Genomic DNA, 57671 nt, shown 5'->3' with positions numbered 1-57671 from the left:
CGCCTGATCTTCATCGCGTTCCACGGTGAAGCGAAGACCGAAGCCCACGCCGGTCACGGCATCGCCCACTGGCTGCCACTGTCGGTGCTGATCGTATTGTCCACCGCTATCGGCGCGATGATCGTTCCACCGCTGCACGGCGTGTTGCCAGAAAGCGTCGGCCATGCCGGCGGCGAAGCCAAGCACAGCCTGGAAATCGCTTCGGGCGCCATCGCCCTGGCCGGTATCCTGCTGGCCGCGCTGCTGTTCCTCGGCAAGCGTCGCTTCGTCACCGCCGTCGCCAACAGCGGCATCGGCCGCCTCCTTTCGGCCTGGTGGTTCGCTGCCTGGGGCTTCGACTGGATCTACGACAAACTGTTCGTCAAGCCTTACCTGGCGATCAGCCACATCCTGCGCAAAGACCCGCTCGACCAGACCATCGGTCTGATCCCGCGCATGGCCAAAGGCGGTCACACCGCCCTGAGCCGTACCGAGACCGGTCAACTGCGTTGGTATGCCGCCTCGATGGCTGCTGGTGCCGTGCTGGTAATTGGCGCCGTCGTGCTGGTAGCGGTCTGATATGAACCTTGCGAATTTGCGAAAGGAAACGAGCCCGTCATGATTCTGCCCTGGCTAATCCTGATCCCCTTCATCGGCGGCCTGCTGTGCTGGATGGGTGAGCGCTTCGGCGCCACCCTCCCCCGCTGGATTGCGCTGATCACCATGTCCCTGCTGCTCTCCCTCGGCCTCTGGCTGTGGGCCAACGGTGACTATTCATTTGCCCCGGCGCCTGGCGCCGATCCGACCTGGGTGATTGAGTTCAAGCACGTCTGGATCCAGCGCTTCGGCATCAACGTGCACCTGGCCCTCGACGGCCTGTCGCTGTTGATGATCCTGCTGACCGGCCTGCTGGGTGTTCTCTCGGTACTCTGCTCGTGGAAAGAGATCCAGCGTCACGTCGGCTTCTTCCACCTGAACCTGATGTGGATCCTGGGCGGTGTCGTCGGCGTGTTCCTCGCCCTCGACCTGTTCATGTTCTTCTTCTTCTGGGAAATGATGCTGGTGCCGATGTACTTCCTCATCGCGCTCTGGGGTCACAGCTCTTCGGACGGCAAGAAAACCCGGATCTACGCGGCGACCAAGTTCTTCATCTTCACTCAGGCTTCCGGCCTGATCATGCTGGTGGCGATCCTGGGCCTGGTACTGGTCAACTTCAACGACACCGGCGTGATTACCTTCAACTACGCCGACCTGTTGAAGACCAAGATGTCGACGACTACCGAGTACATCCTGATGCTCGGCTTCTTCATCGCCTTCGCGGTCAAGCTGCCAGTGGTTCCGTTCCACTCCTGGCTGCCTGATGCCCACGCCCAGGCACCGACCGCGGGTTCCGTCGACCTCGCCGGTATCTTGCTGAAAACCGCTGCCTACGGCCTGCTGCGTTTCGCCCTGCCGCTGTTCCCGAACGCCTCGGCCGAGTTTGCGCCGTTCGCCATGACCCTGGGTCTGATCGGGATCTTCTACGGTGCGTTCCTGGCGTTCGCGCAAACCGACATCAAGCGTCTGATTGCCTTCTCGTCCGTTTCCCACATGGGCTTCGTACTGATCGGCATCTACTCGGGCAGCCAACTGGCGCTGCAGGGCGCAGTGATGCAGATGCTCGCCCACGGCCTGTCGGCGGCGGCACTCTTTATCCTGAGTGGCCAGCTGTACGAACGCACCCACACCCGCGACATGCGTGAAATGGGTGGCCTGTGGTCGAAGATCGCTTACCTGCCGGCCCTCAGCCTGTTCTTCGCGGCAGCGTCGCTGGGCTTGCCGGGTACCGGCAACTTCGTCGGTGAGTTCCTGATCCTGATCGGCACCTTCCCGTTCGCTCCATGGGTCACCATCATCGCCACGTCCGGCCTGGTATTCGGTTCGGTCTACTCGCTGATCATGATCCACCGTGCGTACTTCGGTCCGGCCAAATCGGACGCGGTGCTGCATGGCATGGACGGTCGCGAAATGATCATGGTGGTCGGTCTGGCCGCACTGCTGATTTACATCGGCGTGTACCCGCAACCGTTCCTCGATACCTCTGCCGCTACGATGCATGGCGTGCAGCAATGGCTCGGCACCGCCTTCACTCAACTCGCTTCGGCCCGGTAAGAGCGCTATGGAATTCACGACTCAACACTTTATCGCGCTAGCGCCGCTGTTGATTACCAGCGCCACGATCATCGTGGTGATGCTGGCGATCGCCTGGCGCCGCAACCACTCCCAGACCTTCCTGCTGTCAGTGGCGGGTCTGAACCTGGCATTGCTGTCGATCCTGCCGGCCTTGAAAGTCGCGCCCCTGGCCGTGACGCCATTGCTGCAGATCGACACCTTCGCCTGCCTGTACATGGCGCTGATCCTGGTCGCCACGCTCGCCTGCGTCACCCTCGCCCACGCCTACCTCGGCGATGGCGGTTCGGGTTACCCGGGCAACCGTGAAGAACTGTACCTGCTGATCCTGATGGCCGCCGCCGGTGGCCTGGTGTTGGTCAGCGCGCAGCACCTGGCCGGGTTGTTCGTCGGTCTGGAACTGCTCTCGGTGCCGGTCTACGGTCTGGTGGCCTATGCCTTCTTCAACAAGCGCTCGCTGGAAGCCGGTATCAAGTACATGGTGCTGTCGGCGGCCGGTTCCGCGTTCCTGTTGTTCGGTATGGCCCTGCTCTACGCTGACGCCGGCTCCCTGAGCTTCGTCGGCATCGGCCAGGCGCTGGCGGCTACCGGGCTGCCAAGCTCGCTGGCACAACTGGGCCTGGGCATGATGCTGATCGGCCTGGCGTTCAAGCTGTCGCTGGTCCCCTTCCACCTGTGGACGCCGGACGTCTACGAAGGTGCTCCGGCGCCGGTCGCGGCGTTCCTGGCTACCGCTTCCAAAGTGGCTGTGTTCGCGGTGATGGTGCGCCTGTTCCAGATCTCCCCTGCTGCAAGCAGCGGCGTGCTGAGCAACGTACTGACCCTCATCGCCATCGCGTCGATCCTGTTCGGCAACCTGCTGGCCCTGACCCAGAGCAACCTCAAGCGTCTGCTGGGTTACTCGTCCATCGCCCACTTCGGCTACCTGCTGATCGCCCTGGTGGCGAGCAAGGGCCTGGCCGTGGAAGCCATCGGCGTGTACCTGGTCACCTACGTGATCACCAGCCTCGGCGCCTTCGGCGTGATCACCCTGATGTCCTCGCCGTACAACGGCCGTGACGCGGACGCCCTGTACGAATACCGCGGCCTGTTCTGGCGCCGTCCGTACCTGACCGCCGTACTGACCGTGATGATGCTGTCCCTGGCCGGTATCCCGCTGACCGCGGGCTTCATCGGCAAGTTCTACATCATCGCCACCGGCGTCGAGTCCCATCAGTGGTGGCTGGTCGCTTCCCTGGTACTGGGCAGCGCCATCGGCGTGTTCTACTACCTGCGAGTGATGGTCACCCTGTACCTGATCGAACCGAACCTGCGTCGCCACGATGCGCAACTGCACTGGGAACAACGTGCAGGCGGCGTGATGCTGCTGGCCATCGCGGTACTGGCCTTCTTCCTCGGCCTGTACCCACAACCGCTGCTGAACCTGGTTCAACAGTCGGGCCTGGCGGGTTGATCGCTTAGTTACACGCGGCAGTAAACAGAACGGCACCTTCGGGTGCCGTTTTTGCGTTTGGGCTTCAAGAAAGAAATCAGCTATCGAATGAGATTGCGAAGCGGCTGATCTGTTGGAGGCCTTTGAAGCAGGACCAGCCTGAGGGCTACGTTCGACATCCCACCCACCTAACGAAATTGTAATCCCCCCATCACCCTGGCGTTATCCGCAGCTTGCAACCATGTCGTCCGGCGACCATGCCGGCGGGCCTTTGTCCGCCGAACAATAAAACCTGCGCCGAGGCACGTTGCGATCTGCCGTACCCAAGGAGTGATTGATGCTTAAAAATTCAAAAATACCGATGGCCGCTTTAGCGATGGTTATCGGCTTCGGGCCGACCATGGTGTATGCGCAAGACCAAGCCGAGGGGTTTGTCGAGGGCAGCAGCCTGACCGTGCTCAACCGCAACTTCTACTTCAATCGTGATTACCGCAAGGGCCAGTCCAGTCCTACCGGCAATGGTTATTCCGAAGCCTGGGCACAAGGCATCATCGGTCAGTTCGAATCCGGCTTTACTCACGGCACCGTTGGAGTGGGTGTCGATGCCTTTGCAATGATGGGTGTGAAACTCGACACCGGTGACGGCCGCAATGGTGGCCGAAGTTCGTTCGATGTACTGCCGGTCGACAGTGACGGCGAGGCACGGGACGAATACACCAAGGTCGGTGGCGCCGTGAAAGTGCGGGCCTTCGATACCGTGGTCAAGGTTGGCGACGTGTTCCCGGCCACCCCGGTGGTGGCGGCAGGTGATTCGCGACTGCTGCCGGAAAGCTTCCGTGGCGTCACGGCCACCAACACCAGCATCGAAGGCCTTTCGATCCAGGGCGGTCGACTGCATGCCATGAACCAACCGGTGTCCAGCGACATGCGCGAGAATTTCGAGACTTTCTATGCCGGCCCGGTCGACTCGCCATGGATCGCTTACTTTGGTGGCGACTACTCGTTGAACAAGAACCTCAGCTTCAGTCTGTATTCAAGCCGACTCAAGGATGCCTGGAACCAGTACTACGCGGGCAACGCCTGGACTTATCCGCTATCGGATGACGTGTCGCTGTTTGGTGGCCTGAACTATTACAAGGCGGTCGACGAAGGCAAAAAACTGCTCGGCGAGTTCGACAACAATATCTGGAGCGGCCGGGTCGGGGTGAAATTCGGCGCGCATTCCGTGGCCCTCTCGCATCAACGCAACAATGGCAATGACGACTTCGATTATCTGCGCCAATCCGACTCGATCTTCCTCGACAACTCCATCCAGTACAGCGACTTCAACTCGCCCAAGGAGCGTTCATGGATGGTGCGCTACGACCTCGACATGAACAGCTACGGCGTGCCGGGCCTGTCGTTCATGACCCGTTATGCCCAGGGCACCGACGCCGACTACTCCAACGCCAACGCCACCTACATGCGCCGCGATGCCGACGGCAACCCGTTGACGGATCAGAAGCGCTGGGAGCGGGACATCGAAGTCAAATACGTGGTGCAGACCGGTTCGCTGAAAGACCTGTCGCTGCGCCTGCGCCAGGCCACTACCCGCGCTACGGCGTTTGAATCGGATCTGGATGAGGTTCGGGTGATCATCGAATATCCATTGGCGATTCTCTGACGCCACGGTTGATACAAATTCACCTCACGAAGCTCCTTGCTCCTTTGGCAGGAGGTGAATCCTTTGGCGTCCTTCGGGGCGCCTTTTTTGTAAGCGCAACATTTCAATTGCCAATGCAGCAAGATCGGGCATCAACCACCACGCTTGCCGCAATCCCCCGCCACGCTGTACCTGAGGGTGTTGAGCTGCCCTTGTGAATCTTCGTAGGTCATTGCGGCAGGCACTACAGAGCAGGCGACTGGCGGCCGTACGACGCTCACCACCTTCACCACATCCAGCTTCATCCCGTATTCATAGTCCCTCACCACAGGTGCCGGCTTGCCCCGGTTGGCAGCGTACAACGCCATGGCTCTGGCGTTGGCACTGAACGCCTTCTCAAAGGCCCTGTCCCCGCCACCTTCGGCGAGCGCATCCAGGGACAACGTCATGACTGCGGCAAACATCATCGACTTGAGCAAGTTCATCTCCACTTCCCTTTAAAAATCCGACTCAAAAAAAAGCCCGGCATCGACAATCGATGACGGGCCAGTGAAGTGCGACACGCTTACAAGTCTTTAGTCTTGTCGTCTTTCTTTTCATTCACGACGACGGGATCACGGGCCTGCTCCCTGGCGACAGACAGCGCCACCGAGCGGTCATTGGCTGCCATCATTCTTGCGAAAGTTCGATCACCACCGCCGGCAGCCAACACCACGCCAGACATTAGCAACGCCGCTGCAAAGGTACCCAGTTGTGCAAGTTTCATGTTTTCAGACCTCATTTGGTTAACGAGATCAGGTTAACAATCCGAACCTTTCGTGACGGTGGCGTGGAAATTACATATCCGTCATTTCGTGGTAGCTGATTTAACCGGGATAACCTCTTCTTCCCGCCGATGAGCCAGTTGATACAGCGCCGGCAGGATCAGCAAAGTAAGGATGGTCGAAGACAGGATTCCGCCGATCACCACCGTCGCCAGCGGCCGCTGTACCTCCGCACCGGTGCCGGTCGCCAGGGCCATTGGAATAAAGCCCAGGGACGCCACCAATGCGGTCATCAACACCGGGCGCAGTCGTGTCAAAGCGCCCTCGTTGATTGCATCGCAGAGAGAACGCCCCTCCTCCCTCAGGTTGCGAATGAACGCGATCATCACCAATCCATTGAGTACCGCCACCCCCGACAGCGCAATGAAGCCGACACCCGCCGAAATCGATAACGGGATATCGCGCAACCACAACGCCATGACGCCGCCGGTCAACGCAAACGGAATCCCGGTGAATACCAGCAAGCCATCCCTGAGGTTGTTGAACATCATGAACAGCAAGCCGAACACCATCAACAACGCTACCGGCACTACGATCTGCAAGCGCTTGGCCGCCGATTGCATCTGCTCGAACTGCCCGCCCCAACCGGTCCAGTAACCGGCGGGTATCTGCACATCGCGCTCGATCACCTCGCCCGCCTCTGCGACAAACGAACCGATATCGCGCCCGCGTACGTTGGCGCTGACGATCATCAGCCGCTTGCCGTTTTCGCGACTGACCTGATTCGGGCCCAGTTCCAGATCGAGACTGGCAACCTCCTTGAGCGCGATGAATCCGATCTGCCCGGCATCGCCATTGAGCGGTGCCGGCACGGGAATCAGCAGCGCCGACAGACCTTCGATGTCCTGGCGCATGGCATCGGACAAACGCACCACCATGTCGAAACGTCGGTCGCCCTCATACAACGTGCCCGCCTGGCTTCCACCTACGGCGACGGCGACGGTGTCCTGCACATCGCCGACATTGAGTCCGTAACGCGCTGCCTTGTCGCGGTCGATATTGATGGTCAGCACCGGTAGACCGGTGGTTTGCTCGACCTTGACCTCGGAGGCGCCATCGACCTTTTGCAGGGCGCTGGCAATCTTCGTCGCCGTGGCGTTGAGCACTTCCATGTCATCACCGAACACCTTGACTGCCACGTCGCTGCGCACCCCGGAGATCAGCTCGTTGAAGCGCAACTGGATCGGCTGTGACAGTTCGTAGTTGCTGCCAGGCAGTGATGCAGCGGCTTGCTGCAATTCGGCCATCAGGGTTTCCCGGGACTTGTCCGGGTCTGGCCACTGTGCCTTCGGCTTGAGCATCACGTAGCTGTCGGAGATGTTCGGCGGCATGGGGTCGGAGGCGATTTCCGCGGTGCCGGTACGGGCAAACACGCGCTCGACTTCCGGCACTTTGCCGAGGATCTGCGTTTCCAGGCGCTGCTGCATATCCACCGACTGTGTCAGGCTGGTGCCCGGCACGCGCAAGGCTTGCAGGGCAAAATCACCTTCGCCGAGGCTCGGTACGAACTCGCTGCCCATACGACTGGTCACCACGCCGCTGAGTACAATCACACCCAGCGCCATGCCCATCGCAAGCGCCCGATGGCCCATCACCCAGGCCAGCGCCGGAGCATAGACCTGGCGTGCGCCACGCATGACCACGCCTTCCTCTTCCTTGATCTTGCCGGTGACAAACATCGCGATTGCCGCCGGAACGAAGGTCACCGACAACAACATGGCGCCGAGTAGCGCGATCACTACCGTGAACGCCATCGGGTGGAACATTTTCCCTTCGACACCGCTCAGCGCGAAGATCGGCAGGTACACGACCATGATGATCAACTGGCCGTAAATCAGCGGTCGCCGCGCTTCTTTGGCGGCCGCAAAGACTTCGTGGAAACGCTCGGATCGCGTCAGCAATCGCCCGTGATGCCGCTGCGCATGGGCCAACCGGCGCAGGGTGTTTTCAACGATCACCACCGCGCCGTCGACGATGATGCCGAAGTCGAGCGCGCCGAGGCTCATCAGGTTGGCGCTGACCTTGTTGCTGAACATCCCGGTGAAGGTGAACAGCATCGACAGCGGAATCACCATCGCGGTAATCAGCGCCGCACGAATGTTGCCCAGAAACAGGAACAGGATGGCGATGACCAGGATCGCGCCTTCCACCAGGTTTTTCTTCACCGTGGCGATGGCCTTGTCCACAAGGTGGGTACGGTCGTAAACCGCTGTGGCAACCACGCCGTCGGGCAATGAGCGGTTGATCTGTTCGAGCCTGGCGGCCACGGCCTGGGAGACGACACGGCTGTTTTCACCGATCAGCATGAACACGGTGCCGAGGACCACTTCGCGCCCGTTTTCGGTCGCGGCACCGCTGCGCAATTCGCGGCCGACCTCCACCGTGGCGACGTTCTTGATCCGGATCGGCGTGCCGTCGACGTTGGCCATGACAATATTGGCAATGTCATCGGTGCTCGCCACCTGGCCTGGTGCGCGGATCAACAGTTGTTCGCCGCTACGCTCGATGTAGCCGGCGCCAACGTTGGCGTTGTTGCGCCCCAGTGCTGTCACCAGGTCAGTGAGGGTCAGTTTGTAGGCAGCGAGTTTTTTCGGATCGGGCGCAATCTGGTACTCCTTGGCGAATCCACCGATGGTATTGACCTCGGCCACGCCGGGGACGTTGCGCAACTGTGGCTTGATGATCCAGTCCTGAATGACCCGCAGATCGGTCGGCGTATAGGGTGTGCCGTCCTCCTTCAGCGCACCTTCTCGCGCCTCCACCGTCCACAGAAAAATCTCCCCGAGACCAGTGGATATCGGCCCCATTACCGCTTCCGTGCCGTGGGGTAATTGCTCCTTGGCGATCTGCAGCCGCTCGTTGACCAATTGCCGGGCGAAGAACAGATCGGTGCCGTCCTTGAAAATCACCGTGACCTGCGACAGCCCCGAGCGCGATAGCGAGCGGGTCTGCTCCAGGAACGGCAGGCCGGCCATGGCGGTTTCAATCGGGAACGTGATGCGTTGTTCGGTTTCCAGCGGCGAGAAGCCCGCGGCGCCGGCGTTGATTTGCACCTGGACGTTAGTGATATCGGGCACGGCATCGATCGGCAGTTTTTGATAACTGGCGATGCCGAGGCCGGCCATGAGCAGAACGGCGAGCAGCACGATGAAGCGCTGCTCGATGGCAAACTGGATCAGGCGTTCGAACATGAGAACCTTCTCGTCGAGGGAACGGATCGGTGGGCGTTTTTAGTGGGAATCTATTAATGAGCGTGCTCAGCCGAGGCTTTACCCAGTTCCGATTTGAGAACGAAGCTGCCGGCGGCGGCGACTTGCACACCGGGCTTCAGCCCCTGGGTGACCTCCACCTGCCCGTCCGCACGACTGCCCAGTTCCACCGCCTGTGCCTTGAAGCCGTCATCAGTGCGCACGAACACCGTGGGTTTGTTCTCGACGGTCTGGATCGCGGTTTCCGGTACGACGACGTTGGCCTGGCGGCTGTCGGTGGCGACCAATGCAGTGACGAACAGCCCCGGACGCCACGCGCCCTGGGGGTTTTCCAGGGTGACGCGGACCGTGGCGGTGCGCGTCTGCTCGCCGAGCAAACTGCCGACATAGGACACGCTGCCAGCCACCTCGGCGTTCAGTTCCGGGGCACTGATCGTCACGGGGCGGCCTACCTTCACCTGGGTCAGATCCTTGGGTGAAACGCCGAAGGTCACCCACACCCGGGACAGATCGGTGAGGGTGAAAGCATTGCTGGTTTCGTCCACCACCTCTCCCGGCGTCAGGTGTTTTTCCACCACCACGCCATCGAACGGCGCGCGCAGTTCATAGCGATTGCCGCCAGTGGCGACCACGCTGCCGCTGAGCGCGCTGATTTTCTGCCGAGCATTGTTCAGGGCAATTTCAGCCTCTTGCAGCGCCTGTCGGGCCTGGAGGAAATCCTGTTCGGCGGAAATCTTGTCCTGCCACAACCGTTTTTCGCGCTCATAAGTGGTACGCGCCAATGCCAGACGCTGTTGCGCGGCCGCCTGTTCGCTACGCTGATCAGAGATCTGCTGACTGGCGATCACCGCCAGCAACTGGCCCTTTTTCACCGACTGCCCGAGATTGACCGACACCGCCTCAACCACACCGGGTACTCGCGGCACCAGGTGTGCCGTGCGGTCCTCGTCGAAGCGCACTTCACCGGGGAATGGCAAGCTGAGGTTGATGCGCTGCGCGCCGGCTTCGGCCAAGTGAATGCCCGCCGCCGCGATCTGCTCGGAACTCAAGGCCAGATGTCCCTCTTCGCCCTCCCCCTGGGCATGCTCGCCGTCGGCAGCAGCGCCTTTTTCGGTATGGTCGGCATGCGCCGCCGCTTCATCGGCGCGGGCGTCGACGGACGAGCTGTTCGTCCACATCGAACCGATGCCAATGCCCAGTGCCAACGTCACCGCAATGACAACGATGTGTTTTTTTTCCATGGAAACTCCTCTGCGCCATGACATCGCGCAGTTATCTGAGAGGTGAAGTTCAGGGGCTGACGGCGAATACACCGAGATCGCCGAAGATGCGCTCGATGCGCACCCGGGCGTCTGTCGCCTCGGCAACCGCCTGGATGTATTGGGTGCGGGCGCTGATCAGGGTGCGCTGGGCATCGAGCACCTCGAGGAATGTGAACTTGCCCATCTCGAATCCGCGAGTAGCGCTGTCGACCGCACTTTGTGCCGCAGGCAGGATGCTCTGGTTGAACGCTTTGACTTCATCGTTGGCGGTCTGCCACTGCTCCAGGGCGGTCTGGGTTTCCGTGCGCAAACGCAGCTCGGTGGCGTTACGCAAGTCCCGCGCCTGGTCGGCGCGTCGAGCGGCCGCCAGCACATTGCCCTGATTACGGTTGAACAATGGAATCGGCATCGACAACCCGACTACGTTGACCCACTCGCGCTCCGTTTCGTCGTACTGACTGCCGACGCTCACGGTCAGGTCGGGAATCCGCTGCGCCTTTTCCAGCCCCAACGAAGCCTCGCGCTGATCGATCTGCAATTTCGCCAGGCGCAGCTCGGCAGTGTCGTTCAGGCGCTCCAGCAAACGGCTCGGCGGCACGATGAGCGTGTTTTGCCGGGCAGCCTGCACATCCACCGACGCGGGGATGGGTGTGCCCATGACCTGGACCAGTTGCTGATAGGCGGTGGCCTTATCGCGCTCGGCCCGACTCAGCTCAAGTCGTACCTCGGACAATTGCACCTGCGCCCGCGTACCTTCGATCGGTGATGACTTGCCCGCCTCGATACGGCCCTGGGCCACGCGCACACCCTGCTCGGCGATTTGCAGCGACTGACGGGACAACTGCAACCGGTGCTGTGCCGTTTGCACAGCGGAAAAGGCCTGAATCACATCCGCGCGCAAGGTATTGCGCCTGCGCTCCAGTTCGATCCCGGCGGCATCCTGCGCGCGGCTGGCGACATCGATTCGTGCGCCGCGCTTGCCGCCCAGCTCGATCGGCTGGCTGAGCATCACCGTGGTGGTTCGCGAATCGCGCCGGGTGTCTTCGGCCTCCCAGGATACTTCGGGGTTGGGAATCAAGCCGGCCTGCTGTCGATCGCCCTCGGCAATGCCGATTTCCCACTGCGCCGCCGCCAACTCGGGGTTGTCGGCGAACGCCGATTGCAACGCCTGGTCGAGGGTCAGTGTCGATGTCGATGAGCCGGCCGCAAAACCAGGACCGGCCAGTAACAGAAGGCCGGTGGTGGTCACGACCCGCAGCGTGTTTTTCAGGCGTGATCGCGCCGTCAGTTCTCTTGGACCGGGCAATTGAATACTTCCTTCTTGGATCAAAGAATGTCGATAGCGCCACGGTAGGGTTTTGAACTTATCGACAAGGTGACTGGAACATTACAAATCCGTCATCCACGGCCACAGCAAGTTGCATTGCACTAACATTCGAAGTTCGCAAACCAATACAGCAATACATAGAAACAAATATCCTGAATTATCCGTCGAACAGTACTTGCGCCATATCAGCGCCCGTGAGGCTGAAGGATTACCAGCACCACCAACTGCGACAGGCTGTCGCAGAGCATTGATTTAGAGCCACAAAACCAAGAGACCTGCTTGACCCTGAAGCTACTACAGCCTTTATCGTGCCTATCACGAACCCGCATAACCTTCGAAACAAATCAGCAGGAAACGTACTTATCAATTATTGAGTCAGGCTCGGAAGTCCTTACAAAAACAATAACTTTCCCGATCTCCTTGATTATTTATCCATTAAATATAAGTGGTGATTAACCATGCGAATCCTTGTCATTGAAGACGAGCTTAAAGCTGCCGAGTACTTGCATCAGGGACTGACCGAAAGTGGCTATATCGTTGACCGCGCGACAACCGGTGCCGATGGCCTGCACCTGGCCCGGCAACAGCCTTATGACCTGATCATCCTGGACGTCAATCTGCCGGAACTGGATGGTTGGGGCGTGCTTGAACAATTGCGTCGTACCCACGCCACCCGGGTCATGATGCTTACCGCGCGCGGGCGCCTGGCGGACAAGATCCGCGGCCTGGATCTGGGCGCCGATGATTACCTGGTCAAGCCGTTCGAATTTCCGGAGCTGCTGGCAAGGGTGCGTACCCTGATGCGCCGCAGCGAAAACATCCCGGTTCCGCAAGTGCTCAAGGTCGCCGACCTGGAACTTGATCCGGGACGGCACAGGGCCTTTCGTGGTGAACAACGCATCGACCTGACCACCAAGGAATTCGCCCTGCTGCATCTGCTGATACGCCAATCCGGCGAAGTGCTGACCCGCACCCAGATCATTTCCCTGGTGTGGGACATGAACTTCGATTGCGACACCAACGTGGTCGAAGTCTCGATCCGGCGTCTGCGGGCGAAGATCGACGACCCCTTCGACAACAAGCTGATTCACACACTGCGTGGTGTCGGTTATGTGCTGGAGGCGCGGGAATGAAACCGGCCAGCCTGTCACTGCGCCTGGGGTTGACGGTGAGTATTCTCGGTGCGCTGCTGGTGGTGTTCCTCGCCATCCTGGCCTACCTGGCCCTGACCCATGAATTGAACGCGTTAACCAGGGACAGCCTGGAAAAGAAGTTGGAACAGGTGGAGCACAGCTTGTCGCTGTACGGCGATACCCGTGAGATCCGTGACAAACCGCATATTCTGCTCGATCAAGTCATGGGGCATGACAACCTCACGCTAACCATTTACGAGCCGGACAATCTGCGCAGCCCGCTGCTCAAGTCCGGCTCCGGTATGGCTGATACGCGCCTGGAACTGAAAGCGCTGCGAGCGGCTACCGAGCAATTGGCCTTTTCCAGCAGCACTGACGCCAAGGGTACAAAGTTTCTCACCGCGTCCAGACTGATCCGCGTCAAGGACGGGACCCGCGTGCCGCTCCTGTTATCGACCGACAATGCCCACGATCAGGCCATGCTCAGCGCCTGGCTGCGCTCGACGCTGATAGCCTTGCCGTTGCTGCTGATCCTGATCGGCCTCAGTGCCTGGGGTGCCGTGCAACGAGGCCTGGCACCGTTGCGTGAGTTTCGCAAAGTGGCGGCAAGCGTGACCACCCGAGATCTCGACCATCGTCTGTCGGTGGCGGGCTTGCCCCAGGAACTCAACGAACTGGCCCAGGGCATCAATTTCATGCTGCACCGCCTCGACACGGGCGTGCAGCAGTTGTCGCAGTTCTCCGACGACCTGGCCCACGAACTGCGCACGCCGATCAACAACCTGATGGGCAAGGCCCAGGTGACGCTCGCGCGCGAGCGCACGACCGAGGAATACAAGAACGTTCTGGTGTCGTGCATCGAAGAACTGGAGCGCGTCGCGCGGATTGTCAGCGACATGCTGTTTCTGGCGCAGACCAGCCAGCCGACGGCGCAAACGCCTTTCGAGTCGATTGCCCTGGAAGACGAAACACGCAAAGTGGCCGAGCTGTTTTCCCTGTCGGCTCAGGACAAGCAGATCAACCTGAACGTGGTCGGCAGCGCACGGGTAATGGGCGACCGCTTGATGATTCAGCGGGCGATCTCGAACCTGCTGTCCAACGCCCTGCGCCACTGCCCGGCCCGTAACACGATTTCGCTGCTCATTGAGTCCGGCGCGAGCCAGATTTCACTGTCTGTCAGCAACCCCGGCGCGGGTATCGAGGCGCGACACTTGCCGCATCTGTTCGACCGTTTCTACCGGGTAGACAGCAGCCGCACCCGTTCGCAGGGCAGTACCGGATTGGGTTTGGCCATTGTGCGCTCGATCATGAGCCTGCATCAGGGTGTTGCACACGTTGAAAGCCAGGCAGGCGGGATGACGGTGTTCAGACTGGGCTTTCCGGCGGTCAAGAACGTAGCGCACTGAAGCGACAGGCCGGACAAACCAGAACGGCACCTTGCGGTGCCGTTTGTCTTTCATGGTTCAGCCTTTATTTACGCGCCGCCTCCCAGGATTTCAGCAGTTCGGCGTAGCTCACGGTCTCGCCTTTAGGCTTCTCGTTTTCCAGTTTCGGCTTCGGTGCGCCCGGCTGGTCGAACCAGTATTGCGCGTCGCGCTCGGGGTTCATTTTCGGCGCGCAGGTGCCTTGTGCCTTGGAGCGTTCCAGGCGAGTCATGATCGCGTCCTGATCCTTGGCCAGGCCGTCGAGTGCCTGTTGCGGGGTTTTCTCGCCGCTGGCGGCTTCGGCAATGTGGCTCCACCACAGTTGCGCGAGGCGCGGATAGTCCGGCACGTTGGTCCCGGTCGGGGTCCATTGCACACGGGCCGGGCTGCGGTAGAACTCCACCAGGCCACCGAGTTTGGGCGCCAGGTCGGTCATCGCCTGGGAGTTGATGTCCGACTCGCGGATAGGCGTCAGGCCGACGATGGTTTTCTTCAGTGACACGGTTTTCGATGTCACGAACTGCGCGTACAGCCAGGCGGCGAGTTTCTGCTTCTCGGGCGTGGATTTCATGAAGGTCCAGGAGCCCACGTCCTGATAGCCTAGTTTCATGCCCTCTTCCCAATAAGGACCGCGGGGTGACGGCGCCATGCGCCATTTCGGCGTGCCGTCGGCGTTCATCACCGCCAGACCCGGTTTGGTCATGTCGGCGGTGAAGGCGGTGTACCAGAAAATCTGCTGGGCGATATTGCCCTGGGATGGCACGGGCCCCGATTCGGAGAAGGTCATGCCCGCCGCTTCCGGCGGCGCGTATTTCTTCAACCAGTCGACGTACTTGGTGGTGGCGAACACCGCCGCCGGACCATTGGTGTCGCCGCCGCGGGTCACACTGGAACCCACCGGATGGCAGTCCTCGACACGAATGCCCCACTCGTCCACCGGCAAGCCATTGGGGATGCCCTTGTCGCCGCCACCGGCCATGGAGAACCAGGCATCGGTGAAGCGCCAGCCCAGGGACGGATCTTTCTTGCCGTAATCCATGTGCCCGTAGACACGCTTGCCGTCGATCTCCTTGACGTCTTCGCTGAAGAACCTGGCGATGTCTTCATAGGCTGACCAGTTCACCGGCACGCCCAGGTCGTAGCCGTACTTCTCCTTGAACCTGGCCTTGAGGTCCGCGCGTTCGAACCAGTCGGCGCGGAACCAGTAGAGGTTGGCGAACTGCTGGTCGGGCAATTGATAGATCTTGCCGTCCGGCGCAGTGGTGAACGAGATGCCGATGAAGTCCTTGATGTCCAGGGTTGGCGAAGTGAAGTCCTTGCCTTCGTTGGCCATCAGGTCGGTGATCGATTCGGTCTTGCCGTAGCGAAAGTGCGTACCGATCAGGTCCGAGTCGTTGACCCAGCCATCATAGATACTCTTGTCCGACTGCATCACGGTCTGCAGCTTTTCCACCACGTCGCCTTCCTGCAGCAGGTCGTGGGTCAGCTTGATCCCGGTGATTTCAGTGAAAGCCTTGGCCAGCACCTTGGACTCGTACTCGTGGGTGGCAATGGTTTCCGACACCACCTTGATGTTCATCCCCCGGAACGGCTCCGCCGCCTTGATGAACCACTTCAACTCTTCCAGTTGCTGTTCGGCCGTGAGTGTGGACGGCTTGAACTCACTGCCAATCCATTTTTTCGCGGCATCTTCGTAGGCATCGGCCCAGGCCGAAGCGCTCAAACCGCCGAGTGCCAGCATGGCTGCCAATGAAATGCTATGTCGCAGCTTATTGTTTTTATCGAACATAAGACCTCCTTATTGAGTTTCGGAGCAACATTGCCGAGCGATTCGACTAGCCCCAACGCATCACAGCCAACAGCCACACCAGGGACAACGCGAACGCCACCCAGATGCTCCAGTCGGTGACGCCGATTACCAGCAAGTGCAGGTAGGCGCTGCCGAGAAGACCGATAAACAAGCGATCGCCACGGGTGGTGGCAATCGGCAGAAAACCACGCCGAAGGATGCTCGGCGAACGCAGTTCCCAAGTGGTCATGACCACCAGGATCAGGACAATCACGCTGAAGAATGCCGCCGTGGGGACGGTCCAGCTCATCCATTCCATCATCAGTTCCTCATACCCGGCCGAGGGCAAAGCCCTTGGCCACATGGTTGCGCACGAACCAGATCACCAGCATGCCCGGCAGGATGGTCAACACCCCCGCCGCTGCCAGCACCCCCCAGTCGATGCCCGACGCCGAGACCGTGCGGGTCATCACCGCGGCGATCGGTTTGGCGTTCACCGAGGTAAGGGTTCGCGCCAGCAGCAGTTCGACCCAGGAAAACATGAAGCAGAAAAACGCCGTGACACCGATGCCGGAGCCAATCAGCGGGATGAAAATCTTCACGAAGAACTTGGGAAAGCTGTAGCCATCGATGTAGGCGGTTTCATCGATTTCCTTGGGCACCCCGGACATGAAACCTTCGAGAATCCACACCGCCAGCGGCACGTTGAACAGGCAATGGGCCAGGGCCACGGCGATGTGGGTGTCGAACAGCCCGATCGAGGAATACAGCTGGAAGAACGGCAGCAGGAACACTGCCGGTGGCGCCATGCGGTTGGTCAGCAGCCAGAAGAACAGGTGCTTGTCACCGAGGAATCGGTAACGCGAGAAGGCATAGGCCGCCGGCAGTGCCACGGTCAGGGAAATGATCGTGTTCAGGCTCACGTAGTACGCCGAGTTGATGTAGCCGGTGTACCAGCTCGGATCGGTGAAGATCACCTTGTAGTTGGCCAGGGTGAAATCCTGTGGGAACAGCGTCAGGCCACCGAGGATTTCGCTGTTGCTCTTGAAGGACATGTTCAGCAGCCAGTAGATCGGCACCAGCAGGAACAGGATGTAGAGCAGCAAGGGGATCAGCTTTCTTTTGCTCATGGCGCGGGCCTCAACGGTTGGCGTCAGAGTGAGTCATGGCGGTGTAGAACAGCCAGGACACCAACAGGATGATCAGGAAGTACACCAGCGAGAACGCGGCGGCCGGCCCCAGGTCGAACTGCCCGACCGCCATCTGGGTCAGGGTCTGGCTGAGGAAGGTCGTGGCATTGCCCGGACCGCCGCCCGTGAGCACGAAGGGTTCGGTGTAAATCATGAAGCTGTCCATGAAGCGCAGCATCACGGCGATCAGCAGCACACTCTTGAGCTTGGGCAACTGGATATGCCGGAACACCGCCCAGGCCGAGGCCCGGTCGATCCGCGCCGCCTGGTAATACACATCCGGAATCGCCCGCAACCCGGAGAAGCACAACAGCGCCACCAGCGAGGTCCAGTGCCAGACGTCCATGACCAGCACGGTCACCCAGGCATCCATGGTGTTCGCCGCATAGTTGTAGCTGATGCCCATGGCATTGAGGCTCGAACCCAGCAGGCCGATATCGGCGCGACCGAAGATCTGCCAGATGGTGCCGACCACGTTCCACGGGATCAGCAGCGGGATCGCCAGCACGATCAACACCACCGAAGACCAGCGGCCCTTGGTCGGCATGGTCAGGGCGATGGCGATGCCCAGGGGAATCTCGATCAGCAGCACACAGGCGGAATAGATGAACTGGCGCAACAACGAGTCATGCAGGCGCGGGTCGAGCAGCACCTGTTTGTACCAGTCGGCGCCGACGAAATAGCGGCTGGACTGGTCGAAGATGTCCTGCACCGAATAGTTGACCACGGTCATCATCGGGATCACCGCACTGAACGCCACCAGCAGGAACACCGGCAGCACCAGCCACCAGGCCTTGTTGTTCTGCACCTTGTTCATGGCTGCACCTCGATGTTGGCTTGGGTTTCCAGGAGGAACTCATCGGCATAGACCATCAGCCACTGGGTTGGAAAACTGATCCACGCCGTGCCTTGCGGCACCGGCTTGTCTTCGGCCAGGCGCACCTTCAGGGTGGCGCCATCGAGGTTGAGGGTCATGATCTTGTAGGTGCCCAGGTCTTCGACATGTACGACCTGTGCCCGCAGCGCGTCATCAAAGGCTTCGTCCCACACATGGACGAACTCCGGACGAATGCCGACCTTGAGGGTTTTCCATTCGGCTTGTGCAATACGTTGCTGCATGGCCTCGGACAGCGGCAGGTAAGTCGAGGCAAACCCGACGCCGCCCGGCTGCGGCCGCACCTCGATCAGGTTCATCCCAGGGCTGCCGATGAAGTAGCCGACAAAGGTATGACTGGGTCGCTCGAACAACTCCCTTGGCGTGCCGAACTGCACGATCTGCCCGCCGTACATCACCGCGATCTTGTCGGCGAAGGTCGAGGCCTCGAGCTGGTCGTGGGTGACATAGACCATGGTGATGTTGAACTGCTCGTGAATCTGCTTGAGCTTGCGCCGCAGTTTCCACTTCAGGTGCGGGTCGATCACCGTCAGCGGCTCGTCGAACAGGATCGCCGATACGTCGTCGCGCACCAGCCCACGCCCCATGGAGACTTTCTGTTTTTCGTCGGCGGTGAGGTTGCGCGCCTTTTTGCCCAGCAGGTTCTGCAGGTCAAGGACTTCGGCGATCTCCTGGACCTTGCTGTGAATCCTCGCCTCGGCCATGCCCTGGTTGCGCAGCGGGAAAGCCAGGTTGTCGAACACCGTCATGGTGTCGTAGACCACCGGAAACTGGAAAACCTGGGCGATGTTGCGCTTCTCCGGCGTCAGGTCGTTGACCGCTTTGCCGTCGAACAGCACATGGCCCTGGGACGGGCTGAGCAACCCGGAAATGATGTTGAGCAAGGTCGACTTGCCGCAGCCCGATGGACCGAGCAACGCATAGGCGCCACCCTGCTCCCAGATATGATCCATCTCGCGGATTGCGTAATCCTCAGGTCCAGCCGGGGTTTTGGTGTAGCTGTGGGCGAGGTGCTGCAAGCGGATTTCGGCCATCAGGCAACCCTCGCGACACGCCGGCCCGGCGCCTGGACCAGGCGCCCCTGCGTATCGAACACAAACAGTTTATGGGTCGGGATGTAGATACGGATCGGCGCATCGACGTCGTATTCGTGAACACCCGGCAAATGCAGCACAAGCAGGAAATGCTCGTTGCGCACGTGGAGGAAGGTTTCCGAGCCGCTGATTTCCGCGACCTCGACGGTCACCGCCAGTTCGAGGTCGTCATCATTGCTCGGCACCAGCGATATGTGGCTGGGGCGCACGCCGAAGCGGAACTCGCCCTCGCCCACCGGACGCAGATCGACGTTCAACGGAAAATGCACGAAGTTGGCGAAACTCACTTCGTTGCCGGCAATGCGACCGGGCATCAGGTTGATCGGCGGCTCGGAGAACAGCTCGGCCGCCAGCACCGTTTGCGGTTGGTGATAGACCGATGAAGACTGACCACTCTGGATCACACGACCTTCATGAACAATGGTCGTGGTGCCGCCCAGGGCCAGGGCCTCGTTGGGTTCGGTGGTGGCATAGATCGCGATGGTATGGCGCGCCTTGAACAGTTCGCGCATTTCCTGGCGCAGCTCCTCGCGCAACTTGTAGTCGAGGTTGACCAGCGGTTCGTCGAACAGGATCAGTTCGGCATCCTTGACCAGCGCCCGGGCCATTGCCGTGCGCTGCTGCTGACCGCCGGAAAGCTCCAGCGGATAGCGCGTGAGAAACTTTTCGATGCGCAGCATCTTTGCGGTTTCCAGCACCTTGCTCTGGATCAGCTCGCTGGCTACACCGGCCTGACGCAAGGGTGAGGCGATGTTCTCGAACACCGTCATGGTCGGGTAGTTGATGAACTGCTGATAGACCATCGACACGTTGCGCAAACGCACCGGGCGTTGGGTGACGTCGACGCCGTTCATCAGGATGCGCCCGCTGTCGGGCTTGTCCAGGCCGGCCATCAGGCGCATCAGGCTGGTTTTGCCGGACAAGGTGCGCCCCAGCAAAACGTTGAAGGAACCGGGTTCAAAACTCAGGTTGGCATCGTCGATCCAGATCTGGCCCTCGACGGTGCGGCTGACGTGCTCCAGGGTGAGTGACATGGCTCGGCCTTTTTTATAATTGGAGTCAAGCGACCGGAGCTACAGAGCGATATTTGTGCCAGAAATCACATGCCATTGATAAAGCTGAAGATTATTGAAAATGAAGCGCGATTGGCTTTCGATGCTGAACACAAATGAACAATCGGAAATGAACAATTGAACAGTTCACCCGTTGACAGTGAACATTAGTGAACAACACTCTATGGACTGTTCACGCCCCCTGTAGGAGCGGGTGCCCGCTTGCGGCACGCTCGCGATAGCGGTGGGTCAGGCGCCATCTGTGTTGAATGTGATGGCCCCATCGCGAGCATGCTCGCTCCTACAGGGACCGTGTGTAGCTGAAGTCACCATAAAAACAATAAAAGCCAGCCCAGAGATCGACTGCCATGGCCGCACCCGCCTCGCCGCTGTCCCACGACGCCATCATCCAGGACTCCTGGTCCCGATGCCGCGCGTTCGGCCTCAGTCACCAGAGCACGCCGGCATTCGACCAGTTGCCGGCCGCAGGCATTGCGCAACTGCTGGAGAGCCAGCACTCGCTGGTGCAAACCACCCATCAGGAAGTGCTGCCCTACTACGAGAACATCCTCAGCAATTCCAATTGCCTGATCATGCTCGCCGACCACCAGGGCCAGGTGCTCACCTCCTGGGGCACCCAGCGCTTCATCGAACCCAAACTGGCCCGCGGCTTCAGCGCCGGCGCCAGCTGGATGGAGCGCTGCAGCGGCACCAACGCCATTGGCACCGCCCTGGCCTGCGAGCAAGCCGTGCATATCGAGCACGATGAACACTTCCTTAAAGCCAACCGTTTCATGACCGGCTCCGCCGCGCCGATTTTCGATGCCGAGCGCAAGGTGATCGCGGTGCTGGACGTGTCCAGTGACAGCTACCTGCCGCCCTCCCACACACTGGGCATGGTCAAGATGATGAGCCAGACCGTGGAAAACCGGCTGATCCTCAACCTGTTCCATGGCCAGCATTTCCAACTGACGTTCAATACCGGCCTGAACAACCTCGACAGCCAATGGGCCGGCTTGCTGATCTTCGATGAAACCGGCCAGGTGCTGTCGGCCAATCGCCGGGCCGACAACCTGCTGGGCCTCAGCCTGTCGCGGGTCAGCGTCGAAAGCCTGTTCAAGGTCTCGCTGCTGGAATTGCTGAACCAGCCCGAAGGCCTGCCCTTCGCTCTGCAAACTTCGGGGCGCAATCGGTTCCAGTGCGTGCTGAAAAGACCGAAACAGGTTCCGATTCAGCCGCGGCTTTTTTCAGATAGCAAGCGTGCTGAAAACAAGGGCGCGTCACCCGCCGTGACGAACCCGGCACCGACGGCCATAAGCCTCAAAACCCTGCATTACGGCGACAGCCGCGTGGAAAAAGCCGTGCGGCAGGCCGAGCGCTTGCTGGAAAAGGACATTCCGCTGCTGATCCATGGTGAAACCGGAGTTGGCAAGGAAGTGTTCGTCAAAGCCCTGCACCAGGCCAGCTCGCGCAGCAAACAAGCGCTCATCGCCGTCAACTGTGCGGCGATTCCCGCCGAACTGGTGGAATCCGAGCTGTTTGGTTATGAGAAAGGCGCGTTCACCGGCGCCAACCAGAAAGGCAGCATCGGTCTGATCCGCAAGGCGGATAAAGGCACGCTGTTCCTCGATGAAATCGGCGACATGCCACTGCCAACGCAGGCAAGACTGTTGCGAGTGCTGCAGGAGCGCTGTGTGCAGCCGGTCGGTAGCAGCGAGTTGTTCCCGGTGGACCTGCGAATTATCTCCGCCACTAACCGTTCACTGCGCGAACAGGTGCAACTGGGGCGTTTTCGTGAGGACCTGTACTACCGCATCGGCGGCCTGACCCTGGAATTGCCCCCCCTGAGAGAGCGCAGCGATAAAGAGGCGCTGTTCAAACGCCTGTGGGAACAGCATCGCGAACCCGGCCAATGGGCTGGACTGAGCCGTGAGGTATTGGAACTGTTCGACCGCCACCCGTGGCCGGGCAATCTGCGCCAGGTCAGCAGCGTTATGCAGGTGGCGTTGGCCATGGCCGAGGAACAACCCATAAGGCCGGAGCATTTGCCGGATGATTTTTTTGTTGATCTGGAGATGGAACCGGTCGATACGCCGGAACCGTTGGCCGTGGATCTGAATGATGCCGAGGATTTGAATCGGCAGTTGCAGGCGGCCGGGGGAAATATTTCGTATCTGGCGCGGCGGTTGGGGGTTAGTCGCAATACCCTTTACAAGCGGTTGCGCCAGACTGAATGACGCGTTCGCCGCACTGGCGGGGTTCGGATTCTGTGCAATGGCGCCCCGTCAGGGGCACCACCCTTGCAGATCAATAAGCCTGCGCAGCAGCCTTCGATTCGCGATGCTCAACCTGAGCGACACTCTGCCCCTGCAAAACATCGAGTGCAGGCGTCCACGCCGGCACGCTCGGCATTTCCTTGCGCAAGCTATGAATCAACGTGTACGACATGACTGACAAAAGCATGGCAATCGGCAACCCCGCGGCAATACTCGCCATCTGAATCGCTTTTAGCCCTCCGGCTAACAACAGCCCCGCAGCAATGGCGCCTTCCAGAATGCACCACAACAACCTGATCCAGTTTGGCGGGCTGGTGCTGCCCAACGCACACAGTGTGCACAACACTTGAGTTCCGGCATCGGCCGTGGTCACAAAATGCACTCCGAGCAGCACACACACCAGGATCGACAGCGCGGCGCCAATGGTCTGGCCATCCAGCGTTTGCAGCAGCGTGAACATCGCCGCTGTGGTTTCTTTCTTGGTGGCCAGCAGTACGGTGCCGCCTTCGAACTTCGGTTGTTCTTGAGCTTGAGCCACCTGCTGAGTCGCAACGGATGCCTGGTAAGCCTGGCGATCCTGCTGCTCATTCTTCAACGCCGCACCACCGAACACGGACATCCACAGAATGGTCACCATGGTCGGCACCACCAGCGCTCCGATCACCAGTTCACGGATGGTCCGGCCCTTGGAGATGCGCGCAATGAACAGACCAACGAAAGGCCCCCAGGTCATCCACCACGGCCAGTAGAACGCCGTCCACCAGTTCTGCCATTCAGTGTCTTTCTGAGTGTCCATCCAGAAGCTCAAGCCCACGATGTTTTGGACATAGTCCCCGGTCGATTCAAACATCAAGTTAAGAATGTAACGGGTCGGCCCAAGAGCCAGTACTGCAAACATCAAAATGAAAGACAGGTACATATTGAGTGTGGATATACGCTTCATGCCTTTGGACAAACCGGCAACCAGCGAAATACACGCCACAACACTCACAAACAGAATGATGGACAACTGCAAGGCAACACTGATCGGAACACCAAAGACATTATGCAATCCGGTATTTATTTGAACTACGCCCAAACCCAGAGATTGGGAAACACCAAAGGCAGTAATAATCACGCCCATGATGTCGACCACATGACCAATCCAGCCATAAATACGCTCGCCAATCAGCGGGTACAGCAGTGAGCGAAGCGCCAACGGCAAACCCTTGCGGTAAGCGAAGTAAGCGAGGCTCAGGCCGATCATCGAAAAGATCGCCCAAGGGTGCAGGCCCCAGTGGAACAGTGTGATACGCATCGCCAGGGTCGCCGATTCGTCGGTCAAACCCTTGGAAAACGGGTTATCGGCGTAGTGCAGCATCGGCTCTGCCACCGACCAGAAAATCAGGCCAATGCCCATTCCTGCGCTGAACAGCATCGCAATCCATGAGGCGAAGCTGAACTCGGGCCGGTCATGTTCACCACCCAGTTTGAGATTACCGAAACGACTGACGGAGATATAAAGCAGCAGGCCAAGCACGCCGCTGATCAGAGCCAGGTAATACCACTTGAAGTTGTGCAGAATAAACGTAGAAGCCGCTTCGAAAGCCTTGGCAGCCTGTTCATCTTTAAACGCACAAAATAGAACGAATATGACAACTCCTAATATGGAGGCCACTGTCACATTCGGATTAAGGCCTTTCAACATGCCGGATTGCGCACGCATTGTTTTCCCCTTTTGTTTTTGTTTAAGGGTGTAGTTACTGTCCGCAGGTATTTAACTGCAGGTTAATTCCGGTCTATCTCGGTTTGGGCAGCATCGCCAAGATGATTGAATCCTGAGCATCGCTCAAACCATTTTTAATCACCGTTTCATGAGAAAAACGCATCAATAAAACCGCCTGAGTTTCGCTGTAGGCCCTCCTCCTGTTAACGTCTGTCAATGCACTCAACCACCGGGTCGCCTACCGACACGAGGTTTGAACTGGCTATGCCGTTCGGCGTCACCGGGTGCTGCAACGGCGCATCCTTTTGCAGGTGCTTGCCCGTGACATTCGCCTGGCCCACGCGCAACGCGAGCAGCAGCGCACTGCCGGCGTAGAAATAGTAAAAACTGGGTGCACCGAGGTACTCCATCAGCGCGCCGGCGATCAGTGGCCCGAAACAGGCACCGACACCAAAAGTGATCAGCAGCATGCCCGAGAGTGACACACGCAACGCCGGCTCCATGTTGTCGTTGGCCAGCGCCACGCCCAATGGATACAGGCAGAACTGCAGGAAACCGACGCCCGCGCCGAACCACAGCAAGGTGGCAAACGAAGGACTCTGATTGAATGCCAGTGGCAGGCTGACAAGAATCAGCAACACCGCCACGGCGCGGATCAGACTGGCACGGGGCAAGCGATCAGAGAGCCAACCCAGGGGCAACTGCGCCAGCAACCCGGCCCCGATGGACAAGGCCATGAACTGTCCGACCTGCGCAGTCGGCAGTCCCTGCTTGCTCGCATAGATTGCGGCCAAACCATAGAAGGCACCATTGAGCATTCCCGACACCAGAATAGTCACCAGCGACTGAGGGATCCGGCGCAGGAACAAGCGCAGATCGATGGACGCCGCCGGTACCGTCGTCGGATGCATGCTTCGGGTCAGCGCCACCGGCACCAAACCCAGGGCGAACACCATGGCCACACCAAGCAATGCACGGATGCCCAACCCTTCATCCAGACTCAGGGCCAGATTGCCGAGCATCATGCCGACGTAACTGGCCACCATGTACAGCGCCAGGACACTGCCGCGCTGCTCGGTTTTGGCCTGGTCGTTGAGCCAGCTTTCCAGCACCATCATCTGACACATCATGGCCACCCCCACCAGTGCCCGTAGTACCAGCCAGAATGGCAAGGCGGCGCTGAACTCATGGGCCAATACCGCTGCTGCAATGATCCCGCCACAAGCTGCAAAAGTACGTATGTGCCCCACCTGCGCGATCAAACTGCGCCCGACCCAACCGCCCACCACCATGCCCAGGGCGTTGGCGGCCATCAAGGCACCGCCTGCTGTTTCCGATGCCCCCAGCACATTCAGACGCAACGCCAGAAAGGTCATCAGCAACATAGATCCCAGCTGCATCATCAGGCTGGACAAATACAGCGCGCCGAACGTTTTCGTCAGTCCAAACACGGTGCCGATTCCAAAAAAAGAAAATGCGAAACCCGGGTGCACACCCAGGCATTTGGCTCAGGTCAAGCCGTGAAGTTCTTTCCAGTTGCCTGGATGCACGACATAGCCGAATAAGGCATGCCCGCCGTAGACCAACTCGGTGCCTTCGGGAATCCACAGCAACTGGCCGGGCGCGACCTGGAACAATTCATCGCCGACCCGCAACTCGAAGCAGCCTTCGATGACAAAAATCACTTCGTCATACAGCACCGTCCAGGCCACCTGCGCCCCTTCCCAGCGAGCAAAGCCCACGCCGATGTTCGGCGAGATTTCATTGCTCAGGGCCCGGGCCACAAAGGCGGCGCCAGGTGGGCCGCCGCGAAAGGTGAAATCCAGATCCTTGTGGTCGATGTGCAGTACCCGACTCCTGCCTTTGTCGGGCGCGCTCATAACTCGCTCCGACTGTTCCAGGCGGCCAGATGAATGCGCGAACGCACGCCCAAGCCGAGGAAGGGTTCCGGCGGATTGAGCGACGGCATGCCGGTCACCGCGCGGATGTCGTTCAATTGCGCGGAATCGGAACCCACGGCCAGGTCCGCCAGCATCGTGCCGGAGATCGTGCCCCAGGCCGCGCCAACACCGTTGTCGCAGGCGGACGCGTGAACACCCGGTTCCAACTCGCCGAAGAAGTTGGTGAAATTGCGCGAGATCGCGTAAACCCCGCCCCAGGTGTGGCTGAACGGCACATCGGCCAACTGTGGGAAGCGCGCCTTGAACGCCTTGCGATGCGATTCGCGAATCTTCAAGCGCATGCCGTCGCTGGTGCTGCGCCCGTACTTGGGCACGTGCTTGTAGGTGTTGCGGATGATCAAGCGGCGATCCTGAGTCATGCGCACCGTGGTCCCGGCGTGGTCTGCCGGCGTCAGGCCCCAGTCCAGTTGACCGCCGTAGATGGCCAGTTCCGCATCGGTCAGCGGACGGGTCCAGCTGGCGAAGGTCATCACCGGCAGCAGGCGATTGCGCAGATAACCGAACTCCTGGGTGAAGATGCTGGTGCCCAGCAGCAGTTGTGGGGTGCGGATCTTCCCGTTGGTGCCATGCAGAATCCAGCCGCCGTGGCCGTCACGCTCCAGACGCTGGATCGGCGACTCCTGCAGCAGTTCGACGTTGCTCGGCAGCGTGCGGGCCAGACCGGTGACCAGCGCCGCCGGTTGCATCAGATAGCAGCCAGGGGTGTAGATCGCCCCACTGTAATGTTGCGTGCCCAAAACGCCCGCCAGCTCCGTGGTACCGACCCGACGAAACGGTTCGCCCAGGTCGGTCATCAACCGCTCGAAGTGATCCAGGTAGGCCATGCCACGGGGGCCGACGGCACCCTGATATTTGCCGGCGTGAGACCACTGGCAATCGATGCGGTGCTCCTCCACCAGCCCCTGCAACTGCGAAATCGCTGCACGATTGAGCGACAGCAGACGTTGTTTGTGCGCCGGGTCCGGATGCTCAAGGGCGAACTTGTGCGGCAGGTCGATGACGAACCCCGAGTTACGACCCGAGGCGCCATGGGCGACGCGCTGTGCGTCCACCAACAGAATGCGCGCCTGCGGATGATGCTGGGCCAGGCGCCGGGCAGCGGCCAGGCCGGCAAAGCCCGCCCCTATCACCGCGTAGTCGGCACGCTGCTCGCCGGACAGACGGGTGCAGGCCGGTTGTTCAGGCAAGGCTGCGTACCAGCCACAGCTCGAATCGTCGTAAGGCAAATTGATCGAATTTTTCATGTGTACGGCCTCAGGCGACAGCCTGCTGAGTGTTCTGACAGGACTGCAGCAATGCGCTGCGCTGCGTTTGCGCTTGGCGACCCAACAGGACAAAGCCGTTGAGCCTGCCCTCGGTGTCATAGAACCCGGCGCTCATACCGTCCTGGGTCGGTGTGCATCGCCATTCACCTTCGCCCGCCACTGCAGGCGCCAATAGGCACAGCGGTGCGGCCGGAGTTTTCACGGTGACCGGCATCAGCGGGTAATCCACCGCCGTAGGCTGACCGAGCAAGGTCTTGCTGAGCGCCTGGATCCCCTGATTGATCGGCGCCAGATACGGCAGCAACTGCCCGTCGATCTCGATGCAATCGCCCAAGGCATAGATGCCCGGTACCGAGGTTTGCAACTGCGCGTTGACATGAATGCCACGGCCAACCGCCAGACCAGCGCTTTGCGCCAGGCTCAGATCGGGACGCAGCCCGACCGCTGACAGCACCAGGTCAGCATTCAGGGTTTGGCCACCGGCGAGCTTTAGCACATAGCCCTGCCCGCTCGACTCGATGGCGTCGACGGTGTTCTGCAGATGCCACTTGACCCCCAGATCGCTCAACGCCCCTTGCAACACCTCCCCCGCTTCGACGGGCAACAGGCGCTCCATTGGCCACCGACCGAGACCAATGACATCCACGTCGAAACCGTTGTGGGCCAGGTCGTTGGCAAACTCGCAGCCGATCAGGCCATCGCCGAGGATCGCCACCCGCTGCACGCCGGTCAGGCGTTCGCGGAAGCCGTGGTAATCCTGCAGGTTATTGACGCTGAGCATCGCCGCCGCTTCACCCTGGATCGGCAGACGGATCGGTTGCGCGCCGCTGGCAATTACCAACTGGCCGTACTCCATGTCACCGAAGCTGGTGCGCAACACACGCGCCGAGCTGTCGATGGACTGCACGGTGCAATGCGGATAAACGCGAATGTTCAGGCGCTTTTCGATGGCCAGTGGAGGCTCGCCGGACAACGCCTCGGCGCTCTTGCCCTGGGACAAACCAATTGACAGTGCAGGCTTGGAATACAGGTGACCGGATTCCTGGGTCACTACGCGGATCTCGACCTCAGGGTCCGCCTTGCGCAACGCCTGTGCCAGACCGTAACCGGCGTAACCACTGCCAATGATCACGATCGGCTGGCGTGACGCTGCAGCGATAACAGGCGCGGTGACAGGCGCCACAAATGGGACCGCGACCGCTGCCGGCGGCGTGCCGACGGCGGTAACTGCCTGAGTGTGTTCACTGATATCGAGCATCTCGAAATCACTCTTGCCGACGTGACATTCCGGGCAGATCCAGTCCTCGGGCACATCTTCCCAGCGCGTGCCAGCGAGAATCCCGTCCTCGGGCCAGCCCAGTGCCTCGTCGTAAATCAGACCGCAAACGATGCAAAGCCAAGTCTTGAACATGGTGTTCACTCCCCAGCGATCCGGATCGCCACGTTTTTGGTGCGCACGTAGCTGTACAGCGCTTCCTGGCCTTTTTCCCGACCGAAGCCCGACAACCCGACCCCGCCGAACGGCGTTTCGATGCCGCCGGCATACCATTCGTTGATGAACACCTGGCCGGATTTCAAACGACGGGTGCAGCGCATGGCGCGGCTGATGTCCTGGGTGAACACCCCGGCCACCAGACCGAAATCGGTGCCGTTGGCAATGGCGATGGCCTCTTCTTCGCTGCCGAACGGTATGATTGCCAACACCGGTCCGAACACCTCTTCCTGGGCGATGCACATGTCTGGCGTGACGTCGCGGAACACAGTCGGGCGCATGAAGTGCCCGGCACGGTCAGCGAAGGCTTCGCCACCGGTAACCGCTACGGCGCCCTCTTCGATCGCCCGACGGCACAACGCTTCGATGCCCACCATCTGCCCGGCGCTGACCACCGGCGTGAGGTCGGCGTTGTCCTGGCCCAGACCGACGCTGAGCCCCTCGGTCATGGCCACCACTGCCGCGACCACCTCTTCATAAATCTCGCGTTGCACCAGCAGGCGCGACATGGCCGAACAAACCTGGCCGGCATTGAAGAAGATGCCCGATTGAACACTGGCCAGCAGTTGCTCAAGGTTGGCGTCGGCGAAGGCAATGGCCGCCGACTTGCCGCCCAGTTCCATTACGCTTGGAATTGCATGCTGCGCCGCGTCGCGCAAAATCGACTGGCCGGTGGGCACGGAGCCGGTGAACACGATCTGGTCGACGCCGCGATGACTGACCAGATGCGAGCCGACTTCGCGACCACGGCCACAAATAAGGTTGACCGCGCCGTCTGGCAGGCCGGCCTTGGCAATGGCGCGGATCAGCACGCACATGCCCAGCGGCGACAGTTCAGGCGACTTGATCACCACCGCGTTGCCGGCCGCCAGGGCCGGAGCCAGCGAACGGGCACAGATCGACACCGGGAAGTTCCAGGGCACGATCTGCGCCGAAACGCCCATGGGGTCGTACAGGGTGAAGTCCATGTAGCCATTGCCCAGCGGGATCGAGGTGCCCTCGATCTTGTCCGCCATGCCGGCGTAGTACTCGAAGTAGCGCGCCGCTTCGATGAACTCGTCCTTGGCATCCACCAGGCGCTTGCCGTTTTCCTGGCACAGCACCCAGGCGCCTTCATCCGCCACCGCACGAATTTCCTCGGCGATGCGCAGCAGCCAGGTGACTCGCTGCGCAGGACGTGCCCGGGTCAGCTCGCCACTGTCGGCGCAGCGACGCGCCGCCTGCAACGCACGCTCGGCATCGGCCACCGTGGCCTGGGCGATGGTCGCCAAAGGCTCGGCAGTGCCGGGATTGTTCACCGTCAGGCGCTGGACGCTGTCGACCCATTGCCCATCGATGTAGTTGAGCCAGTGAGAAGCTATCGGATACATGGCAGCTCTCCTCAGACCGACTCGGCGGTAGCGAGTAATTGACGTGCCGCCCACTGGTGGAAGAAGTGTGTCGGGATGTCCATTTCCGGGGAGAAGGCGCCGCCCTTGTAGCCCGGGGAGTAACGGCCTTTCTGCATGCCTTCCACGGAGCTGATGTCTTCGGCGAACACCACTTTCCAGGATTCCAGGATCGCATCGCGGCAGGCGCTGAACTCTTCGCTGCTGGCGGCTTCATCGCCGACATAGAAAAGGCGCAGGTGCTCGATAGTGCGGCCCGGCGATACGGGTTCCAGCTGCATGGCGAAGGCGTGGTCAGCCTGGATACCGAGCAAGACGTTGGGGAAAAACGCCACATATTCGGCATTGCGCAGACGGTCCAGCGGCCAGGCCGGGAATTTCGGCAAGTGGGTACCGGCCACGTCCGACAGGTTGTAGGCGTAGCTGCCCTGACCCGAGAAGTGCTCACCAACGATGATGTTGTAGTGGTCTTCCAGGCGCGAGTAGGAGTTCAGGCTCGGGTGTACCCACGGCAGGTGATAGGCCTCGCAGTAGTTCTCGACGGCCAGCTTCCAGTTGCAGTTGATGTCGAGGACGGTGGCGTCATGGCCAGGGCGACGGCTCAACAGACTCATGCCGTCTTCACCGAGGAACTGGCTCCAGCGCTCAGTCAGCGGCGCGAGCATTTCTTCCAGTGGCTGTGCGTCGCCGGACAGGTTGATGAACACCATGTCCATCCAGATCGCGCTGCGAATCGCCTTCAGGCCGTGTTTTTCACAGGCGAAGCGCTCGTCCTTGTGTTTGTCGATGCCGCCGACGTGAGGGGTGCCGCGCAGGCCGCCATTGAGGTCGTAAGTCCAGGAGTGGTAAGGGCAGCGAATCACGCCTTGCACCTCACCGGCCTCCTCGACGAGCTTCATGCCGCGGTGGCTGCAAACGTTATGGAACACTTGCACCAGGTTTTCGCGGTTGCGCATCAGCAGCAGCGGCAGGCCCATGAAATCGATTGGCTTGACCGAGCCGGCCTTGGCCAGGTCGCTGGCAAAACCGACGCAGGCCCAGGTCTTGCCCATGACCTGATCACGCTCAAGTTCGAAGTAGCGTTGTTCGGTGTAGAACTCGTTACTCAAGCCGGTCGCTTCGTGGATCGGATTGAGGACGGTTTCGAGGTTCTGGACTGGGATTTGTTGGAGGGTGGTCATTATTGTTTTCCCCTGCTGGGCACGGTATTGAATGATCGGCAGGCTCGCTGGCCTGGTCCGCTGGCAGCAATTCTGGAAAAACGGGGCCTGTCTCGACAAACGATATTTCCGGCGCAATTCATGACTTTTCATCATAAATAAACACGTACGAACGCACTGAAAGCACGGCTTTCGCTGGGCGAAAAAAACCGCTCGGCATTCAAAATGCCGAGGGATTCAAGGGGAATTCAGAGGGATGGTTTAGTAAACAGACGCACTCGTTACTTGTCTGCCGGTGCCGCCGGGAGTTGATTGAGCAACCAACTACGAAAGCGTTTTACGCTTTGCCGCATGCCGCCACGGGACAGCGGTTCCAGCAGGCAAAACTGCGCGTCGGTGCGCAATACCGCATCCAGCGGCCGTACCAGCGCGCCGCTTTGCAGATAGTCCTCGACCAGGTTGGACCACGCCAGCGCAATCCCCTGGCCATTGAGGGCCGACTGGATCACCATCGAGTAACTGTTGATATTGATCCGGCGCTTGGGCTCGATGTTTTTCAACCCCTGGCTTTGCAGCCAGTCCGCCCAGCCAAGCCAGTCACGCTGCGGGTCGTCGAGCACCAGCCAGGTACAGGCCGCCAGGTCTTCGGGCTTGTTCAAGGCAGGATACTTGGCCAGGTACGCAGGACTGCACACCGGGTAGACCTCTTCGGAGAACAACGGCGTGACCTGCATTTCCCTGGGCGGCGTACTGCAGTAATACAACGCCAGGTCGCAATCGAGCCGAGAGAAATCCTTGACCTGATCGTGGGCGATGATACGCAGATCGATTTCTTCGTTCTCACGCTGAAACTCGCTGACTTTAGGCAGTAACCACAACGAGGCCATCGCCGTACTGGTGGCTACCGTCACCTGCTCGGCGCCCTTCCAATGACGAATCTCGCCAGTGGCTTGGGCTACTTGCATCAAGGACGCACGGACTATTTCGTAATACTGACTGGCTGCCGGGCTGAGTTGAATGGTGCGGGTGGTGCGCTCGAACAAAACCTTGCCCAGATAGTCCTCAAGCAGTCGCACTTGTCGACTGATTGCCCCTTGAGTCACGTTCAGTTCTTGCGCGGCCAGGGTGAAACTCAAGTGGCGCGCTGCGGCTTCAAATGCGACCAGGCTGTTGAGAGGCGGCAGAGGATGGATTTTCATCAGGCAGTATCACGTCGTTATTTTGCTTATATCGTGAGAGTTTAGCTTTGAGCGTAGTAGGTGGACAGCGGTGCTCGCGATGGGGGCAAGACGGGCAATTTCAGTTTCGAATGATCGACCGCTTTCGCGAGCAAGCTTGTGTCTTTCAAAGGATCTGGAATGAGGATCAGAGCAGTGAATGGCCTTGGGCACGCTATCATGCTGAGATTCTTATTTCATATAAAACAATCAGTTATGTATAAAAAACCCGCACAAGGCGGGTTTTGTTTTGTAGCCGGTAACGCTATCAATCAGCAAGGCGCCAGGTCGTGCCGCCCTTGCCGTCTTCCAGTACCACGCCCATGGCGGTGAGCTGATCGCGGATGCGGTCGGACTCGGCCCAGTCCTTGCCGGCACGTGCCGCCAGGCGCGCAGCGATCAGCGCTTCGACTTCAGCTGCATCCACACGCCCTTCGGCGCCCGCTTGCAGGAAATCTTCGGCTTCAAGCTGCAACACACCCAACACGCTGGCCAGTTCTTTCAAGCGGGCTGCCAGACCGGCCGCTGCGTCGAGATCGCTCTCGCGCAGACGGTTGATCTCGCGAACCATCTCGAACAGCACCGCGCAGGCTTCCGGCGTGCCGAAATCGTCGTTCATCACCTGGGTGAAGCGCTCGACGAAGGCCTCGCCGCCAGCCGGCGCCACGTTCGGCAGGCCTTTCAACGCGTGGTAGAAACGCTCCAGTGCGCCCTTGGCGTCCTTGAGGTTGTCTTCCGAATAGTTGATCGCGCTGCGGTAGTGGCTCGACACCAGCAGGTAACGCACGACTTCCGGGTGGTACTTGTCGAGCACGTCGCGAATGGTGAAGAAGTTGTTCAAGGACTTGGACATCTTCTCGCCATTGATACGGATCATGCCGCAATGCATCCACGCGTTGGCGTAGGTCTTGCCGGTGGCCGCTTCGCTCTGGGCGATTTCGTTTTCGTGGTGCGGGAACTCAAGGTCGCTGCCGCCGCCATGAATGTCGAAGGTTTCGCCCAGGCAGCAGGTCGACATCACCGAGCACTCGATGTGCCAGCCCGGACGCCCGGCGCCCCACGGCGATTCCCAGCTAGGCTCGCCCGGCTTGGCGGCCTTCCACAATACGAAGTCCAGCGGATCCTGTTTGGACTCGTCGACTTCGATGCGCGCGCCGATGCGCAAGTCTTCGATCTTCTTGCGCGACAGTTTGCCGTAGCCCATGAACTTGCCGACGCGGTAGTACACGTCGCCATTGCCGGGGGCGTAGGCATAACCCTTGTCGATCAGGGTCTGGATCATCGCGTGCATGCCAGGGATATGATCCGTGGCACGCGGCTCCATGTCCGGCTTCTTGATGTTCAGGCGCGCTTCATCTTCGTGCATCGCCGCGATCATGCGCTCGGTCAGCGCTTCGAACGACTCGCCGTTCTCATTGGCCCGATTGATGATCTTGTCGTCAATGTCGGTGATGTTGCGCACATAAGTCAGGTCGTAACCGCTGAAGCGCAACCAGCGCGTCACCAGGTCGAACGCGACCATGCTGCGACCGTGGCCCAGGTGGCAGTAGTCGTACACGGTCATGCCGCACACGTACATGCGCACTTTGTTGCCATCGAGCGGCTTGAAGACTTCTTTGCTCTTGGTGAGCGTGTTGTAGATCGTAAGCACGTTAACTTCCTTGAATCACTGGCCCCACGAATCGCGCAGGGTCACGGTACGGTTGAATACCGGCTGACCTGGTTTCGAGTCCTTGAGATCGGCGACGAAGTAACCTTCGCGCTCGAACTGGAAACGGTCTTCCGGCTGTGCGTTGCCCAGCGAGGGTTCAGCACGACAACCAGTGAGTACCTGCAGCGAGTCAGGGTTGATGTTGTCCAGGAAACTGGCGCTGTCTTCGGCCTTCTCCGGATTCGCGGAGCGGAACAGGCGATCGTACAGACGCACTTCGCACTCGACGCTGGCAGCGGCCGGCACCCAGTGGATCACGCCTTTGACCTTGCGACCTTCCGGGTTCTTGCCCAGGGTGTCCGGATCGTACGAGCAGCGCAGTTCGACGATGTTGCCATCGGCGTCCTTGATCGCTTCGTCGGCACGGATCACGTAGCTGCCGCGCAGGCGCACTTCGCCGGCCGGCTCCAGGCGCTTGTAGCCTTTTGGCGGCTCTTCCATGAAGTCTTCACGGTCGATGTAGATTTCCCGGGCGAACGGCAGGACGCGCACGCCCATGTCTTCTTTCGGGTGGCACGGCAGTTCGAGGTTCTCGACCTGGCCTTGCGGGTAGTTGGTGATCACGACTTTCAGCGGACGCAGCACGCACATGGCGCGCGGGGCGCTCTGGTCGAGGTCGTCACGGATGCTGAATTCGAGCATGCCGAAGTCGACCACGCCGTCGGAACGGTTGGTACCGATCATTTCGCAGAAGTTGCGGATCGATTTCGGTGTGTAGCCACGGCGGCGGAAGCCCGACAGCGTGGACATGCGCGGATCGTCCCATCCATTGACGTGTTTCTCGTCCACAAGCTGCTTGAGCTTGCGCTTGCTGGTGATGGTGTAGTTCAGGTTCAGACGGCTGAACTCGTACTGGCGCGGGCTGGCCGGCACCGGCAAGTGCTCGAGGAACCACTCGTACAGCGGACGGTGGCTTTCGAACTCCAGGGTGCAGATCGAGTGGGTGATGCCTTCGATGGCGTCCGACTGACCGTGGGTGAAGTCGTAGTTCGGGTAGATGCACCACTTGTCACCGGTCTGGTGGTGATGAGCGTGGCGAATGCGATACATGATCGGGTCGCGCAGGTTCATGTTCGGCGAGGCCATGTCGATCTTGGCTCGCAGTACCCGTGCGCCGTCCTTGAACTCACCCGCTTTCATGCGGGCGAACAGGTCCAGGTTTTCTTCCACGGAGCGGTCGCGGAACGGGCTGTTCCTGCCCGGCTCGGTCAGGCTGCCACGGTATTCCTTGGCTTGCTCCGGAGTCAGGTCGTCGACATAGGCGTTGCCGGACTTGATCAGCTCGACGGCCCAGTCGTGCAACTGGTCGAAATACTGCGAGGCGTAGCGCACTTCACCGGACCATTCGAAGCCCAGCCATTTGACGTCGCGTTCGATCGCGTCGATGTATTCCTGGTCTTCCTTGGCCGGGTTGGTGTCGTCGAAACGCAGGTGCGTGACACCGCCGAACTCCTGGGCCAGGCCGAAGTTCACGCAGATCGACTTGGCGTGGCCGATGTGCAGGTAGCCGTTGGGTTCAGGCGGGAAACGGGTGACGATCTGCGTGTGCTTGCCCGAGTCCAGGTCTGCCTGGATGATCGGCCGCAGGAAGTTGACCGGCACGGCAGGGCCGGTCTTGGCATTCGAGGTAGGGTCGACAGTGGGCTTGCTCATAGGATCCTTGAACGTACAAGTGCGTGGCCGTAATGAAGGCCGGACAAAACAAAGCCGCTATCATAGCCGATGCCGTCAAGTACCTGACAGAGCGCACCCTGTAAACCGTCGTATTTAATAGGCCGTAAATGAAAAAACAGCCTCGAAATTCGCGTCTGGCGCGCTAAACTGCGCACCTTGGCCAAAACAGGCTGAACCGGTGGCGGGACGCGATGTTCCAACACCACGAATTCCTCTAGTGAGTAACGATCATGACCCAAGTCAAACTGACTACCAACTTCGGTGACATCGTCATCGAACTGAACGCCGAAAAAGCCCCGATCACCGTGGCCAACTTCGTCGAGTACGTTAAAGCCGGTCACTACGAAAACACTGTTTTCCACCGTGTCATCGGTAACTTCATGATCCAGGGCGGCGGTTTCGAGCCAGGCATGAAAGAAAAGAAAGACAAGCGCCCGAGCATCCAGAACGAAGCGGACAACGGTCTTTCCAACGACAAGTACACCATCGCCATGGCCCGCACCATGGAGCCGCATTCGGCTTCCGCTCAGTTCTTCATCAACGTGACGGACAACAGCTTCCTGAACCACAGCGGCAAGACCGTTCAAGGCTGGGGCTACGCGGTATTCGGCAAAGTGACTGCCGGCACCGACGTTGTCGACAAGATCAAAGGCGTGGCCACCACTTCCAAGGCCGGCCACCAGGACGTACCGGCAGAAGACGTGATCATCGAGAAAGCCGAGATCGTTGAGTGATATTGCTGATTTCAGACTTGCATCTGGAAGAGGAGCGCCCGGACATTACCCGGGCGTTTCTGGATTTGCTCGCCGGACGCGCCCGCTCGGCGAGTGCCCTGTACATTCTGGGCGATTTCTTCGAGGTGTGGATTGGCGACGACGCCATGACGCCCTTCCAGCGGTCCATCTGCCAGGCCCTGCGTGATCTCAGCGACAGCGGTACGGCCATATTCCTGATGCACGGCAATCGTGACTTCCTCCTCGGCAAGGCGTTCTGCAAAGAAGCCGGCTGCACCTTGCTGAAGGATCCGAGCGTCGTGCAACTCAACGGCGAGCCGGTGCTGTTGATGCACGGCGACAGCCTCTGCACCCGCGACGAAGCCTATATGAAGCTGCGTCGCTACCTGCGCAACCCCATCACCCTGTTCATCCTGCGGCACTTGCCACTGCGCACCCGGCACAAGCTGGCACGCAAGCTGCGCAGTGAAAGCCGCGCGCAAACGCGGATGAAGGCCAATGACATTGTCGATGTCACGCCGGAGGAAATTCCGCGGATCATGCAGCAGTACGGGGTGAAAACCCTGATTCACGGGCATACCCATCGTCCGGCGATTCACAAGTTGCAGATCGGCGACCTGGCCGCCCGGCGCATTGTGCTGGGGGATTGGGACAAGCAGGGCTGGGCATTGCAAGTCGACGAGAGCGGGTTTGCCCTCGCCCCCTTCGATTTCGCCCCGCCGCCGCAATTGGCTGCCCCCACCCACTGACTGCCGAACACACAATCCTGTAGGAGCGAGCATGCTCGCGATGAACCCGAGAACGACGTGGGGTATCAGGCACCCAGCGTTATCGTTGTCGTCCATCGCGAGTGAACTCGCTCCTACAGGGGTAATGCGGTGTTTAGTGTCCGGCGGATGCCACTGGCCCGGCCTTGGCGGTAAACGGCGGCCTGGCCAGCCACACAATCAGTATCAGCCCGAAGAACATCCAGCCCAGCAGGGTGAAGTAGTCCACCGTGGACATGATGTACGCCTGGCTGATCACCATCTGATCCAGCTGCGTATAAGCCTTGACCCCTGCCCCGCCCAGGTGGGTCAGTGCTTCGCGGGTTGCCGGATCGAACGGGGTGATGCTTTCGCTCAGGTAGGCGTGATGCTGATCCGCCCGGCGAATCCAGATCCAGGTGGTCAGCGACGCCGCGAAACTGCCGCCCAGGGTCCGCAAGAATGTCGCCAGCCCCGAACCGTCGGCAATCTGGCTTGGCGGCAGGTCCGACAGCAGGATGGTCAGGGTCGGCATGAAGAACAGGGCCACGCCGATCCCCATGAACAACTGCACCAGGGCGATGTGCTGGAAGTCCACTTCATTGGTAAACCCGGCGCGCATGAAACAGCTCAGGCCGATGGCCAGGAACGCCCCGCCCGCGAGCAGGCGCATGTCGAATTTCGGTGCGTATTTGCCGACGAACGGCGCCAGCAGCACTGGCAAAATCCCCAGCGGCGCCACGGCAAAACCGGCCCAGGTCGCGGTATAGCCCAGTCGCGTTTGCAGCCACTGCGGCAGGATCAGGTTGATCCCGAAGAACCCGGCATAGCCCAGGATCAGCACGATGGTGCCGTAACGGAAGTTGCGGTGGGCGAACAGACGCAGGTTGACCACTGGATGCTCGTCAGTCATTTCCCAGATCACGAAGAATGCCAGGGCGACCACCGAAATCACCGAGCCGATCACGATGAAACTTGATTCGAACCAGTCGGCATCGTTGCCCTTGTCGAGCACGATCTGCAACGCCCCGACGCCGATGATCAGCGCGATCAGGCCGACGTAATCCATCGGCTGGCGGCTGGTGACCACCGGGCGTTTTTTCATTTGTTGGGTGACCACCCACGCGGCGAACAGGCCGATTGGCACGTTGATGAAGAAAATCCACGGCCAGCTGTAGCTGTCAGTGATCCAACCGCCGAGTATCGGCCCGGCAATCGGCGCGACCACCGTGACCATTGCCAGCAACGCCAGTGCCAGCCCCCGTTTCGCCGGAGGGTAAACCGCAATCAGCAGGGTCTGGGTCATCGGATACAGAGGCCCCGCCACCACCCCTTGCAACACCCGAAAGCCCACCAGTTCCGGCATCGAGGTGGAAATCCCGCACAGGAACGAAGCCAGCACGAACAGCAATGTCGCCCAGACAAACAGCTTCACCTCGCCAAAACGGCGACTGAGCCACCCGGTCAGCGGCAGGGCGATGGCGTTGCTCACGGCGAACGAAGTGATGACCCAGGTGCCCTGCTCCGAACTCACGCCCAGGTTGCCGGAAATCGTCGGCAACGCCACGTTGGCGATGGTGGTGTCGAGCACTTGCATGAAAGTCGCCAGCGACAGCCCGATGGTGCTGAGCAGCAGGCTCGGTGGCGTAAAAGACGCGTTATTGCTCATCGCGAATCCTTTGAAACGGGTCTGGCGCCGCGCCCGTTACAGACGCAGCTAACCCTGTGGGAGCGGGCTGTGGCGAGGGGGCTTGCCCCCGTTGGGTTGCGTAGCAGCCCCAAAATTTCCGATATATCGAAGATCTTGTGAGTGCTGCGCACTCAAGCGGGGGCAAGCCCCCTCGCCACAGCTCCCACAGGGTCGAGGTGATGGCACATCAGCGTTGTGCGGTTTTGCCGACCGCGGCGCTGTTGTCGTGGATCAGTTGGGTGATCATCGCGTCGGCCTCGGCCAACTGACGGTCGTAGACGCTGGTGCTGAACGACGCCTTCTGCGGCGGCTGTTGCGCCAGCACCGGCCCGCTCTGGTCGTGCAGGTCCACATCGACAATGGTCGACAGGCCGACCCGCAGCGGATGTCTGGCCAGTTCCTCGGCATTGATGCGGACCCGCACCGGCACGCGCTGCACGATCTTGATCCAGTTACCGGTGGCGTTCTGCGCCGGCAGCAGGGCAAACGCACTGCCGGTCCCGGCGCCGAGGCTGTCGATGGTGCCGCTGTATTTCACGCTGCTGCCGTAGAGGTCAGTCTCGATTTCCACCGGTTGGCCGATGCGCATGTCACGCAACTGGGTTTCCTTGAAGTTGGCGTCGATCCACAGCTGATCCAGCGGGATAACCGCCATCAGCGCGGTGCCCGGCTGTACCCGCTGCCCCAGTTGTACAGAGCGCTTGGCGACGTAACCGGTGACCGGTGCAATCAGCACGCTGCGCGAGTTGTTCAGATAGGCCTGGCGCAGCTGCGCGGCGGCCGCCATCACGTCCGGATGCGATGAAACCACGGTGTCATCCACCAGTGCGCTGGTGGTCTTGAGCTTTTGCTCGGCGTTGGCCAGGGCGTTTTGCGCCGAGGTCAGGTCGTCGCGGGCGTGGGACAGTTCTTCCTGGGAAATCGCCCCGCCGGCGGCGAGGTTCCTGCGCCGGCTGAAGTTGTCCTGGGCCTTTTGCACTTCGGCTTTCTGCGCGTTGACCTGGGCCTTCATGCCATCCACATCGCTGTACAAGCCGCGTACCTGACGCACGGTACGCGCCAGATTGGCCTGGGCGTTTTGCAGGCCGATTTCGGCGTCGTTCGGATCGAAGCTCACCAGTACCTGACCTTCCTGGACCAGATCGCCATCATCGGCGCCAATGCTGACCACGGTGCCGGTGACCAGCGGCGTGATTTCCACCACGTTGCCGTTCACATAGGCGTCGTCGGTGCTTTCGCTCCAGCGACCGTAAAACTCGTGGTAGGCCCAGACGCCCGCGCCGCTGAGCACGACGGCGGCAGCGAGGACCAGCAGCATGAATTTGCGCTTGCCCGGGTTGGGATTGCCTTGAGTGTTTTCAGGGGATTGGGTTGTATCGGCAGTGGCCATGACAAATACCTTGAATTAGTGGGTCAGCGTGGCTGGCGTGGCGTTGGCCGAGGCAACGGCCTCAGGCTGGTAACCGCCGCCCAGCGCCTGCATCAGTTGGATCGACAGGTCGATCTGCTCGGCATTCAGGTTGGCCAACTGGCGCTGGGCCTGGAGCAATTGCTGCTCGATGCTGAGCACGTCCAGGTAGTTGCCGATGCCGGAACCGTAACGCTGGACCACGGTGTTGTAGGAATCCTGGGCGATGTCGGTGGCGTGCTGCTGGGCGGCGATCTGCCGGCCGATATCACGCAGCTGGTTGATGCTGTCGCTGACATCCCCCAGCGCCTTCACCAGGCTTTTGTTGTACTGCGCCACGGCGAGGTCGTAATCGGCGTCGCGTGAATCGAGGTCGGCGCGCAGGCGGCCACCATCGAAGATCGGCACCGAGATCGTCGGTGCAATGCTGAAGAAACGGCTGGCCGAACCAAACATCGCATCGCCCAACAAGGATTCGGCACCGGCGGCGGCGCTGAGGTTCAAGTTGGGATAGAACCGGGTCTTGCCGGCGTCGATGCTTTTGCTCGCGGCCTCGACCCGCCAGCGCGCAGCGACCAGGTCCGGGCGACGTCCGAGCAGTTCGGCCGGCAGCACCGAAGGTAGCGCTACCGCGCTCGGCTGAAGAATGTTCGGCCGGGCAATTTCATTGCCGCGATCCGGGCCTTTGCCGAGCAGCACCGCGAGGGCGATCTTTGCGCTGTTCAGGCGCTTCTGTGCATCGATCAGGTTGGCCTGGGAAGTGGCTTCCAGGCTTTCGGTCTGCTGGAACTGGTACTGGCTGTCGATCCCGGCAGTCAGGCGGCGCTGGCTGAGGTCGAGCATTTGCCGGGTGCGCTTGAGGTCTTCGCTGGACAGGTCGTAGACGATGTGTGCCTGGCCAAGATCGCTGTAGGCACGGGCGACATCGGCCGCCAGCGTCAGTTGCGCGGCCTGCTGGTCGACTTCGGCAGCGCGGGCCTGGCCGAGGGCGGCTTCCCAGGCATCGCGCTGACCGCCCCACAGGTCGAAGTTGTAATTGAAACCGGTGCTGATGTTGCGCACGGTGGCGTAGTGGTCGCCCTGCCCCTGAGGATCCTGATCCCGGGCCAGGCGCGAGCGACTGACACCGGCACTGGCATCCAGGGTCGGCATGCGCGCGGCGTCGGCGGCGGAAGCGGCGGCGCTGGCCTGATGGGCACGGGCATCGGCAATTTGCATGTCCGGGCTGTCGCGCAGGGCCTCGCGGATCAGACCGTCGAGTTGCGGGTCGCCGAGGCTTTTCCACCAGTCGCTTTTCGGCCAGGCCGCCGGCGACAGGGTCACGCCACTGAGGGATTGGCCTGCCTTCAGGCTCTTCGCGTCGAGGTTGACGCCTTCGGTTTTCAGGCCGCTGTAACTGGCGCAACCAGCGACGCTCATGGCCAACAGCACCAGGCTCAGTCCGGTACGCAAGGGGTTACCGCTCATTTGTCACCTACCCGCAGCAGGGTGATCGCGTCACCGGCTGCCAGCAAAATTTTCTTCAGGATCAACTCCAGGGTTTTCAATTCCTCCGGAGTGATGGCACCGGCCAGTTCATTCATGGCTTCGGCGCCAATGTGCGGCAACAGCCCGGCGAGCTTCTGCCCTTCTTCCGTGAGCACAAGCTGCACTTGCCGGCGATCCGCTTCGGAGCGTTGCCGGGCGAGAAAACCTTTCTGTTCCAGACGATCGAGCATGCGCGTCATCGAGCCACTGTCCAGGGACAGGTGACGGCACAACTCGCCCGGCGAATCGACGCCGTACTGGGCCATGATGATCAGCACCTTGAACTGCGCGGCGGTGATGCCGTGGGGTTCCATGCGGGTGTCGAGGATTCGGTCCTTGAGCAGCGCGGCACGTCCGAGCAACAGGCCGAGATGGCAATTGTGGAAATCGTCTGGAGAGAAATGCTTCATCTGACCACCAATTAGCTGCCTAGGCAGTGAATGTATGTCGAGATGTTACTGCCTAGGCAGCGAATGTCAACGTAATAGTTAGCTGGCTTTGCAAATAGTTGACCAATGGTGTCGGGTTTTCATCAGGCCCTGTGGCGAGGGGGCTTGCCCCCGTTCGGCTGCGAAGCAGTCGCTGCTTCTGATTTGCAGAGTTTCAGATAATTGCCGGAAGATGATTTTGGGGCCGCTTCGCGGCCCAACGGGGGCAAGCCCCCTCGCCACAGGGACCGCACCCGATGGGAGAACGGGGCTTAGAAATCCCGCTTGTAGAAGATGTCCAGCGAGCTGGCCACGCCGCCGGCGGCTTCGAGGTAGACCTTTTTACTCAGCTTGTAGCGCAAGGCAATGGTGTTGGCCGGTTCGAACACGCCGACGCCATAGCGCAGGCTGAGCTTCTCGGAAAGGTTGCCGCTGGCCACCACACTGGTGGAGTCGCCACTGCCCTGGGTGTCGAGCTGGAAGTCCTGGATGCCCAGGTTCCTGGCGATGCCGCTGGTGACCCCGGAACTGCCCATCAAGCCCAGACCGAGGGCCGCCTGGGCGAGCATGTTGTTGTCTTCGCCATTGCTGCTCAGCGGACGTCCGAGCACCAGATAGGACAGCGCCTGCTCCTGGCTCATGGCAGGTTCCGAGAAGATCTGCGTGGTCGGCTGCTCGGCGCTGCCACTGAGGCGAATGCCGGCGATGATGTCGTCGGTCTTGCGGATGGCTTCGATGTCCAGGTACGGCTGATCGATGGGACCTGCAAACAGCAAACGAGCCCGGCGCACCGAAAGCCGCTGGCCGTAGGCGCGGTATCGGCCATCGTTGAGCCACAGCTCGCCGCGGGTGTCCATGTTGTCGCCGATGTGCACATGGCCCTGCACATTCGCGGTCAGGCCAAATCCGGCAAAGCTCAGCTTGTCCTCGCCAACCAGCACTTCGATGTTCATCTTCATCGCCAGCGGCGGCTTGCCCTCCTCGGTCTGCTGACCGACGATCACCGTGTCATCGGAGACCTTGACCGTCGACGGCGGCAACTCGCGAATGGTGATTTCGCCCTTGGGCACCAGCACTTTGCCGGCGATGGCCAACTCGTCGCCCTGCATCGAGATTTTCAAGTCCGGTGCAACTTCCAGCTTGGCGTAAGGCTCGACGGTAACCGGCAACTGTGAGCCCTTGAGTGCCAGGTCCACCACCAGCGCCTGCCCCCAGGCGATGTTGCCGTTCAAGCTCCCCTGCCCGGCCTTGCCGCTGTTCCAGCCGCCGTTCAGATGCACGCTTTCACCCGCGATGAGCGCCTGGACGTGCAGGTTTTGCAGCTCCATCGGCAATTCAGACCCGGCAACCACGCCGTCACTCAGTTGCAGACTGCCATTGATCTGCGGCGCCAGCAGCCCGCCGGAAAGGGTGCCACTGCCATTCAGGCGCCCGGCCAGCTTCTCGACCATCGGCACGAACGGCCGCGCCACCGACAAATCCAGCCCGCTCAAGCGGAACGAGCCGCTCAACGGTTTGTTCTTCGGCAACGGATTGAGCTGCGCCTGCACCATCAGCTCACCGAGTTTGCCGCCGGCGAAATCGAGTTCGCTGTCGATGCGCTTGGGCGTGAGTTTGCTGGTGAGTTTCAGGGTCTGGTACGGGAAGTCCAGCCACTGGTCCTTTTCCTTGATACGCAAGATACCGCCACCGGCATCGACGCTGATCTGGCCGTTCGGACCACTGGCCGGCAAGTCCAGTTGCAGGTCGGCATTGAGCCGGCCCTGCCAGGCGAAATCCTTCGGCAACCACTGCGCGAGGCTGTCGATCGGGAATTGTTTGAGGTGATAACGCAGCTTGGGTTCGGGCATCAGGCGCGAGTCTTCACCGCACAGGCTGGCCGGGCCGGACACCCAGCAATGGGCGCCAAAGTTGATCTTGCCATCCGCCAGGCGTTCGAGTTTCGCCGGCCCTTGCAGCCTCCAGTCCTGACCACCGGCCTGGATATCACCGCTGGCCAGACGTCCGCGCCAATTGCCTTTGTCCAGCATACCGTCCAGGCCCAGCGCCAGTTTCAGCTTCGGCCCTTGCAGATCGAGGTTCAGTTTCTGGCTCCTGATGTCGCCCTGGCCGCTGGCGGTCAGTGTTCCCAGCGAAGTGTCACCGGCCTGGATGCCGCTGCCCTTGAGGTCGACTTTCGCCCGTTGCGCACTGTCCAGCGTGGCGTCCAGGTTCAGGCTTTGCAGGCGATTGTCCTGGAAAGCCAGTTGCGAGCCTTGCAAATCAAGCTTGCCTTGGGGCGCCTTGAGTGTGCCGGCGACATCCACGCGACCAATGAGTTGGCCGCGCAGCTCTGGCCAGAGTTGCGCCAGGCGCGGCAGCTTGAGATCGATCTGGCCGGCGAGTTTCTGTTGCAGGCTGCCTTTGCCACTGATGCTGTTGTCGCCCAGGCGAACTTGCAGGGTGTTGAGGTTCCATTGCTCGCCACGGCCATCGGCCTTGGCCTGGAACACCGCCGGTTGGCCGCGCAGTTTGCCCTTGAGGTCCAGATCGGCATTGAGGCTGAGCACTTCGTTTTTCATTTCGCCCTGGCTGCGCAACGGCCCGGCCAGGGTGCCCGGCAACTCCGCGACCCAGTACGCCGGGTTGATCGCCGACAGATCCAGCGCGGTGTCCCAGGCAATGCCGTCGGCGAACTGCAGGTTCAGGTGCCCTTCGGCCTTGCCCTGCCCGGCCTGGAGTTGAATCTGTTGCAGGTAGATTTTCGTCAGGTCGCCCGCGAACGGGCTGGCCAGGGTGAAAGCGCCGGCCGGACCATCCGCCGCCGCGTCAAAATGACCGAGGTACTTGCCGTCGGTGTAGGAGACTTCACCGGTGAGCGTGCGAAGTACGACTTGCGGCTCGTCGATCAGTGGATAGAGGCGGTGCCACGGGAAGTCCAGCCAGTCGATCTTCGCCTCGGCACTCAGGCCCTTGCTCCAATCCAGCTGTCCGCTGAGTTTAAGGCTTTGCTTGTCGCTGGCGGTCAGGTCCAGCGCGGCGATCTGCGCGCCGCTGGCGTCGACCTTGCCTTGCAGCGCCAGGGCGATCGGGCCTTGCTCGGCAGGCAATGTAGCGTTGCCTTGAATGGCATAACCGTTTTTCAGGTCGCCCGCGCCCGTGAGTTCAAGCTGATTGAGTTGCAGGGTATCTGGCAGATTGGCACTGGGCTTGAAGCCATCAGCGGTGATTCGCACCTTGGCCGGCAGGTTTTCCACCAAAGGTTGCAGTTCGCCACTCAGTTGCCCGTTGAGGTAACCGCTGCTGTCGGCTTTCAGGTTCAGGGTTTTGAGCAGGTCACCGTCGATCTTCAACGCCAGTGCGAGGGGATCGGGCGTGGACAACAGGGTCAAACTGCCGGAGGCGCTGAGGGGCCAGTTGCCGGAGGGTTGCAGCAGGCCGGACAGGTTCAGGCTCAAGTCATCGCGCTGCAGTGACACCGAGTCGATCTTCAAACCGGCCGTGGTCCAGTGCGCCGCCAGTTGCAGGCCCTTGAGTTCTTCACTGCCATTGAACAACAGGCTGCCGACCTTGATCGCGCCCAATTCGATGGCCAACGGCAATTTCAGATCCGGGAGCGTAATCGGGTCACTGCCTGGCTCCTCTGTGCCCGGGGGGAATGTCAGGCTGACCTGGTCGGCCTGCAATTGCTCGATGCACAAGGTCATGCGGGTCAGGCACGACGGCGACCAGGCGAAAATCACCTGGCTCAGTTCAACCTGGTTGTTGTCCTGCTGCCACAACACCCGGTCGGCGCTCCACTGCCCGCCCAGGCGGCCCTGGAAGTTGTCCAGGATCAAGCCCGGGACGAAGCCCAACACCCAGCGGCTGCCCGCCGCGGTACCCAACGCCGTGGCCAGCGTCAGAACAACCAGCATCGACAGTGCCGCTATCGCCAGCAGCGTTACCTTCACACCACGCTTCACAGCTCAGGCCCCATGGAAAAGTGCAGTCGAATACCGCCATCGTCGTCCAGCGCATGGGCCAGGTCGAGACGGATCGGTCCTACCGGCGATACCCAGCGCACGCCGATACCGACCCCGGTCTTGAGGTTCGGCAGTTCGAGTGTATTGAAGGAGTTGCCCTGATCGACGAAGGTCGCGATCCGCCATTTTTCGGCGATGGAATACTGATACTCCGCGCTGGCGGCAACCATGTAGCGGCCACCGATGCGATCGCCGTCGGAGTTTTCCGGGGACAGGCTCTGATAGTCGTAGCCACGCACGCTCTGATCGCCACCGGCGAAGAAGCGCAGCGATGGCGGTACCGATTTGAAGCCGTTGGTGGCACTGCCGCCGACCTGCACCCGACCGAGGAAACGATGCTTGTCGAACACCGTGGTCAAGCCTTTGACCAGTGCCGTGCCGTAGAGCACGTTGCTGTCGGAGCCCAAACCCTCCTTGGCCACTTTGGATTCGAATTGCAGCCGATAGCCGTTGTGCGGGTCGATGCGGTTATCGCTTTTGAGGTACGCATAGCTCACGCCAGGCATCAACAAGGTACTGAGTCCCGAGTCGTCGCCCAGTTGGTAATCCTCGCGCTGCCACTTCAGCGATACCACCCGTTGCCAACCGCTGGGCAACTTGCTGTGCCACTCGGGGCCGAGGGTCAACAGCTTGCTGTGGCTATCCTTGTCGGCGATTTCTTCATTCTGGTAGCCACCGGCAAAACGCAGTTTGTCGGTCAGAGGTGGGTCCAGCGGAATGTCGTAGAACAGCCCGACGTTTTGCCGCGGCGCCGAGACTTCGGCCTCCCAGCCGTAACTGTGCCCTTGGGCGTTGACCCAGTGCCGGGTCCAGTTGGCCTTGGCCCGTGGCCCCACGTCGGTGGAAAAGCCCAGGCCGAGCCCCATGGTCCGCGGCTTGCGGGTTTCGAGCTTGACGTCCACCGGGATCACGTCTTCCTTCGAGGCCGTTGGCGCCGCGTCCACCCGCACGCCTTCGAAATAGCCGCTCGATTGCAGGTTCTGATTGAGCTCGGCGATCAGTTCCGAGTCATAGGGCGTACCGGTCTTGAAGGGCACCATGCGTTGCAGCAACTCGTCATCGAACGGTGTATCACCCTCGAAACTGACCTTGCCCAAGGTATAGCGCGGACCACTTTCATAGATCAGCTCGATATCGGCGACGCCGGCCCGCGGGTCGACCGACAGTTTTGAACGGGTGAAGCGGCCGCTGAAAAAGCCATAGCGCGAAGCCTGATTCTGAATCAGGCGCTTGGCATCTTCGTAATGGCCATGATTGAGCACCGCACCGGGCTTGAGCACATCGCTTTTGGGAACCCGAAAGGCTTTGAGGGAGGCGGCCGGACCGTCGATACGCACCGTGACGTTGCGCAGATGCACCGGCTCGCCAGGGTCGACCGTGAGCACCAGGCGCGGCTTCTCGCCCCCTTTCACTTCGCTGTCGATGTGCGGTTGGTAATAGCCCAAGGCCTGTGCAGCCTTGCGCGCCTGCTCTTCAGCGCCACGGCTGAAGCGCAGCAACGCCTGCTCGTCGCGATCGCCGAGGCTGCCGATATAGCCCTCTATATTGGCCTTGAGCTCATCATTGGACGGTTTGATCCGTACATCCAATTCACTTTGAGCCAGCGCCGTGCAGCTGGTGATCAGCATCAGCACGCCGCTGGTAATTCTTCCTGGAAACTTCATAGGCGCGGATGCTATCACGAGCATCGATCATGAACATGGACGCGTGATAGAGCCTGACATGGAAAGAAAGTTCGCCGCTCAAGCCGTTGCCGTATGTAACACCTGGGGATTGGGGTGGAAAAACACGTGTTCGCGAATCGGTCCTATGGCAACTTCACCGATTTCCTCATAGCCCTGACGCTTGTAGAACTCCAGATAACGCGGATTCCCGGTGTCGAGGATCACGCCCTGTGAATGTTCATCCACCGCGCACCAGTTGTGCACGGCTTGCAGCAGTTGTTCGCCGAAATGCTTGCCCTGGAACTGCGGATGAACCCCCAGCAACGGCAACAAATGCACCGAATCGTTCGGCACGCAGGCCTCCACGGCGGCGTGATATTCAAGGTAGCGACGGGTGCAGCGAAACCCCGTACTGAGCACCATGCGCAAGCGCCAGGCCCAACTTTCGGTGACCCCGAGGCGACGTTGCGGCGGTGCGATCAGGGCGATGCCGATCAAACGGTCGTTGACCAGCAGACCGATAGCCGGCAGATCCTGGAGAAAATGCTGGGTCACCAGTTCACGCACGGTGGCGCGAACACGCTGTTCGTATCCGGGGCGCTCGGCCTCGAACAAATAGCCGAAGGTCGGTTCGTGTCGATAAGCCTGGTACAGCAGCGAACGCGCTTCGCGGGCGTAGCCGCTGTCGAGCATATGAATATCGGCGATGGCGGTCGAAGTTTCGGGCATGACGGTTGATCTCCCCCGGCACAGTTCGTTACAGATCCGCAATCAGTGTAGGCAATGAAATCGCCTTCGCGAGCAGGTGATGAGCCGGCCTGGCTTTTGTGGGAGCGGGCTTGCTCGCGAAAGGGCCATCACTGCCCATACACAACTGACTGACAAAACCGAATCTCCTCACCCCACACTGGCCCGTTTCCCACATGTCAGCTAGCATCGCCCTTTTGCCAGGACTGCCGACCATGAAGATCGTCTCCTTCAACATCAATGGGCTGCGCGCCCGTCCCCATCAGCTGGCGGCGCTGATCGAAAAGCACCAGCCCGATGTGATCGGTTTGCAGGAAACCAAGGTCCACGACGATCAATTCCCGCTGGCCGAAGTACAGGCCCTGGGCTACCACGTGCATTTCCACGGGCAAAAAGGCCACTACGGCGTCGCCCTGCTCTCGCGCCAGGAGCCGTTGGCCGTGCACAAAGGATTCGCCACTGACGAAGAAGACGCCCAGCGGCGCTTCATCTGGGGTACCTTCGCCGATGCCAACGGCGTGCCGGTGACCATCATGAACGGTTATTTCCCACAGGGCGAAAGCCGCGATCACCCGACCAAATTCCCCGCCAAGGAACGTTTCTACGGTGATTTGCAGCAACTGCTGGAAAGCCAGTTCAAGAACGATCAGCCGCTGGTGGTGATGGGCGACGTGAACATTTCCCCGGAAGACTGCGACATCGGCATCGGCCCGGACAACATGAAACGCTGGCTGAAAACCGGTAAATGCAGCTTCCTGCCGGAAGAGCGCGAGTGGATGGCCCGCCTGAAAAACTGGGGCCTGGTCGACAGTTTCCGCCACCTGAACCCGGACGTGGTCGACACCTTCAGCTGGTTCGACTACCGCAGCCGTGGCTTCGAAGACGAGCCCAAGCGCGGCCTGCGCATCGACCTGATCCTCGCCTCCCACGGCTTGCTGCCACGGGTGAAGGCCGCGGGTGTGGACTATGAACTGCGCGGTATGGAAAAGCCTTCGGACCATGCGCCGATCTGGCTTGAATTGAGCTGATCCCTGTCGGCTGGATCAATACCCTGTGGGACCAAGCTCCCACAGGGGACCACCATTGCAATTTGTCATTTTTCCGAAACCTTACTGACTTAATCTCCCGGCACCTCCTTTGGCTACTCAAGGTGCCGGCATGATGCTGCGCGTGTTGCTCCTGTTGATGCTGTGCGTGGGCTTGCCACCGGCGGCCTCGGCCGGCGACCTGCCGATCCCCGAACACGGCCCGGTGTTGCGCATCCAGGGCTCCAATACCATCGGCGCGGCATTGGGACCGGCGCTGGTCGAGGGCCTGCTGAGTGAACAGGGCTTGCGCAGAATCCACCGCGAAACCCCGGACACCGCCAACGAACTGCGCATTGTCGGTGAAACCGTCCAGGGTCGGCGGGTCGTGGTGGAGGTAACAGCCCATGGTTCCGCCACCGGATTCAGTGCGCTGAAAGCAGCCAGCGCCGATCTTGCCGCCTCGTCGCGCCCGATCAAGGACGGCGAACTGGCCAGCCTGCAGTCCCTCGGCGACCTGAAAAGCCCAAGCGCCGAACAGGTCATTGCCATCGATGGCCTGGCGATCATCCTTCACCCGGACAATCCGTTGAACCAACTGGACACCGTGCAACTGGCGCGCATATTCAGTGGCGAGGTGAAAACCTGGGAAGACCTCGGTGGCCGCGGCGGGCCGATTCATCTGTATGCTCGGGATGACCAGTCGGGGACTTACGACACCTTCAAGGAACTGGTCCTCAGTGGTCGCGGGAAAACCCTGAGCAACGCAGCGAAACGCTTCGAGTCCAGCGAACAACTGTCCGATGCGGTCAGCGCCGACCCGCAAGGCATCGGCTTCATCGGATTGCCCTACGTGCGCCAGGCCAAAGCCGTGGCCATTGTCGACGGTCAATCACAAGCCATGCTGCCGCTCAACAGCCTGATTGCCACGGAAGATTATCCGCTGTCCCGTCGATTGTTCTTTTACCTGCCGCCCAAGGGGAAGAATCCCTGGGCCAATGCCCTGGCGGCCTTTGCCCAGAGCAGCAAGGGTCAGACCATTGTCGCCGCCAACGGGTTTATCGCCCAAACCGTCCAGGCCATGGCCGTCACGCCGAATGCGCTGATGCCCGAGGGCTATCAGGCCCTGAGTCGACACGCTCAGCGACTATCGGTGAATTTCCGCTTCGAAGAAGGCAGCGCCACCCTGGACAACAAGGCCCGACAGGACCTGTGGCGAGTGCTCGACTATATGAAGCAGCACGACAAAACCACTGGCCAGGTAACACTGGTGGGCTTTGGCGATGCCAAGAGTGATCCGGCGCGCGCCGATCTGTTGTCGAAACTGCGAGCCATGGCGGTGCGACGGGAGTTGGTGAAGAGCGGTGTGGTGTTTCGCGAGATCCGCGGGTTTGGCGCGCAGATGCCGGTGGCGGCCAATAGCGCCGATGAGGGAAGGATCAGGAATCGGCGGGTTGAGGTTTGGGTGTATTGAGCCTGACTCTGTTGTGTTGAATCGGCTGACGCCATCGCGAGCAGGCTCGCTCCTACAGGGATTGCAGTGAACCTGTGGGAGCGAGCCTGCTCGCGAATGGCAACGCCGCGGTCTTAGTGCCCGCTACGCATCATCTCTTTCGGCACATACTTGCCGATTTCAAACTTGCCGATCGCCGCACGGTGCACTTCGTCCGGGCCGTCGGCCAGGCGCAGGGTGCGCTGCATCGCGTACATGTAGGCCAGCGGGAAATCGTTGGAAACCCCTGCCCCGCCATGGATCTGGATCGCCCGGTCGATTACTCGCAATGCCACGTTTGGCGCGACGACCTTGATCTGTGCGATCTCGCTTTTCGCCACTTTGTTGCCGACGGTGTCCATCATGTACGCCGCTTTCAAAGTCAGCAGGCGCGCCATGTCGATTTCCATCCGCGAGTCGGCGATCTTGTCGATGTTGCCGCCCAGGCGTGCCAGAGGCTTGCCGAATGCGGTACGGCTCACCGAGCGTTTGCACATCAGCTCCAGCGCGCGCTCGGCCATGCCGATCGAACGCATGCAGTGGTGAATCCGGCCAGGGCCAAGGCGGCCTTGAGCGATTTCGAAACCGCGCCCTTCGCCCAACAGGACGTTTTCGTACGGCACCCGCACGTTTTCGAAATGCACTTCGGCGTGCCCATGAGGCGCGTCGTCGTAACCGAATACCGGTAGTGGACGCACGATCTGCACACCGGGCGTATCCACCGGCACCAGAATCATCGAGTGCTGGGCGTGGCGCGGTGCATCCGGATTGCTCAGCCCCATGAAAATCAGGATCTTGCAGCGCGGGTCGCAAGCACCCGAAGTCCACCATTTCTTGCCGTTGATCACCCACTCATCACCATCACGCACGGCACGGGCGGCCATATTGGTGGCGTCGGAGGACGCAACGTCCGGTTCGGTCATGGCGAATGCGGAGCGGATCTCGCCGCGCAGCAGCGGCTCGAGCCAGCGTTGTTTCTGCTCCTCGTTGGCGTAACGCACCAGCACTTCCATGTTGCCGGTGTCCGGTGCCGAGCAGTTGAACGGCTCTGGCCCCAACAGCGAGCGGCCCATGATTTCCGCCAGCGGCGCGTATTCGAGGTTGGTCAGGCCGGCACCGAGCTCGGACTCAGGAAGAAACAAATTCCACAGGCCTTCCGCCTTGGCCTTGACTTTGAGCTCTTCCATGATCGCGGTCGGCTGCCAGCGATCGCCCTCGGCAACCTGACGCTCGAACACGGCTTCGGCGGGATAAACGTAGGTGTCCATGAACGCTGTTACGCGCTCACGCAGTTCCTGAACCTTGGGCGAATAAGCGAAATCCATGAGCGAGATACCTTCTTGGGGGAGGTTGTTTTAGGTCATGCATCGATGCTAGAACAGCGCTGATAATTTACCTAGCCTATTCTCGGCGTGTATAAACATTCATCACCGATATATGATCGGCTGATCGGCAAGGTCAGCCCGCCCACACAACAAGAGAGCCGCGTAATGAATCTGAGCAAGGTCGATCTCAACCTTTTCATCGTCTTCGACGCGATCTACACCGAAGCCAACCTGACCCGTGCCGGGCAGATTGTCGGCATCACCCAGCCGGCGGTGTCGAATGCGCTGGCGCGGTTGCGCGAGACCTTCAACGACCCGCTGTTCGTGCGCACCGCCCAGGGCATGGTGCCCACGCCCATGGCCCAGAACATCATCGGCCCGGTGCGCAACGCCCTCTCGCTGTTGCGTGTGTCGGTGCAGGAGAGCCGCATTTTCAACCCGCAGCAAGCGGTCAAGACCTACCGCATCAGCATGACCGACCTCACCGAAGCGGTGATCCTGCCGCCGCTGTTCCAGCGCCTGCGCCGCCTGGCGCCGACGGTGATCATCGAAAGCTTCCTGTCCAAACGCCGTGAAACCACCAAGGAACTGGCGGCCGGCCGCCTCGACTTCGCGGTCGATGCGCCGCTCAATACCGACCCGCAGGTGCGTCACGTCAAGTTGATGGAAGACCGCTATGTATGCGCCATGCGCAAGGAGCATCCGCTGGCGGGCAAGGAGAAGCTCACGCTGGATGATTACCTGGGCCTGACCCATATCCATATTTCCAGCCGTCGCAGCGGCCTCGGCTACGTCGACCTGGCGCTGGGCAAGATGGGCATCCAGCGCAAGATCGCCCTGCGCTCCCAGCACTACCTGATGGCCTCGCAAGTACTGCAACAGACGGACATGGTCATGACCGTGCCGGAACGTTTCGCGCGGCGTAACGATCTGCACGCCTTTTATCTGCCGGTCAACGATGTGCCGCCGGTGGAAACCCACCTTTACTGGCACGAAAGCACCGACCAGGACCCGGCGAACCGCTGGATGCGCGAGCAGATGATCGAGTTGTGCCAGCAGGTGACGGCGCAGGAGAGAAAGCTCGAGAAGGTGTAGGGCGTTAAACCGCGTTATCGTTCATCGCGAGCAGGCTCGCTCCTACAGGATCTGCTGTGAACACAAAATCTGTGTACGACGAAGATCCCCTGTAGGAGCGAGCATGCTCGCGATGAGGCCAGCAAGAACACTGAGAACTCACACCGCTTGACGTATACGTCAACCTGCCATTAGCTTAGCGCCATGACCTTTTGCGAGCGCTTCCATGAGCAGCCAGACCTACAGCATTTCCGACCTCGCCCGTGAGCTCGACATCACCACCCGGGCCATTCGCTTTTATGAAGAGCAAGGCCTGCTCAGCCCCGAGCGCCGGGGCCAGGAACGCATTTACTCGCCCCGCGACAAGGTCAGCCTGAAGCTGATCCTGCGGGGCAAACGCATCGGTTTCTCCCTGGCCGAATGCCGCGAGCTGATCGAGCTTTACGATCCGTCCAGCGGTAACACCAAACAGTTGCACAGCATGCTGGCGAAAATCAGCGAGCGTCGGGAACAGCTTGAACAGCAAATGCTGGATATCGAACAGATGAAACTGGAACTCGATACTGCCGAAGAGCGCTGTGTGCAGGCGCTGGAGCAGACGCTCAAAAGCCAGGAATCCATTCAGTAAATCCACACCGCCCCCTGCACATTCAGACAATCAGCACAGGTCGAATCCCCATGCCTCTCCCCACCCACGTACGCATTGTCGAAGTCGGCCCACGCGACGGCCTGCAAAACGAAGCCCAGCCCATCAGTGTTACCGACAAGGTGCAACTGGTCGATGCGCTGACCGCCGCCGGGCTCGGCTATATAGAGGTCGGCAGTTTCGTTTCGCCCAAGTGGGTGCCGCAAATGGCCGGCTCCGCCGAGGTCTTTGCGCAAATCCAGCGCAAACCGGGTGTGGTTTATGGCGCGCTCGCACCCAATCTGCGCGGCTTTGAAGATGCCCTCGCCTCCGGGGTCAAGGAAGTGGCCGTGTTCGCGGCGGCATCCGAGGCGTTTTCCCGGCGCAACATCAACTGCTCGATCAGTGAAAGCCTGGAGCGTTTCGTGCCGATCATGGACGCCGCGAAGCAACACGGGATAACCGTGCGCGGGTATGTGTCCTGTGTGCTGGGCTGTCCCTATGAAGGTCACATCGCCCCGGAGCAGGTCGCCCTGGTCGCCCGCGAGCTGTATGTCATGGGCTGCTACGAGGTCTCGCTGGGGGACACCATCGGCACCGGCACCGCTGGCGCAACCCGGAAAATGTTTGAAGTGGTATCAAAGGATGTACCCCGGGAAAAACTCGCCGGGCACTTCCACGATACCTACGGTCAGGCCGTGGCCAACATCTACGCCAGCTTGCTGGAAGGCATCTCGGTGTTCGACAGTTCCATCGCCGGTCTCGGCGGCTGCCCTTATGCCAAGGGGGCCAGCGGGAACGTCGCGACCGAAGACGTGGTTTACCTGCTCAACGGCCTGGGCATCGACACCGGAATCGACCTCGACGCGTTGATGATCGCCGGTCAACAGATTTGCACCGTATTGGGTCGTCCTACCGGTTCTCGTGTGGCCAGGGCTCGCAGCGCACAGTGAGTGCGCTGCGTGTATCCGGGTGTTACCGCACCGACTCAAACGTGGGCGCAAGCGAGTAACACGGAAACAAAAAGTAGGGTTTTGCCTGAGGCGGAAAACCCTACAAAACCGCAAACCATTGATTTTAAAGGCTTTTAAAAAGTTGGCACGAGCCCTGCTATATCTATCGCACAACAAGAATAAAAAATTGCGGCAAACCTAATAAAAACAAGACGTAACGACTCTGACATAACAAAAACAACACGGCAGAGACGCAGCTAACAGATTTTTTTGGAGAAGATGTGCTTTTCAGGGTGCTTTTCGGAGTTACCCGCAACCAGACAGAGAATAATAAAACTACCTTCAGGTAGCTCCAGAACTGGTTGGATCGCTTAGCGAGAAAGTAGATCAGCGCTCAAAAAAATACGTTTGCTCTTGATCCCGAATGGGGATCGCCAAAAACAGCGGTAAAGGGCAACGGTTGCCAAAAACAACAACAGACCGACCCTCAATAATAAAAAAAGAGCACGCGCAACGACAAATTAAAGGGGAGCTTCGGCTCCCCTTTGTGCTGTCTGGCGTTTGAGTTTGTCACCGCCCCCTGTGGGAGCGAGCTTGCTCGCGATAGCGGTGGATCAGCCAATATCCATGTTGAATGTGCTGCCGTCATCGCGGGCAAGCCCGCTCCCACAGGGTTACGCATCAACCCTGCCTGTTACGCAGCTCCTCGACACTGATCTCGCGCATGCGGAATTTCTGAATCTTGCCTGTTACCGTCATCGGAAACTCCTCGACGAACTTGAAGTAACGCGGCGTCTTGAAGTGTGCGATGCGCTCCTTGCACCACGCTTGCAGTTCCTGCTCGGTGGCGCTGTGACCGGGGTGGAACTTGATCCAGGCGACGATCTCTTCGCCGTAACGCGAGCAAGGAATGCCGATCACCTGCACATCGGCAACGGCTGGATGAGTGAAGAAGAATTCTTCCAGCTCCCGCGGGTAAATATTCTCACCGCCACGGATGATCATGTCCTTGTTGCGCCCGGCAATGCACACATACCCCTCGTCATTCATGCTGGCCAGGTCACCGGTGTGCATCCACCCTGCCTGATCGATGGCTTCCGCCGTGCCTTCGGGGTTGTTCCAGTAACCCAGCATCACGCTGTAACCGCGGGTGCACAGCTCGCCGATGGCGCCACGCGGCACCAGGTTGCCCGCTTCGTCGATGATCTTGCTTTCGAGTTGTGGCTGGGTGCGGCCGACGGTGGTCACGCGCAGTTCCAGCTCGTCTGAAGGACCGGTCTGCAATGACACCGGACTGGTTTCCGTCATGCCGTAGGCAATTTGCACTTCGCTCATGTGCATTTCGCTGATGACCCGGCGCATCACCTCGATAGGACAGGTTGCGCCCGCCATGATCCCCGTGCGCAGGCTCGACAGATCGAATTCGGCACGTTGCGGCTGATCGAGCATGGCGATGAACATGGTCGGCACGCCGTACAGTGCGGTGGCCTTTTCCTCGGCGACAGTGTTCAGGGTCAGCAGCGGATCGAAGGCATCGTTGGGGTAAATCATGGTGCTGCCATGGGTGATGCAGCCGAGGTTGCCCATGACCATGCCGAAGCAGTGATACAGCGGCACCGGGATCACCAGGCGATCGGCCGCCGTCAGGCCCAGGCTTTCGCCAACCATGTAACCGTTGTTGAGAATGTTGTAGTGACTGAGGGTCGCGCCCTTGGGAAAACCGGTGGTGCCAGAGGTGTACTGGATGTTCACCGCCTGGTCGAAATGCAGGCTTTCCTGACGCTCGCGCAATTGTTCAAGGGACACGCCGCCAGCCAGATCAGTCAGTTGCGACCACGGCAGGAAACCGCTGGGCGGCTGCACATCCAGGCTGATCACGCCACGCAACTGCGGCAACCGCTCGCTGAGCAATTTGCCGATGGACTGCTCCGCCAGTTCCGGCACCAGGCCCTGCAACAT

At 60.4% G+C, this 57671-nt stretch carries 44 protein-coding genes and 1 pseudogene (2 of these 45 cut by a window edge); 14 read left to right on the top strand and 31 right to left on the bottom strand.

The annotated features are described in order from the left end of the window. The 4 genes from nuoL to CAG47_RS16700 all read left to right on the top strand — a co-directional run. Positions 1-558 carry the 3' end of an NADH-quinone oxidoreductase subunit L gene (nuoL, locus tag CAG47_RS16715; protein WP_085725957.1) on the top strand. 1296 nt of this gene lie to the left of the window's left edge, so only the last 558 of its 1854 coding nucleotides appear in the window; its start codon lies off the left edge, out of view; it ends in the stop codon at positions 556-558. A 39-nt stretch (positions 559-597) separates the two neighbouring features. Then, the gene (nuoM, locus tag CAG47_RS16710) at positions 598-2130 is read left to right on the top strand and encodes an NADH-quinone oxidoreductase subunit M (RefSeq protein ID WP_085725956.1); all 1533 of its coding nucleotides are present in this window, start codon (positions 598-600) and stop codon (positions 2128-2130) included. Between the two features lie 7 nt (positions 2131-2137). Then, positions 2138-3601, top strand: a complete 1464-nt coding sequence (nuoN, locus tag CAG47_RS16705) for an NADH-quinone oxidoreductase subunit NuoN (protein ID WP_085725955.1) — start codon at positions 2138-2140, stop codon at positions 3599-3601. A gap of 340 nt (positions 3602-3941) precedes the next feature. Then, the gene (locus CAG47_RS16700) at positions 3942-5243 is read left to right on the top strand and encodes an OprD family porin (protein ID WP_371917218.1); all 1302 of its coding nucleotides are present in this window, start codon (positions 3942-3944) and stop codon (positions 5241-5243) included. Between the two features lie 131 nt (positions 5244-5374). On the opposite strand, the gene CAG47_RS16695 is transcribed toward CAG47_RS16700, so the two are convergent. The 5 genes from CAG47_RS16695 to CAG47_RS16675 form a co-directional block, all read right to left on the bottom strand. Further along, positions 5375-5707 (bottom strand): DUF2790 domain-containing protein, encoded by a 333-nt coding sequence (locus CAG47_RS16695; RefSeq protein WP_085725953.1) that lies wholly within the window; start codon positions 5705-5707, stop codon positions 5375-5377. Positions 5708-5787: 80 nt separating this feature from the next. Then, positions 5788-5988: a co-regulatory protein PtrA N-terminal domain-containing protein gene (locus CAG47_RS16690; RefSeq protein ID WP_085725952.1), complete on the bottom strand. Its 201-nt coding sequence runs from the start codon at positions 5986-5988 to the stop codon at positions 5788-5790. 81 nt (positions 5989-6069) lie between these two features. Then, positions 6070-9237 carry an efflux RND transporter permease subunit gene (locus CAG47_RS16685; protein ID WP_085725951.1) on the bottom strand — a complete coding sequence of 1056 codons (3168 nt, stop codon included), beginning with the start codon at positions 9235-9237 and terminating at the stop codon, positions 6070-6072. A gap of 53 nt (positions 9238-9290) precedes the next feature. Then, the gene (locus CAG47_RS16680) at positions 9291-10496 is read right to left on the bottom strand and encodes an efflux RND transporter periplasmic adaptor subunit (RefSeq protein ID WP_085725950.1); all 1206 of its coding nucleotides are present in this window, start codon (positions 10494-10496) and stop codon (positions 9291-9293) included. A gap of 49 nt (positions 10497-10545) precedes the next feature. Next, entirely contained in the window at positions 10546-11823 is a 1278-nt protein-coding gene (locus CAG47_RS16675; protein WP_085725949.1) for a TolC family protein, read from the bottom strand. A gap of 479 nt (positions 11824-12302) precedes the next feature. Between CAG47_RS16675 and CAG47_RS16670 the strand changes: the two genes are divergently transcribed. Further along, complete coding sequence (locus tag CAG47_RS16670; RefSeq protein WP_085725948.1) at positions 12303-12977, top strand: heavy metal response regulator transcription factor; 675 nt, start codon at positions 12303-12305, stop codon at positions 12975-12977. Next, a complete protein-coding gene (locus CAG47_RS16665; protein WP_085725947.1) occupies positions 12974-14383 on the top strand; it encodes a heavy metal sensor histidine kinase in 1410 nt (469 codons plus the stop codon). The genes CAG47_RS16670 and CAG47_RS16665 overlap by 4 nt, the downstream gene beginning before the upstream one ends. A gap of 64 nt (positions 14384-14447) precedes the next feature. Here the strand turns inward: CAG47_RS16665 and CAG47_RS16660 are convergent, their stop codons facing one another. From CAG47_RS16660 to CAG47_RS16635, 6 genes are read right to left on the bottom strand one after another with little or no spacing between them, the layout of a single operon-like run. Continuing rightward, positions 14448-16190 (bottom strand): ABC transporter substrate-binding protein, encoded by a 1743-nt coding sequence (locus CAG47_RS16660; protein ID WP_085725946.1) that lies wholly within the window; start codon positions 16188-16190, stop codon positions 14448-14450. Positions 16191-16236: 46 nt separating this feature from the next. Next, entirely contained in the window at positions 16237-16509 is a 273-nt protein-coding gene (locus tag CAG47_RS16655) for a DUF2160 domain-containing protein (RefSeq protein ID WP_085726013.1), read from the bottom strand. 10 nt (positions 16510-16519) lie between these two features. Then, positions 16520-17320: a carbohydrate ABC transporter permease gene (locus CAG47_RS16650; protein WP_007970460.1), complete on the bottom strand. Its 801-nt coding sequence runs from the start codon at positions 17318-17320 to the stop codon at positions 16520-16522. Between the two features lie 10 nt (positions 17321-17330). Then, complete coding sequence (locus CAG47_RS16645; protein ID WP_007981247.1) at positions 17331-18197, bottom strand: carbohydrate ABC transporter permease; 867 nt, start codon at positions 18195-18197, stop codon at positions 17331-17333. Then, a complete protein-coding gene (locus CAG47_RS16640; RefSeq protein ID WP_085725945.1) occupies positions 18194-19309 on the bottom strand; it encodes an ABC transporter ATP-binding protein in 1116 nt (371 codons plus the stop codon). The genes CAG47_RS16645 and CAG47_RS16640 overlap by 4 nt, the downstream gene beginning before the upstream one ends. Next, positions 19309-20403 (bottom strand): ABC transporter ATP-binding protein, encoded by a 1095-nt coding sequence (locus tag CAG47_RS16635; RefSeq protein ID WP_085725944.1) that lies wholly within the window; start codon positions 20401-20403, stop codon positions 19309-19311. Before CAG47_RS16635 ends, CAG47_RS16640 begins: the two co-directional genes overlap by 1 nt. 386 nt (positions 20404-20789) lie before the next feature. Here CAG47_RS16635 and CAG47_RS16630 point away from each other — a divergent pair, with 386 nt between their 5' ends. Further along, positions 20790-22658, top strand: coding sequence for a sigma-54-dependent Fis family transcriptional regulator (locus tag CAG47_RS16630; RefSeq protein ID WP_085725943.1), 1869 nt, complete (start codon positions 20790-20792; stop codon positions 22656-22658). 70 nt (positions 22659-22728) lie between these two features. Here CAG47_RS16630 and CAG47_RS16625 read toward each other — a convergent pair whose 3' ends face one another. From CAG47_RS16625 to CAG47_RS16580, 11 genes and pseudogenes are all read right to left on the bottom strand, one after another. Further along, entirely contained in the window at positions 22729-24402 is a 1674-nt protein-coding gene (locus tag CAG47_RS16625) for a BCCT family transporter (RefSeq protein ID WP_085725942.1), read from the bottom strand. Between the two features lie 203 nt (positions 24403-24605). Further along, the gene (locus tag CAG47_RS16620) at positions 24606-25853 is read right to left on the bottom strand and encodes an MFS transporter (RefSeq protein ID WP_177409012.1); all 1248 of its coding nucleotides are present in this window, start codon (positions 25851-25853) and stop codon (positions 24606-24608) included. A gap of 57 nt (positions 25854-25910) precedes the next feature. Then, positions 25911-26282 carry an ethanolamine utilization protein EutQ gene (locus CAG47_RS16615; protein ID WP_085725941.1) on the bottom strand — a complete coding sequence of 124 codons (372 nt, stop codon included), beginning with the start codon at positions 26280-26282 and terminating at the stop codon, positions 25911-25913. Beyond that, positions 26279-27607, bottom strand: a complete 1329-nt coding sequence (locus tag CAG47_RS16610; protein WP_085725940.1) for an FAD-binding oxidoreductase — start codon at positions 27605-27607, stop codon at positions 26279-26281. The genes CAG47_RS16615 and CAG47_RS16610 overlap by 4 nt, the downstream gene beginning before the upstream one ends. 10 nt (positions 27608-27617) lie before the next feature. Continuing rightward, on the bottom strand, positions 27618-28886 hold the full coding sequence (locus CAG47_RS16605; protein WP_256577464.1) for an NAD(P)/FAD-dependent oxidoreductase: 1269 nt from the start codon (positions 28884-28886) through the stop codon (positions 27618-27620). Then, positions 28875-29039, bottom strand: a pseudogene (locus CAG47_RS29020) (rubredoxin); the annotation flags it as partial. The pseudogene CAG47_RS29020 and the gene CAG47_RS16605, both read right to left, overlap by 12 nt. A 5-nt stretch (positions 29040-29044) precedes the next feature. Continuing rightward, positions 29045-30490, bottom strand: a complete 1446-nt coding sequence (locus CAG47_RS16600) for an aldehyde dehydrogenase family protein (protein ID WP_085725939.1) — start codon at positions 30488-30490, stop codon at positions 29045-29047. 11 nt (positions 30491-30501) lie between these two features. After that, entirely contained in the window at positions 30502-31689 is a 1188-nt protein-coding gene (locus tag CAG47_RS16595) for an aromatic ring-hydroxylating dioxygenase subunit alpha (protein ID WP_085725938.1), read from the bottom strand. Positions 31690-31949: 260 nt separating this feature from the next. After that, a complete protein-coding gene (locus tag CAG47_RS16590) occupies positions 31950-32867 on the bottom strand; it encodes a LysR substrate-binding domain-containing protein (RefSeq protein ID WP_085725937.1) in 918 nt (305 codons plus the stop codon). Between the two features lie 286 nt (positions 32868-33153). Further along, positions 33154-34536 (bottom strand): cysteine--tRNA ligase, encoded by a 1383-nt coding sequence (gene cysS / locus CAG47_RS16585; protein ID WP_085725936.1) that lies wholly within the window; start codon positions 34534-34536, stop codon positions 33154-33156. A 15-nt stretch (positions 34537-34551) separates the two neighbouring features. Next, entirely contained in the window at positions 34552-36249 is a 1698-nt protein-coding gene (locus CAG47_RS16580) for a glutamine--tRNA ligase/YqeY domain fusion protein (RefSeq protein WP_085725935.1), read from the bottom strand. Between the two features lie 251 nt (positions 36250-36500). On the opposite strand from CAG47_RS16580, the gene CAG47_RS16575 reads away from it, so the two are divergent. Together CAG47_RS16575 and lpxH are read left to right on the top strand one after the other, a co-directional pair. Then, the gene (locus tag CAG47_RS16575) at positions 36501-37004 is read left to right on the top strand and encodes a peptidylprolyl isomerase (RefSeq protein WP_085725934.1); all 504 of its coding nucleotides are present in this window, start codon (positions 36501-36503) and stop codon (positions 37002-37004) included. Then, a complete protein-coding gene (gene lpxH / locus CAG47_RS16570; RefSeq protein ID WP_085725933.1) occupies positions 37001-37753 on the top strand; it encodes a UDP-2,3-diacylglucosamine diphosphatase in 753 nt (250 codons plus the stop codon). The genes CAG47_RS16575 and lpxH overlap by 4 nt, the downstream gene beginning before the upstream one ends. A gap of 133 nt (positions 37754-37886) precedes the next feature. Here the strand turns inward: lpxH and CAG47_RS16565 are convergent, their stop codons facing one another. The 7 genes from CAG47_RS16565 to CAG47_RS16535 all read right to left on the bottom strand — a co-directional run bounded on the left by CAG47_RS16565 (position 37887) and on the right by CAG47_RS16535 (position 49200). Next, positions 37887-39419: a DHA2 family efflux MFS transporter permease subunit gene (locus CAG47_RS16565; RefSeq protein ID WP_085725932.1), complete on the bottom strand. Its 1533-nt coding sequence runs from the start codon at positions 39417-39419 to the stop codon at positions 37887-37889. A gap of 208 nt (positions 39420-39627) precedes the next feature. Further along, the gene (locus CAG47_RS16560) at positions 39628-40830 is read right to left on the bottom strand and encodes an HlyD family efflux transporter periplasmic adaptor subunit (protein ID WP_085725931.1); all 1203 of its coding nucleotides are present in this window, start codon (positions 40828-40830) and stop codon (positions 39628-39630) included. A 15-nt stretch (positions 40831-40845) separates the two neighbouring features. Further along, positions 40846-42315, bottom strand: a complete 1470-nt coding sequence (locus CAG47_RS16555) for an efflux transporter outer membrane subunit (protein WP_085725930.1) — start codon at positions 42313-42315, stop codon at positions 40846-40848. Further along, a complete protein-coding gene (locus CAG47_RS16550) occupies positions 42312-42785 on the bottom strand; it encodes a MarR family winged helix-turn-helix transcriptional regulator (protein ID WP_085725929.1) in 474 nt (157 codons plus the stop codon). Before CAG47_RS16550 ends, CAG47_RS16555 begins: the two co-directional genes overlap by 4 nt. A gap of 290 nt (positions 42786-43075) precedes the next feature. Next, positions 43076-46747: a translocation/assembly module TamB domain-containing protein gene (locus CAG47_RS16545; RefSeq protein ID WP_085725928.1), complete on the bottom strand. Its 3672-nt coding sequence runs from the start codon at positions 46745-46747 to the stop codon at positions 43076-43078. Further along, positions 46744-48471 carry an autotransporter assembly complex family protein gene (locus CAG47_RS16540; protein WP_085725927.1) on the bottom strand — a complete coding sequence of 576 codons (1728 nt, stop codon included), beginning with the start codon at positions 48469-48471 and terminating at the stop codon, positions 46744-46746. Before CAG47_RS16540 ends, CAG47_RS16545 begins: the two co-directional genes overlap by 4 nt. A 78-nt stretch (positions 48472-48549) precedes the next feature. Beyond that, entirely contained in the window at positions 48550-49200 is a 651-nt protein-coding gene (locus CAG47_RS16535; protein ID WP_085725926.1) for an N-acetyltransferase, read from the bottom strand. 233 nt (positions 49201-49433) lie between these two features. On the opposite strand from CAG47_RS16535, the gene xthA reads away from it, so the two are divergent. After that, positions 49434-50246, top strand: a complete 813-nt coding sequence (gene xthA / locus CAG47_RS16525) for an exodeoxyribonuclease III (protein ID WP_085725924.1) — start codon at positions 49434-49436, stop codon at positions 50244-50246. A 130-nt stretch (positions 50247-50376) separates the two neighbouring features. Next, positions 50377-51717, top strand: a complete 1341-nt coding sequence (locus CAG47_RS16520) for a phosphate ABC transporter substrate-binding/OmpA family protein (RefSeq protein WP_085725923.1) — start codon at positions 50377-50379, stop codon at positions 51715-51717. 113 nt (positions 51718-51830) lie between these two features. On the opposite strand, the gene CAG47_RS16515 is transcribed toward CAG47_RS16520, so the two are convergent. Then, positions 51831-53060: an acyl-CoA dehydrogenase gene (locus tag CAG47_RS16515; protein WP_085725922.1), complete on the bottom strand. Its 1230-nt coding sequence runs from the start codon at positions 53058-53060 to the stop codon at positions 51831-51833. A gap of 165 nt (positions 53061-53225) precedes the next feature. Between CAG47_RS16515 and CAG47_RS16510 the strand changes: the two genes are divergently transcribed. From CAG47_RS16510 to CAG47_RS16500, 3 genes are all read left to right on the top strand, one after another. Further along, complete coding sequence (locus tag CAG47_RS16510) at positions 53226-54155, top strand: LysR family transcriptional regulator (RefSeq protein ID WP_085725921.1); 930 nt, start codon at positions 53226-53228, stop codon at positions 54153-54155. A gap of 205 nt (positions 54156-54360) precedes the next feature. Continuing rightward, complete coding sequence (locus CAG47_RS16505; protein WP_085725920.1) at positions 54361-54762, top strand: MerR family DNA-binding transcriptional regulator; 402 nt, start codon at positions 54361-54363, stop codon at positions 54760-54762. A 50-nt stretch (positions 54763-54812) separates the two neighbouring features. Then, positions 54813-55712 carry a hydroxymethylglutaryl-CoA lyase gene (locus CAG47_RS16500; protein WP_085725919.1) on the top strand — a complete coding sequence of 300 codons (900 nt, stop codon included), beginning with the start codon at positions 54813-54815 and terminating at the stop codon, positions 55710-55712. A 681-nt stretch (positions 55713-56393) separates the two neighbouring features. Here the strand turns inward: CAG47_RS16500 and CAG47_RS16490 are convergent. Further along, positions 56394-57671, bottom strand: partial view of an AMP-binding protein gene (locus CAG47_RS16490; protein ID WP_085725918.1) — the 3' portion only. It continues 420 nt past the right edge of the window; only the last 1278 of its 1698 coding nucleotides appear in the window; its start codon lies off the right edge, out of view; it ends in the stop codon at positions 56394-56396.

Source organism: Pseudomonas sp. R37(2017), from assembly GCF_002113375.1.
Lineage (GTDB): Bacteria > Pseudomonadota > Gammaproteobacteria > Pseudomonadales > Pseudomonadaceae > Aquipseudomonas.
This window is presented reverse-complemented; position numbering and strand designations above follow the sequence as displayed.

Bases quoted from the DNA above. Each gene is read 5' to 3' on its own strand.
- CAG47_RS16680 (WP_085725950.1), bottom strand. From the start codon at position 10,496: ATGGAAAAAAAACACATCGTTGTCATTGCGGTGACGTTGGCACTGGGC.
- xthA (WP_085725924.1), top strand. From the start codon at position 49,434: ATGAAGATCGTCTCCTTCAACATCAATGGGCTGCGCGCCCGTCCCCAT.
- CAG47_RS16515 (WP_085725922.1), bottom strand. From the start codon at position 53,060: ATGGATTTCGCTTATTCGCCCAAGGTTCAGGAACTGCGTGAGCGCGTA.
- CAG47_RS16660 (WP_085725946.1), bottom strand. From the start codon at position 16,190: ATGTTCGATAAAAACAATAAGCTGCGACATAGCATTTCATTGGCAGCC.
- CAG47_RS16595 (WP_085725938.1), bottom strand. From the start codon at position 31,689: ATGACCACCCTCCAACAAATCCCAGTCCAGAACCTCGAAACCGTCCTC.
- CAG47_RS16560 (WP_085725931.1), bottom strand. From the start codon at position 40,830: ATGGCCACTGCCGATACAACCCAATCCCCTGAAAACACTCAAGGCAAT.
- nuoN (WP_085725955.1), top strand. From the start codon at position 2,138: ATGGAATTCACGACTCAACACTTTATCGCGCTAGCGCCGCTGTTGATT.
- CAG47_RS16665 (WP_085725947.1), top strand. From the start codon at position 12,974: ATGAAACCGGCCAGCCTGTCACTGCGCCTGGGGTTGACGGTGAGTATT.
- CAG47_RS16685 (WP_085725951.1), bottom strand. From the start codon at position 9,237: ATGTTCGAACGCCTGATCCAGTTTGCCATCGAGCAGCGCTTCATCGTG.
- CAG47_RS16650 (WP_007970460.1), bottom strand. From the start codon at position 17,320: ATGAGCAAAAGAAAGCTGATCCCCTTGCTGCTCTACATCCTGTTCCTG.
- CAG47_RS16625 (WP_085725942.1), bottom strand. From the start codon at position 24,402: ATGCGTGCGCAATCCGGCATGTTGAAAGGCCTTAATCCGAATGTGACA.
- CAG47_RS16580 (WP_085725935.1), bottom strand. From the start codon at position 36,249: ATGAGCAAGCCCACTGTCGACCCTACCTCGAATGCCAAGACCGGCCCT.
- CAG47_RS16590 (WP_085725937.1), bottom strand. From the start codon at position 32,867: ATGAAAATCCATCCTCTGCCGCCTCTCAACAGCCTGGTCGCATTTGAA.
- CAG47_RS16575 (WP_085725934.1), top strand. From the start codon at position 36,501: ATGACCCAAGTCAAACTGACTACCAACTTCGGTGACATCGTCATCGAA.
- CAG47_RS16535 (WP_085725926.1), bottom strand. From the start codon at position 49,200: ATGCCCGAAACTTCGACCGCCATCGCCGATATTCATATGCTCGACAGC.
- CAG47_RS16600 (WP_085725939.1), bottom strand. From the start codon at position 30,490: ATGTATCCGATAGCTTCTCACTGGCTCAACTACATCGATGGGCAATGG.
- CAG47_RS16540 (WP_085725927.1), bottom strand. From the start codon at position 48,471: ATGAAGTTTCCAGGAAGAATTACCAGCGGCGTGCTGATGCTGATCACC.
- CAG47_RS16520 (WP_085725923.1), top strand. From the start codon at position 50,377: ATGATGCTGCGCGTGTTGCTCCTGTTGATGCTGTGCGTGGGCTTGCCA.
- CAG47_RS16640 (WP_085725945.1), bottom strand. From the start codon at position 19,309: ATGGCCGAAATCCGCTTGCAGCACCTCGCCCACAGCTACACCAAAACC.
- nuoM (WP_085725956.1), top strand. From the start codon at position 598: ATGATTCTGCCCTGGCTAATCCTGATCCCCTTCATCGGCGGCCTGCTG.
- CAG47_RS16555 (WP_085725930.1), bottom strand. From the start codon at position 42,315: ATGAGCGGTAACCCCTTGCGTACCGGACTGAGCCTGGTGCTGTTGGCC.
- CAG47_RS16670 (WP_085725948.1), top strand. From the start codon at position 12,303: ATGCGAATCCTTGTCATTGAAGACGAGCTTAAAGCTGCCGAGTACTTG.
- CAG47_RS16615 (WP_085725941.1), bottom strand. From the start codon at position 26,282: ATGAGCGCGCCCGACAAAGGCAGGAGTCGGGTACTGCACATCGACCAC.
- CAG47_RS16635 (WP_085725944.1), bottom strand. From the start codon at position 20,403: ATGTCACTCACCCTGGAGCACGTCAGCCGCACCGTCGAGGGCCAGATC.
- CAG47_RS16645 (WP_007981247.1), bottom strand. From the start codon at position 18,197: ATGAACAAGGTGCAGAACAACAAGGCCTGGTGGCTGGTGCTGCCGGTG.
- CAG47_RS16700 (WP_371917218.1), top strand. From the start codon at position 3,942: ATGGCCGCTTTAGCGATGGTTATCGGCTTCGGGCCGACCATGGTGTAT.
- CAG47_RS16610 (WP_085725940.1), bottom strand. From the start codon at position 27,607: ATGAAAAATTCGATCAATTTGCCTTACGACGATTCGAGCTGTGGCTGG.
- CAG47_RS16565 (WP_085725932.1), bottom strand. From the start codon at position 39,419: ATGAGCAATAACGCGTCTTTTACGCCACCGAGCCTGCTGCTCAGCACC.
- CAG47_RS16550 (WP_085725929.1), bottom strand. From the start codon at position 42,785: ATGAAGCATTTCTCTCCAGACGATTTCCACAATTGCCATCTCGGCCTG.
- CAG47_RS16510 (WP_085725921.1), top strand. From the start codon at position 53,226: ATGAATCTGAGCAAGGTCGATCTCAACCTTTTCATCGTCTTCGACGCG.
- CAG47_RS16630 (WP_085725943.1), top strand. From the start codon at position 20,790: ATGGCCGCACCCGCCTCGCCGCTGTCCCACGACGCCATCATCCAGGAC.
- CAG47_RS16500 (WP_085725919.1), top strand. From the start codon at position 54,813: ATGCCTCTCCCCACCCACGTACGCATTGTCGAAGTCGGCCCACGCGAC.
- CAG47_RS16605 (WP_256577464.1), bottom strand. From the start codon at position 28,886: ATGCTCGATATCAGTGAACACACTCAGGCAGTTACCGCCGTCGGCACG.
- CAG47_RS16695 (WP_085725953.1), bottom strand. From the start codon at position 5,707: ATGAACTTGCTCAAGTCGATGATGTTTGCCGCAGTCATGACGTTGTCC.
- CAG47_RS16505 (WP_085725920.1), top strand. From the start codon at position 54,361: ATGAGCAGCCAGACCTACAGCATTTCCGACCTCGCCCGTGAGCTCGAC.
- CAG47_RS16690 (WP_085725952.1), bottom strand. From the start codon at position 5,988: ATGAAACTTGCACAACTGGGTACCTTTGCAGCGGCGTTGCTAATGTCT.
- CAG47_RS16655 (WP_085726013.1), bottom strand. From the start codon at position 16,509: ATGGAATGGATGAGCTGGACCGTCCCCACGGCGGCATTCTTCAGCGTG.